57 protein-coding genes and 4 tRNA genes (1 of these 61 cut by a window edge) are annotated in these 55,081 nt (G+C 67.4%); 28 read left to right on the top strand and 33 right to left on the bottom strand.

The genetic code is table 11. The features are described from left to right. Nucleotides 1–408: the 3' end of a PAC2 family protein gene (locus tag BEP68_RS07325; protein ID WP_053096058.1), read on the top strand. It extends 441 nt beyond the left edge of the window; 408 of the gene's 849 nt are visible here — the last part of the coding sequence; its start codon lies beyond the left edge, outside the window; the stop codon is at nt 406–408. A gap of 18 nt (nt 409–426) precedes the next feature. Here BEP68_RS07325 and BEP68_RS07320 read toward each other — a convergent pair whose 3' ends face one another. Both BEP68_RS07320 and BEP68_RS07315 read right to left on the bottom strand, forming a co-directional pair. Beyond that, nucleotides 427–1,251 carry an undecaprenyl-diphosphate phosphatase gene (locus BEP68_RS07320; RefSeq protein ID WP_053096057.1) on the bottom strand — a complete coding sequence of 275 codons (825 nt, stop codon included), beginning with the start codon at nt 1,249–1,251 and terminating at the stop codon, nt 427–429. 45 nt (nt 1,252–1,296) lie between these two features. After that, nucleotides 1,297–2,592, bottom strand: a complete 1,296-nt coding sequence (locus BEP68_RS07315; RefSeq protein ID WP_187249635.1) for a M20/M25/M40 family metallo-hydrolase — start codon at nt 2,590–2,592, stop codon at nt 1,297–1,299. 113 nt (nt 2,593–2,705) lie between these two features. Here BEP68_RS07315 and BEP68_RS07310 point away from each other — a divergent pair. Continuing rightward, nucleotides 2,706–2,788: transfer RNA gene (locus BEP68_RS07310), tRNA-Leu, on the top strand. Nucleotides 2,789–2,910: 122 nt separating this feature from the next. Here the strand turns inward: BEP68_RS07310 and BEP68_RS07305 are convergent. Both BEP68_RS07305 and BEP68_RS07300 read right to left on the bottom strand, forming a co-directional pair. Beyond that, nucleotides 2,911–4,008 carry a VIT1/CCC1 transporter family protein gene (locus BEP68_RS07305; protein WP_187249634.1) on the bottom strand — a complete coding sequence of 366 codons (1,098 nt, stop codon included), beginning with the start codon at nt 4,006–4,008 and terminating at the stop codon, nt 2,911–2,913. A gap of 124 nt (nt 4,009–4,132) precedes the next feature. Next, entirely contained in the window at nt 4,133–5,875 is a 1,743-nt protein-coding gene (locus BEP68_RS07300) for a DEAD/DEAH box helicase (protein ID WP_072591269.1), read from the bottom strand. A 147-nt stretch (nt 5,876–6,022) separates the two neighbouring features. On the opposite strand from BEP68_RS07300, the gene BEP68_RS07295 reads away from it, so the two are divergent. Continuing rightward, a complete protein-coding gene (locus BEP68_RS07295; protein WP_187249633.1) occupies nt 6,023–6,850 on the top strand; it encodes an SGNH/GDSL hydrolase family protein in 828 nt (275 codons plus the stop codon). 18 nt (nt 6,851–6,868) lie between these two features. On the opposite strand, the gene BEP68_RS07290 is transcribed toward BEP68_RS07295, so the two are convergent. Continuing rightward, nucleotides 6,869–7,672 (bottom strand): TrmH family RNA methyltransferase, encoded by an 804-nt coding sequence (locus BEP68_RS07290; RefSeq protein ID WP_072592278.1) that lies wholly within the window; start codon nt 7,670–7,672, stop codon nt 6,869–6,871. 98 nt (nt 7,673–7,770) lie between these two features. On the opposite strand from BEP68_RS07290, the gene BEP68_RS07285 reads away from it, so the two are divergent. Both BEP68_RS07285 and BEP68_RS07280 read left to right on the top strand, forming a co-directional pair. After that, nucleotides 7,771–8,610 (top strand): Sir2 family NAD-dependent protein deacetylase, encoded by an 840-nt coding sequence (locus BEP68_RS07285; RefSeq protein ID WP_053096052.1) that lies wholly within the window; start codon nt 7,771–7,773, stop codon nt 8,608–8,610. Beyond that, nucleotides 8,607–9,194: a histidine phosphatase family protein gene (locus BEP68_RS07280; RefSeq protein ID WP_053096051.1), complete on the top strand. Its 588-nt coding sequence runs from the start codon at nt 8,607–8,609 to the stop codon at nt 9,192–9,194. The genes BEP68_RS07285 and BEP68_RS07280 overlap by 4 nt, the downstream gene beginning before the upstream one ends. Before the next feature lie 26 nt (nt 9,195–9,220). Here BEP68_RS07280 and BEP68_RS07275 read toward each other — a convergent pair whose 3' ends face one another. From BEP68_RS07275 to BEP68_RS07255, 5 genes are read right to left on the bottom strand one after another with little or no spacing between them, the layout of a single operon-like run. Then, complete coding sequence (locus BEP68_RS07275) at nt 9,221–10,027, bottom strand: HpcH/HpaI aldolase/citrate lyase family protein (protein WP_056278712.1); 807 nt, start codon at nt 10,025–10,027, stop codon at nt 9,221–9,223. Further along, entirely contained in the window at nt 10,024–10,503 is a 480-nt protein-coding gene (locus BEP68_RS07270; RefSeq protein ID WP_056279055.1) for a MaoC family dehydratase, read from the bottom strand. The genes BEP68_RS07275 and BEP68_RS07270 overlap by 4 nt, the downstream gene beginning before the upstream one ends. Before the next feature lie 47 nt (nt 10,504–10,550). After that, a complete protein-coding gene (locus tag BEP68_RS07265) occupies nt 10,551–11,699 on the bottom strand; it encodes an acyl-CoA dehydrogenase family protein (protein ID WP_187249632.1) in 1,149 nt (382 codons plus the stop codon). Between the two features lie 2 nt (nt 11,700–11,701). Continuing rightward, nucleotides 11,702–13,624 carry an acetyl/propionyl/methylcrotonyl-CoA carboxylase subunit alpha gene (locus BEP68_RS07260; protein WP_187249631.1) on the bottom strand — a complete coding sequence of 641 codons (1,923 nt, stop codon included), beginning with the start codon at nt 13,622–13,624 and terminating at the stop codon, nt 11,702–11,704. Between the two features lie 5 nt (nt 13,625–13,629). Beyond that, nucleotides 13,630–15,183, bottom strand: a complete 1,554-nt coding sequence (locus tag BEP68_RS07255) for a carboxyl transferase domain-containing protein (protein WP_187249630.1) — start codon at nt 15,181–15,183, stop codon at nt 13,630–13,632. Nucleotides 15,184–15,295: 112 nt separating this feature from the next. Between BEP68_RS07255 and BEP68_RS07250 the strand changes: the two genes are divergently transcribed. After that, the gene (locus BEP68_RS07250; RefSeq protein ID WP_053096047.1) at nt 15,296–15,889 is read left to right on the top strand and encodes a TetR/AcrR family transcriptional regulator; all 594 of its coding nucleotides are present in this window, start codon (nt 15,296–15,298) and stop codon (nt 15,887–15,889) included. On the opposite strand, the gene BEP68_RS07245 is transcribed toward BEP68_RS07250, so the two are convergent. From BEP68_RS07245 to pdhA, 3 genes are read right to left on the bottom strand one after another with little or no spacing between them, the layout of a single operon-like run. Then, nucleotides 15,882–17,246 (bottom strand): dihydrolipoamide acetyltransferase family protein, encoded by a 1,365-nt coding sequence (locus BEP68_RS07245; RefSeq protein WP_187249629.1) that lies wholly within the window; start codon nt 17,244–17,246, stop codon nt 15,882–15,884. The genes BEP68_RS07250 and BEP68_RS07245 overlap by 8 nt on opposite strands. Further along, nucleotides 17,243–18,253, bottom strand: a complete 1,011-nt coding sequence (locus BEP68_RS07240; protein WP_187249628.1) for an alpha-ketoacid dehydrogenase subunit beta — start codon at nt 18,251–18,253, stop codon at nt 17,243–17,245. The genes BEP68_RS07245 and BEP68_RS07240 overlap by 4 nt, the downstream gene beginning before the upstream one ends. A gap of 2 nt (nt 18,254–18,255) precedes the next feature. Further along, a complete protein-coding gene (gene pdhA, locus BEP68_RS07235; RefSeq protein ID WP_187249627.1) occupies nt 18,256–19,371 on the bottom strand; it encodes a pyruvate dehydrogenase (acetyl-transferring) E1 component subunit alpha in 1,116 nt (371 codons plus the stop codon). 168 nt (nt 19,372–19,539) lie between these two features. Here pdhA and BEP68_RS07230 point away from each other — a divergent pair, with 168 nt between their 5' ends. Next, nucleotides 19,540–20,013: an Lrp/AsnC family transcriptional regulator gene (locus BEP68_RS07230; RefSeq protein WP_053096043.1), complete on the top strand. Its 474-nt coding sequence runs from the start codon at nt 19,540–19,542 to the stop codon at nt 20,011–20,013. Here BEP68_RS07230 and BEP68_RS07225 read toward each other — a convergent pair. Next, nucleotides 19,985–20,884 (bottom strand): alpha/beta fold hydrolase, encoded by a 900-nt coding sequence (locus tag BEP68_RS07225; protein WP_187249626.1) that lies wholly within the window; start codon nt 20,882–20,884, stop codon nt 19,985–19,987. The genes BEP68_RS07230 and BEP68_RS07225 overlap by 29 nt on opposite strands. 80 nt (nt 20,885–20,964) lie before the next feature. Here BEP68_RS07225 and BEP68_RS07220 point away from each other — a divergent pair, with 80 nt between their 5' ends. The 6 genes from BEP68_RS07220 to BEP68_RS07195 all read left to right on the top strand — a co-directional run bounded on the left by BEP68_RS07220 (nt 20,965) and on the right by BEP68_RS07195 (nt 25,416). Further along, on the top strand, nt 20,965–21,717 hold the full coding sequence (locus tag BEP68_RS07220; protein ID WP_187249625.1) for an exonuclease domain-containing protein: 753 nt from the start codon (nt 20,965–20,967) through the stop codon (nt 21,715–21,717). Beyond that, nucleotides 21,698–22,636, top strand: coding sequence for a helix-turn-helix transcriptional regulator (locus BEP68_RS07215; RefSeq protein ID WP_187249624.1), 939 nt, complete (start codon nt 21,698–21,700; stop codon nt 22,634–22,636). The genes BEP68_RS07220 and BEP68_RS07215 overlap by 20 nt, the downstream gene beginning before the upstream one ends. Before the next feature lie 86 nt (nt 22,637–22,722). After that, a complete protein-coding gene (locus BEP68_RS07210) occupies nt 22,723–23,055 on the top strand; it encodes a hypothetical protein (RefSeq protein WP_053096040.1) in 333 nt (110 codons plus the stop codon). A gap of 77 nt (nt 23,056–23,132) precedes the next feature. Next, entirely contained in the window at nt 23,133–23,963 is an 831-nt protein-coding gene (locus BEP68_RS07205; protein ID WP_261987772.1) for a glycosyltransferase family 2 protein, read from the top strand. After that, nucleotides 23,960–24,793 carry an endonuclease/exonuclease/phosphatase family protein gene (locus BEP68_RS07200; RefSeq protein ID WP_315985287.1) on the top strand — a complete coding sequence of 278 codons (834 nt, stop codon included), beginning with the start codon at nt 23,960–23,962 and terminating at the stop codon, nt 24,791–24,793. The genes BEP68_RS07205 and BEP68_RS07200 overlap by 4 nt, the downstream gene beginning before the upstream one ends. Beyond that, the gene (locus BEP68_RS07195; RefSeq protein WP_187249623.1) at nt 24,790–25,416 is read left to right on the top strand and encodes a hypothetical protein; all 627 of its coding nucleotides are present in this window, start codon (nt 24,790–24,792) and stop codon (nt 25,414–25,416) included. The genes BEP68_RS07200 and BEP68_RS07195 overlap by 4 nt, the downstream gene beginning before the upstream one ends. On the opposite strand, the gene BEP68_RS07190 is transcribed toward BEP68_RS07195, so the two are convergent. Next, nucleotides 25,398–25,471, bottom strand: a tRNA-Ile gene (locus tag BEP68_RS07190). The genes BEP68_RS07195 and BEP68_RS07190 overlap by 19 nt on opposite strands. 29 nt (nt 25,472–25,500) lie before the next feature. Next, on the bottom strand, nt 25,501–26,037 hold the full coding sequence (locus BEP68_RS07185; protein WP_056278703.1) for a gamma carbonic anhydrase family protein: 537 nt from the start codon (nt 26,035–26,037) through the stop codon (nt 25,501–25,503). Between the two features lie 140 nt (nt 26,038–26,177). Here BEP68_RS07185 and BEP68_RS07180 point away from each other — a divergent pair, with 140 nt between their 5' ends. After that, entirely contained in the window at nt 26,178–26,663 is a 486-nt protein-coding gene (locus BEP68_RS07180; RefSeq protein WP_053096038.1) for a Dps family protein, read from the top strand. Between the two features lie 57 nt (nt 26,664–26,720). Here BEP68_RS07180 and BEP68_RS07175 read toward each other — a convergent pair whose 3' ends face one another. Genes BEP68_RS07175 through BEP68_RS07155 form a run of 5 tightly spaced genes read right to left on the bottom strand, consistent with a single transcriptional unit; the run spans nt 26,721 to nt 31,586 of the window. After that, nucleotides 26,721–28,217, bottom strand: coding sequence for an amidohydrolase (locus tag BEP68_RS07175; protein WP_187249622.1), 1,497 nt, complete (start codon nt 28,215–28,217; stop codon nt 26,721–26,723). Further along, on the bottom strand, nt 28,214–28,855 hold the full coding sequence (locus tag BEP68_RS07170; RefSeq protein WP_053096036.1) for an FMN-binding negative transcriptional regulator: 642 nt from the start codon (nt 28,853–28,855) through the stop codon (nt 28,214–28,216). Before BEP68_RS07170 ends, BEP68_RS07175 begins: the two co-directional genes overlap by 4 nt. Before the next feature lie 23 nt (nt 28,856–28,878). Next, nucleotides 28,879–29,877, bottom strand: a complete 999-nt coding sequence (locus BEP68_RS07165) for an Fpg/Nei family DNA glycosylase (RefSeq protein WP_056278701.1) — start codon at nt 29,875–29,877, stop codon at nt 28,879–28,881. A gap of 1 nt (nt 29,878) precedes the next feature. Next, a complete protein-coding gene (locus BEP68_RS07160; RefSeq protein WP_053096034.1) occupies nt 29,879–30,364 on the bottom strand; it encodes a ribose-5-phosphate isomerase in 486 nt (161 codons plus the stop codon). A 37-nt stretch (nt 30,365–30,401) separates the two neighbouring features. Next, the gene (locus tag BEP68_RS07155) at nt 30,402–31,586 is read right to left on the bottom strand and encodes a ferrochelatase (RefSeq protein ID WP_187249621.1); all 1,185 of its coding nucleotides are present in this window, start codon (nt 31,584–31,586) and stop codon (nt 30,402–30,404) included. Between the two features lie 124 nt (nt 31,587–31,710). Here BEP68_RS07155 and pepN point away from each other — a divergent pair, with 124 nt between their 5' ends. From pepN to BEP68_RS07135, 4 genes are all read left to right on the top strand, one after another. Then, the gene (pepN, locus tag BEP68_RS07150; RefSeq protein ID WP_072591256.1) at nt 31,711–34,263 is read left to right on the top strand and encodes an aminopeptidase N; all 2,553 of its coding nucleotides are present in this window, start codon (nt 31,711–31,713) and stop codon (nt 34,261–34,263) included. Between the two features lie 73 nt (nt 34,264–34,336). Then, nucleotides 34,337–35,410 (top strand): mechanosensitive ion channel family protein, encoded by a 1,074-nt coding sequence (locus tag BEP68_RS07145; protein WP_187249620.1) that lies wholly within the window; start codon nt 34,337–34,339, stop codon nt 35,408–35,410. Next, nucleotides 35,365–35,856, top strand: a complete 492-nt coding sequence (locus BEP68_RS07140) for a globin (protein ID WP_222839269.1) — start codon at nt 35,365–35,367, stop codon at nt 35,854–35,856. The genes BEP68_RS07145 and BEP68_RS07140 overlap by 46 nt, the downstream gene beginning before the upstream one ends. Beyond that, nucleotides 35,853–37,511 carry an FAD-binding dehydrogenase gene (locus tag BEP68_RS07135; protein WP_187249619.1) on the top strand — a complete coding sequence of 553 codons (1,659 nt, stop codon included), beginning with the start codon at nt 35,853–35,855 and terminating at the stop codon, nt 37,509–37,511. Before BEP68_RS07140 ends, BEP68_RS07135 begins: the two co-directional genes overlap by 4 nt. A 12-nt stretch (nt 37,512–37,523) precedes the next feature. On the opposite strand, the gene BEP68_RS07130 is transcribed toward BEP68_RS07135, so the two are convergent. Further along, nucleotides 37,524–38,189, bottom strand: a complete 666-nt coding sequence (locus BEP68_RS07130; protein ID WP_187249618.1) for a hypothetical protein — start codon at nt 38,187–38,189, stop codon at nt 37,524–37,526. Between the two features lie 51 nt (nt 38,190–38,240). On the opposite strand from BEP68_RS07130, the gene BEP68_RS07125 reads away from it, so the two are divergent. Next, entirely contained in the window at nt 38,241–39,128 is an 888-nt protein-coding gene (locus BEP68_RS07125; RefSeq protein ID WP_053096027.1) for an acyl-CoA thioesterase, read from the top strand. A gap of 29 nt (nt 39,129–39,157) precedes the next feature. Here the strand turns inward: BEP68_RS07125 and BEP68_RS07120 are convergent, their stop codons facing one another. From BEP68_RS07120 to BEP68_RS07105, 4 genes are all read right to left on the bottom strand, one after another. Then, nucleotides 39,158–39,646 (bottom strand): acyl-CoA thioesterase, encoded by a 489-nt coding sequence (locus BEP68_RS07120; protein WP_187249617.1) that lies wholly within the window; start codon nt 39,644–39,646, stop codon nt 39,158–39,160. A gap of 7 nt (nt 39,647–39,653) precedes the next feature. Then, nucleotides 39,654–41,333, bottom strand: a complete 1,680-nt coding sequence (gene ettA, locus BEP68_RS07115; protein ID WP_053096025.1) for an energy-dependent translational throttle protein EttA — start codon at nt 41,331–41,333, stop codon at nt 39,654–39,656. 83 nt (nt 41,334–41,416) lie between these two features. Beyond that, nucleotides 41,417–41,926 (bottom strand): DUF6993 domain-containing protein, encoded by a 510-nt coding sequence (locus BEP68_RS07110; RefSeq protein WP_315985286.1) that lies wholly within the window; start codon nt 41,924–41,926, stop codon nt 41,417–41,419. Nucleotides 41,927–42,007: 81 nt separating this feature from the next. After that, the gene (locus BEP68_RS07105) at nt 42,008–42,553 is read right to left on the bottom strand and encodes a single-stranded DNA-binding protein (protein WP_053096024.1); all 546 of its coding nucleotides are present in this window, start codon (nt 42,551–42,553) and stop codon (nt 42,008–42,010) included. A gap of 202 nt (nt 42,554–42,755) precedes the next feature. Here BEP68_RS07105 and BEP68_RS07100 point away from each other — a divergent pair, with 202 nt between their 5' ends. Further along, nucleotides 42,756–43,025 carry a hypothetical protein gene (locus tag BEP68_RS07100; RefSeq protein WP_053096023.1) on the top strand — a complete coding sequence of 90 codons (270 nt, stop codon included), beginning with the start codon at nt 42,756–42,758 and terminating at the stop codon, nt 43,023–43,025. 24 nt (nt 43,026–43,049) lie between these two features. Here the strand turns inward: BEP68_RS07100 and BEP68_RS07095 are convergent. Further along, nucleotides 43,050–43,125, bottom strand: a tRNA-Arg gene (locus BEP68_RS07095). Between the two features lie 59 nt (nt 43,126–43,184). Here BEP68_RS07095 and orn point away from each other — a divergent pair. The 6 genes from orn to BEP68_RS07065 all read left to right on the top strand — a co-directional run bounded on the left by orn (nt 43,185) and on the right by BEP68_RS07065 (nt 45,840). After that, on the top strand, nt 43,185–43,811 hold the full coding sequence (gene orn, locus BEP68_RS07090; RefSeq protein ID WP_187249616.1) for an oligoribonuclease: 627 nt from the start codon (nt 43,185–43,187) through the stop codon (nt 43,809–43,811). A 36-nt stretch (nt 43,812–43,847) separates the two neighbouring features. Further along, a tRNA-His gene (locus tag BEP68_RS07085) sits at nt 43,848–43,923 on the top strand. Nucleotides 43,924–44,048: 125 nt separating this feature from the next. After that, nucleotides 44,049–44,678 (top strand): LysE family transporter, encoded by a 630-nt coding sequence (locus BEP68_RS07080; protein WP_187249615.1) that lies wholly within the window; start codon nt 44,049–44,051, stop codon nt 44,676–44,678. Between the two features lie 36 nt (nt 44,679–44,714). Continuing rightward, nucleotides 44,715–45,062 carry a metallopeptidase family protein gene (locus tag BEP68_RS07075; RefSeq protein WP_053096020.1) on the top strand — a complete coding sequence of 116 codons (348 nt, stop codon included), beginning with the start codon at nt 44,715–44,717 and terminating at the stop codon, nt 45,060–45,062. Next, on the top strand, nt 45,059–45,352 hold the full coding sequence (clpS, locus tag BEP68_RS07070) for an ATP-dependent Clp protease adapter ClpS (RefSeq protein WP_053096019.1): 294 nt from the start codon (nt 45,059–45,061) through the stop codon (nt 45,350–45,352). Before BEP68_RS07075 ends, clpS begins: the two co-directional genes overlap by 4 nt. Continuing rightward, the gene (locus BEP68_RS07065) at nt 45,349–45,840 is read left to right on the top strand and encodes a DUF2017 family protein (protein WP_056278691.1); all 492 of its coding nucleotides are present in this window, start codon (nt 45,349–45,351) and stop codon (nt 45,838–45,840) included. The genes clpS and BEP68_RS07065 overlap by 4 nt, the downstream gene beginning before the upstream one ends. A gap of 1 nt (nt 45,841) precedes the next feature. Here BEP68_RS07065 and BEP68_RS07060 read toward each other — a convergent pair whose 3' ends face one another. From BEP68_RS07060 to gatC, 6 genes are read right to left on the bottom strand one after another with little or no spacing between them, the layout of a single operon-like run. Further along, on the bottom strand, nt 45,842–46,423 hold the full coding sequence (locus BEP68_RS07060) for a hypothetical protein (protein ID WP_285364780.1): 582 nt from the start codon (nt 46,421–46,423) through the stop codon (nt 45,842–45,844). Continuing rightward, nucleotides 46,407–46,724 (bottom strand): hypothetical protein, encoded by a 318-nt coding sequence (locus BEP68_RS07055; protein WP_053096016.1) that lies wholly within the window; start codon nt 46,722–46,724, stop codon nt 46,407–46,409. Before BEP68_RS07055 ends, BEP68_RS07060 begins: the two co-directional genes overlap by 17 nt. Nucleotides 46,725–46,761: 37 nt before the next feature. Further along, on the bottom strand, nt 46,762–48,018 hold the full coding sequence (gene dinB / locus BEP68_RS07050; RefSeq protein WP_053096015.1) for a DNA polymerase IV: 1,257 nt from the start codon (nt 48,016–48,018) through the stop codon (nt 46,762–46,764). 47 nt (nt 48,019–48,065) lie between these two features. Next, nucleotides 48,066–49,580 (bottom strand): Asp-tRNA(Asn)/Glu-tRNA(Gln) amidotransferase subunit GatB, encoded by a 1,515-nt coding sequence (gene gatB / locus BEP68_RS07045; RefSeq protein WP_053096014.1) that lies wholly within the window; start codon nt 49,578–49,580, stop codon nt 48,066–48,068. Then, nucleotides 49,580–51,097, bottom strand: a complete 1,518-nt coding sequence (gene gatA / locus BEP68_RS07040) for an Asp-tRNA(Asn)/Glu-tRNA(Gln) amidotransferase subunit GatA (RefSeq protein ID WP_187249614.1) — start codon at nt 51,095–51,097, stop codon at nt 49,580–49,582. Before gatA ends, gatB begins: the two co-directional genes overlap by 1 nt. After that, a complete protein-coding gene (gatC, locus tag BEP68_RS07035; protein WP_053096012.1) occupies nt 51,094–51,393 on the bottom strand; it encodes an Asp-tRNA(Asn)/Glu-tRNA(Gln) amidotransferase subunit GatC in 300 nt (99 codons plus the stop codon). The genes gatA and gatC overlap by 4 nt, the downstream gene beginning before the upstream one ends. A 67-nt stretch (nt 51,394–51,460) precedes the next feature. Between gatC and BEP68_RS07030 the strand changes: the two genes are divergently transcribed. After that, nucleotides 51,461–53,161 carry a long-chain-fatty-acid--CoA ligase gene (locus tag BEP68_RS07030; protein ID WP_187249613.1) on the top strand — a complete coding sequence of 567 codons (1,701 nt, stop codon included), beginning with the start codon at nt 51,461–51,463 and terminating at the stop codon, nt 53,159–53,161. 47 nt (nt 53,162–53,208) lie between these two features. Continuing rightward, nucleotides 53,209–55,053 (top strand): DEAD/DEAH box helicase, encoded by a 1,845-nt coding sequence (locus BEP68_RS07025; RefSeq protein ID WP_315985285.1) that lies wholly within the window; start codon nt 53,209–53,211, stop codon nt 55,051–55,053. The last annotated feature ends 28 nt before the right edge of the window (nt 55,054–55,081 follow it).

The following is a 55,081-nucleotide window of genomic DNA, read 5'->3' as shown; positions in this document are numbered from 1 at the left end:
CACGGCCTCGAGCGCTCGCTCTACGAAGGCCCCGTCGGAATTCTCAGCGTCATCGAGCACTTCGCCGAGAGCGCCGGCATTCCGACCGCCAGTCTGTGGGCGAGCGTGCCGCACTACGTCGCCTCCGCCACACCGTCGCCCAAGGTGACCCTCGCTCTTCTCGATCGGCTCGAGGAGCTGACCGGCGTGGACGTGCCTCGCGACCATCTGCGCACCGAGGCCGCCGCCTGGGAGGCATCGATCGATGCCGCCGCCGCGGACGACGAGGACATGACCGAGTACATCCATCAGCTCGAGCGCACGCGCGACACGTGGGACTCCCCCGATGCGTCGGGCGATGCCATCGCTCAGGCCTTCGAGCGCTATCTCAAGCGCCGTGGCGACGGCCCCGGCGACCACAAGCGGTAGTCGCCGGGGCCCTCGTCATCACGCCGCGATGACGCCGGTCCCCAGCAGCACCAGGAGGACGGTGCCCAGGAGGATGCGGTAGATCACGAACGGCAGGAAGCTCCGCTTCGAGATGTAGTTCATGAAGAAGGCGATCACGCCGAGCGCCACGACGAATGCGATGCCCGTCGCCGCGAGCGTGTCTCCGAAGGAGAAGAACGACGGCTCGTCCCAGCTCTTGAACACCTGGTAGAAGCCACTGCCGAACACGGCGGGGATCGCGAGCAGGAACGCGTAGCGAGCGGCTGCGGCACGCTCGTAGCCGAGGAAGAGTCCCATCGTGATCGTTCCACCGGAGCGCGAGACTCCGGGGATCAGCGCCAGAGCCTGCGCGAAGCCGTACGCGATGCCGTGCGGGTAGGTGAGCTGATCGAGCTTGCGCCGCTTCGCGCCGACGTGGTCGGCGATCCCGAGCAGGATGCCGAAGACGATCAGCATGATCGCGACGATCCAGAGGGAGCGGAAGACGGTCTCGATCTGGTCCTGGAAGAGCAGCCCCAGGACCACGATCGGGATGCTGCCGATGATGATCATCCATCCCATGCGCGCATCCGGATCGCTGCGCGGGACCCTGCCGGTCAGCGACCGGAACCACTGCGCGATGATCCGCACGATGTCGCGCCAGAAGAACACCACGACCGCCGCCTCCGTGCCGATCTGGGTGATCGCGGTGAACGCGGCGCCGGGATCCTCGCCCGACGGCAGGAAGGTGCCGAGGATGCGCAGATGGGCGCTGGAGGAGATCGGGAGGAACTCTGTGAGTCCCTGGACGATGCCGAGGATGAGCGCTTCGAACAAGTGCATGGAGGAGCTTTCTGAGTCGTGGTGCGCGGACGTGGAGCCGAGAGCTCAATACGTGCGCAGCAGATCGGCCAGCACCCGCTGACCGAAGACAAGCGATTCTACGGGCACCCGCTCATCGACCCCGTGGAACATCCCGGTGAAGTCGAGGTCTGCGGGAAGCCGCAGCGGCGCGAACCCGTACCCGGTGATTCCGAGATACGCGAGCGCCTTGTTGTCGGTTCCTGCACCCAGCAGGTACGGGATGACCGGCACACCGGGGTCATGCCGGCCGAGACTCGCGACCATCGCCTCGACGAGCTCGCCGTCGAAAGGCGTCTCCATGCCGATGTCCCGCACCACCGTCTGGATCTCGATCTCGTCGCCGACGATCTGCTGCAGCTCGGCGAGCACGTCGTCTTCGGTTCCGGGGATCACCCGCACGTCGATCAGCGCCTCGGCACGCTCGGGGATCACGTTGTGCTTGTATCCGGCGGACAGGGCGGTCGGGTTCGTCGTCGTGCGGAACGACGAACGGAGGAAGGCCTCGGCGGGCCCGGCAGCCGCCGCGAGGGCATCCGGGTCGTCGACGGAGCGCCCGGTGAGATCGCTCAAGCCCTGCAGCAGTGCCTCGGTGGTGGGAGTGAGTCGCAGGGGCCACCGCGTGCGACCCAGGGCCGCCACGGCCTCCGCGAGCTTCGTGACCGCATTGTCGTCGTGGAGACGGCTTCCGTGGCCGGCGCGGCCCTTCGCCACGAGGCGTATCCAGATGAGCGCCTTCTCCCCCACCTGCAGCAGGTAGGCGCGGCGATCGTCGACCGTGATCGAATAGCCGCCCACCTCGCTGATCGCCTCGGTCGCGTCCTCGAACCACTCGGGGCGGTTCTGCACCACGAGAGCCGATCCCTCCACTCCGCCGTTCTCCTCATCGGCGAAGAAGGCGAGCACCAGGTCGCGTTCGGGCTGCTCGCCCGCTCGCAGCAGGTCGCCGACCGCCGTCAGGATCATCGCGTTCATGTTCTTCATGTCGACGGCGCCCCGCCCCCAGAGCATGCCGTCCTTGACGACGCCCGCGAAAGGATCGACGGTCCAGTCCTCGGCCATGGCCGGGACGACGTCGAGGTGGCCATGCACCACGAGCGCCGGCTTGCTCCGGTCGCGTCCGGGCACCCGCGCCATGACGTTCGTGCGCCGCGGGATGGGCTCGTAGTACTCGACTTCCAGGCCGAGATCCTGCAGATAGGCGCCGACGTACTCGGCCGCTTCCCGCTCGCCCTTCGCGTTGCCCCCGCCGAAGTTCGAGGTGTCGAATCGGATCAGGTCGCGCGCGATGCGAACCACCTCGGGCAGAGACACGTCAGTCATGGAGTCCAGGCTATCGAAAGGCCGTGGCGCGCCCGGGCGTCGCCGTCGGTTTCTGAGTGCCCCGAAGCTCGTGCTAATGTAAATCTTCGTTCGGCAACGAACATCCAACACCTGCGCGGGTGGCGGAATGGTAGACGCGCTACGTTGAGGTCGTAGTGCCCGTAAGGGCGTGGGGGTTCAAGTCCCCCTCCGCGCACACACTGGCCCCGGATATCCACATGATATCCGGGGCCTTCTTCGTTTCCGATGTCGCCGTGTCATCGGACAGGACTCGCGTGGATCGTCGAGTCCTGTCCGACGCGGTCCGGCCGGCGCCTGTCAGACCGCGCCGACGCCGAACACCAGACCGAGCACGTATGTGACCGCTGCGGCTCCGAAACCGATCGCCAGCTGACGCAGTGCACGACGCAGGGGCGGCCCTCCGGACAGGATGCCGACCATCGCTCCCGTCGACAGGAGCGCGATGCCCACGAGCACGAGAGCGACGACCACCGCTGTGGTCCCCTCGAGCCCGAAGAGCCACGGGAGCACGGGGATGATCGCGCCGGATGCGAAGAGCAGGAAGCTCGAGATCGCGGCGGTCCAGTCGCTGCCGACGATCTCGTGGTCGTCTCCGGCGTGGACGTGGACCGGCCCTGTGGCTGTGCGTTCCACGCCGGCGCGCGCGGCATCGACGATGCGCCGTGCGCGCCCCAGAGCCTCCTGCTGGCCGATCCCGCGCGCCCGGTATACCAGAGCGAGCTCGTTCTCATCGATGTCGAGGTCGGCGGCGGATGCGGCAGCATCCTCGTTGGCCTCCGTCGACGCGAGCAACTCTCGTTGAGACCGCACGGACACGAACTCCCCCGCTCCCATCGACAGCGCGCCGGCGAGCAGGCCTGCGATGCCGCTGAACAGGACGAAACCCGAACTGACGCCCGTGGCGCCGATGCCGAGCACGAGCGCGAGGTTGCTCACGAGGCCGTCGTTGGCCCCGAAGACCGCTGCGCGGAACGAGCCCGACAGGCGACGCCGACCCCGCGCAGCGAGACCGCGAACCACCTCGTAGTGCACTTTCTCGTCAGCGCGCATCGCCGGCGTCGCGTACTGCTCCGAGTCGTACGGTGAACGTGCCTCGGCGCTCTGCGCGAGGGCGAGCACGAAGATGGATCCGAAGCGGCCCGCCATCCAGCCGAGGAGGCGGGAGCGGACGCCGGCGCGTGGCAATCGGCCCGGTTCCGCGCCGAGCAGATCGAGCCAGTGCTGCTCATGGCGCCGCTCGGCGTCGGCGAGGCTGAGAAGGATCTCACGCTCCTCCCCCGTGCGTCCGCTCGCGAGCTTCTGGTACACGTGTCCTTCGGCGCGTTCCTCGACGAGGTACCGCGCCCAGCGGCGGCGGTCTGCGGCGGTGGGCTCGGCGGCAGCGGGGGCTGTCATGAAGTCTCCTGATCGACGGTCCCGTTCTCGGGGCAACCGTTCAACGCTAGCTTCGGGAGCCCGTCTCAGTCGCACCCGGCGACGGTATTGCCAGCTTTTCGGGTATCCGAACCGACGCCAGGGTTCAGGAGCGGACGCGCTTGCGGAGTACGTCGATACGGGACTGCAGCTGCGTCACGGTCGCCTGGGCGACTGCTGGTCCACCGCAGATCCGGCGCAGCTCGGCATGGACCGCACCATGCGGTTCGCCCTTCTGACGGGCGTACAGCCCAACGAGGCTGTTCAGCAGTTGCCGCTGCTCGCGCAGCGTGCGGTGCAGGGGCGCAGGGAGCGTCGTCGTCTCGGTGGGACCCGCCTCGGCTTCTCTCGTCTCTCGCAGTCGCGTCTGCCGTGCCTGTCGCTGCATCAGGAGCTCGTGCACGTGCTCGGGCTCGAGAAGACCGGGAAAGCCGATGAACTCCTCTTCTTCGGGGGTGCCCGGTTCGGCCAGCTGACCGAACTCCTGGCCCTCGAACACGACCCGGTCGAAGTGGGCCACCGACGAGAGCGCCTGATAGCTGAATTCCTGGGTCAGCGCGTCGGACGCGTCGTCCTCGCGGTTCGCGGAGTCGAGCAGCGAGTCCTCGAGCCCGTCGTCGTCCTTCGACTGACGGTCGAGCGCGTGATCGCGCTGCTTGTCCATCTCGTTCGCGAGACCCATCAGGACCGGCACCTGAGGGAGGAATACGCTCGCGGCCTCGCCACGGCGGCGTGCTCGCACGAATCGGCCGATGGCCTGAGCGAAGAACAGCGGCGTCGACGACGACGTGGCGTAGACGCCGACCGCGAGGCGCGGCACGTCCACCCCCTCGGACACCATGCGCACCGCGACCATCCAGCGGTCCTCGCTGTTGCTGAACTTCTCGATGCGTTCGGAGGCCGTCGCGTCATCGGACAGGACGATCGTCGGCTGCTGACCGGTGATGCTGTGCAGGATCTTGGCGTAGGCACGCGCGACGGTCTGATCGGTCGCGAGCACCAGGCCGCCGGCATCCGGAACGTGATGCCTGATCTCGGTCAGACGACGATCGGCTGCGGACAGCACAGCCGGCATCCACTCGCCCTCGGGGTCGAGCGCCGTGCGCCAGGCCTGCGAGGTCACGTCCTTTGTGTTGTCCTGCCCGAGATGCGTCTCGAGTTCGTCTCCGGTGCTCGTGCGCCATCGCATCTTGCCGGCGTACATGTGGAACAGCACGGGGCGGACGACGCCGTCGGCCAGGGCGCGACCGTAGCCGTAGTTGTAGTCGGTGCGGGAGATCCGTGCACCGGACTCGTCAGGGTGGTACTCCACGAACGGGATCGGTGCGGTGTCGCTGCGGAAGGGCGTCCCGGACAGCAGCAGTCGGCGCTTCGCCGGCCCGTACGCGTCTCGGATCGCATCACCCCAGCTGAGGGCGTCTCCGCCGTGATGCACCTCGTCGAGGACGACGAGGGTCTTCGCATCCTCGGTCAGATGACGGTGGACCGACGACTTCGCCGCGACCTGCGCGTAGGTCACGACGGCGCCGTGGTAATGCCGCGCCGGCGCCCAATGACTGTTGCGGAACCGGGGATCCAGACGGATGTGCACCCGCGCTGCTGCATCGGCCCACTGCGTCTTGAGATGCTCGGTCGGCGCGACCACGATGATCCGGTTGACCTCCCCCATGCGCATGAGCTCGACCGCGAGGGTGAGCGCGAAGGTCGTCTTGCCTGCACCGGGTGTCGCCGCGACGAGGAAGTCACGCTGATCCGCCTGGAAGTACTGTTCGAGCGCCTCCTGCTGCCAGGCGCGCAGCTTGTTCGCAGTACCCCAGGGGGCGCGCTGGGGGAAGGACGGAGAAAGCATCGAGTCAACGATAATCGCTGCCGCCGACACTCGGCACGCTCACGCGATCCGCCGCGCGCGTCCTCCCCACAGCCCACGCACCCGAGTAGGCTCGGTCACTGCGTGGCCGCCCCAGATGGGCCGCGTTCGTTCGCGAAGGAGAGCTGGATGACAGACCCGGATTCGATCCGAACCCCGGAACTCGACAACGAGAATCCGCACCCCTGGCGGAGGTTCGTCGCGATCGGCGACTCGTTCACCGAGGGGATCGGCGACCCCGATCCCTCGCAGCCGGGCAGCCACCGCGGCTGGGCCGACCGCGTCGCCGAGGTGCTCTCGCGTCAGGTCGACGACTTCGCGTACGCCAACCTCGCCGTGCGCGGCAAGCTGATCGCCCAGATCGTGCGCGACCAGATCGAACCCGCCGTGGCGCTGCATCCCGACCTGATCTCGATCTGCGCGGGCGGCAACGACGTGATCCGTCCGGGCACCGACCCCGACGCCATCGCCGTCCAGCTGGAGGACGCCGTCGCACGCCTGTCATCGACGGGTGCCGCCGTGCTGCTGTTCACCGGGATCGACACCGCCTTCACTCCTGTCTTCCGAGCGTTCCGCGGCAAGGTCGCGATCTACAACGAGAACGTCCGCGCGATCGCCGAGCGCCACGACTGCATCGTCGCCGACCAGTGGGCGCTCAAGGTCGTGCAGGACATGCGGTTCTTCGATGACGACCGTCTGCACTACAACTCGCTGGGCCATCATGAGGTCGCCCGCATGGCCCTGCGCGCGCTCAACGTGCCCAACGACCTCGAGTCCATGCAGCCCGAGCCGCTTCCGCTGCGCACCTGGCGGGAGGCGCGCTCCGAAGACCTCGGCTGGGCGCGGGAGCATCTGGTTCCGTGGGTGCTGCGGCGTCTTCGCCATGAGTCATCCGGTGATCACATCGTCGCGAAACGTCCCGAGCCCTCGCCGATCATCTTCCCGTCGTCCGACTGACCATCTCATCTCATCCCGTCAGCGGCGTCCGAGCGCCCACAGCGCCACGGCCGCGGCAGACGCCACGTTCAGCGAGTCGACGCCTCCCGACATGGGAATCGTCACCACGGTGTCTGCCTCGTCGAGGGCGGTGCGTGAGAGTCCGTCGCCTTCGGATCCCATGACGAGAGCGACGCGCTCGGGACGCGACGCGACATAGGCGTCGAGAGTCACCGCGTCGTCGCTCAGCGCGAGGGCCGCGACGTCGAACCCCGCGGCATGAAGGTCGGTGACGGCGGACGCCCAGTCCGTGATACGGGTCCACGGCACCTGGAACACCGTTCCCATGCTGACGCGCACGCTGCGCCGGTACAGGGGGTCGGCTCCCCCGGGAGACACCAGCACGGCATCCGCTCCGAGCGCGGCGGCCGCACGGAATGCGGCGCCGACATTCGTGTGATCGCCGACGTTCTCGAGAATCAGCACGAGCGTGGCGGAGTCGATGACCTCACGCACCGTCGGCAGGTCAGGACGATGCATCGAGGCGATCGTGCCCCGGTGCACGGCGAAACCGGTCAGCGCCTCCGCCACCTCGTCCGGGACGACGTACACAGGTACATCGAGTTCGCCGACGATCGCTCGGATGTCCTCCACCCGCCGCTCCTGAACGAGGACCGATCGCGGACGATGCCCCGCAGCGACGGCTCGCGCGATGACTTTCGTCGATTCGGCGATGTACAGCCCGCCGGCCGGGTCGCTCACACTTCGGAGCGCGGTGTCGGTCAGTGCGCGATAGTCGTCGAGTCGTCGATCATCGGGATTCGTCACGCGCAGCAGTTCCACGAGCCCCAGTCTGCCATCGCTCTCCGAGTCGCCGTCGCGGTCGGCCGCGACGCGTCGAGCGGGCCTGCGCACGCCGTAGACTCGCAGAGGGAGGTCCTGTGAGCGCATCGAGTCCGGTCGAACTGTCGACCACCATCGCTCGCACCGCCGAACTCCTGCGCGGTCGGAAGATCGCCTTGCTCACGGGCGCCGGGATCTCCACGGACTCGGGAATCCCCGCTTACCGCGGCGAAGGGTCGCGCAACCGGACTGATCCCATGACGATCCAGCGGTACCTGGCCGATGAGACGGCGCGGCGTCGTTATTGGGTCGGCGGGCATCTCGGCTGGCGGGCGTTCGCCCGCGCCGAGCCGAACCCCGGCCATCTCTCTCTCGCCGCCATGGAGTCCTCCGGACACGTCACCGGCGTCATCACCCAGAACGTCGACGGACTGCATCTGCGCGCGGGCAGCTCGCACGTCATCGAAGTGCACGGCACCATGCGCAGGGTTCTCTGCCTGAAGTGCGGCCAGGTCTTCGATCGCCGCGACATCGCAGTGCAGATCGAAGAGCGCAATCCCTGGATCTCCGTCCCCGAGAACGTGGCGCTCGCTCCCGACGGCGACGTGCTCCCCGAGAGCACCGACGGCTTCATCGTGCCGGTGTGCACGGTGTGCGAAGGGATGCTGAAGCCCGACGTCGTGTTCTTCGGCGAATACGTGCCGCAGGGGCGCTTCAAGGCCGCGGAGTCGCTGCTCCGGGCGAGCGATGCGCTGATCGTCGCCGGCTCATCCCTCGTCGTCAACTCCGGCGTGCGCCTCGTCGAGCGCGCACGACGCCGCAGCATCCCCCTCATCATCATCAACCGCGAGCCGACGCGCGCGGATGTCTGGGCCGATGCCACCATCGCCGCAGGCACCAGCGACGTGCTCCCCGCGATCCAGGAGCTCCTCGAATGACTCTGCTCACGCTCATCCGCCACGGCCAGACGGATTGGAACCTCGCCCGACGGATCCAGGGCTCCACCGACATCCCCCTGAACGAGAAGGGCCGTGCGGACGCACGCACCGCCGCGGATCGTCTCGAGGGCGTGACACATCACTCGATCTACGCCAGCCCGCTGAAGCGGGCGCGGGAGACGGCAGAGATCATCTCCGAAAGCCTGGGCCTCGGGGCTCCCGTGCTGGTGCCGGACATGCGCGAGCGCGAGTTCGGTGAGGGCGAGGGCATGCTCGTCTCCGACTACATCGAGAAGTACGGCGATTGGCTCTCGCCGGTTCCCGGCGCGGAGACCCTGGAAGGTGTCGCCGAACGGGCGCTGGTCGCCCTCGACGCGATCGCCCGCGATGCTCGCCGTCGCTCCGCACCGGTGGCGGAGTCCGTCATCGTCGTGACGCACGGCGGCGTGATCCGGTCACTGATCAACCACGTCTCCGGCGGCACGCTGCCGCGCGTCGGCGAGGTGCTCGCGAACGGTTCCGCCCACCGTTTCGAGGCGTCCCCCGGATCTCTGCGTCTCATCGACCAGGCGATCCTGGTCTGAACGACCGACCGCGGGAGATCGTTCGATCAGCGGGTGCGACCGAGCAGCGACCGAGCATGCCTCAGCACGGGCTCGTCGATCATGCGTCCGTCGAAGCGGAACACTCCTCGCTCGCTCGCTGAGGCGGCGAGAACCCGGCGGGCCCACTCGAGCGTCGCGTCGTCTGGAGCGTACGCCGCGCGGATGACCGCCACTTGACTCGGGTGGATGCACGCGGTCGCGACGAACCCGGACGCGGCAGCGTCGACAGCCTCGGCCTCCTGACCTGCGACATCGCCGATCTCGATGTGCACGGCGTCGATGGCGCCCTTGCCCTGTGCCCCCGCTTCGAGGAGAACGCGGGAGCGGGCATAGCGCGCGATGTCTCGATAGCCACCCTCCGGTGTGCGGCTCGATGTGCCGCCGAGGGAGGCGACGAGATCCTCCGCGCCCCACATCATCGCGACGACCTGCGGATGTGCTGCGATGCGATCTGCCGCGTGGATCCCCTTCGCCGTCTCGCACAGGGCGATCAACGAGAACCTCTCGTCGAAAGCGGTGAGGCTCTCAGCGCTCTCGGTCTTCGCGACCATCACGGTGCGGAAGTCGGTCTGAGAGAGCATGGCGAGGTCTGAGACGAAGGCGTCGGAACCCGGTGCGTTCACGCGGACGATCACTCGATCGGGGTCCAGGTCGGCATCGACGAGATTGTCGCGAGCTGCGGCCTTCGCCTCGGCCAGGACCGCGTCTTCGAGGTCGAGGATGACAGCGTCCGCCTTCTCGAGGGCGCCGCGGAACCGTTCGGGTCGATCGGCAGGGCAGAAGAGCAGTGCCGGTCCGAGATCGAAGCTCATCGTTCCCCCTCGGGAAGGCAGTGCACGAGCACTGTTCGGGTCGCGGTGGCGACGACTGTGCCGTCCTGGTTGCGTCCGGTATGCGCGATGGTCACTATCCCCTGCCCCGCTCGCGACGTCGAGAGCCGCTTGTCGACGACCACGCTCTCGGTGTACAGCGTGTCACCGGCGAACAGCGGATGCGGGAAGGCGATCTCGCCCAACCCGAGCTGAGCCACCAGGGTGCCTTGCGTGAGCTGCGCGACGGATGCCCCGACCATGGTCGAGAGCGTCCACATCGAGTTGATCAGACGCGCACCGAACGGCTGCTGCCCGTCGGCGAAGGCGGCGTCGAGGTGCAGCGCCTGGGTGTTCATCGTGAGCGTCGTGAAGAGGACGTTGTCGGCCTCGGTCGCGGTGCGCCCAGGGCGATGAAGATATCGGGCATCGGTGACGAACTCCTCGAAGAAGAGACCGCGCTGGACGATGTCGTGCATGATCACCTCACCTCCTCGGTTCGCTGAGCGGATGGCATCCTGCCACGCTACCCGGCGAGCCCCAGCGCTCGCGCGATCACGAGGAGCTGCACCTCGGTGGTGCCCTCGCCGATCTCGAGGATCTTCGAGTCGCGATAGTGACGGGCCACCGGGAACTCGTTCATGAAGCCGTTGCCGCCGAAGATCTGCGTCGCGTCCCTGGCGTTGTCCATCGCGGCCTCGCCCGCCACGAGCTTCGCGATCGCCGCCTGCTCCGCGAACGGCCGCCCGGCGTCACGGAGCCGTGCCGCATGGTGCCAGGCGAGCCGTGCCGTGTGCACTCGGGCACGCATGCGCGCGAGGGTGAACTGCGCGTTCTGTCGCGTGCTGAGGGCGCTGCCGAAGATGGTGCGACTCTTCGCATACTCGACGGCTGCCTCGAGGCAGCCCTCCGCGGCGCCGGTCGACAGCGCGGCGATCGCGATGCGGCCCTCGTCGAGGATGCTCAGGAAGTTGCGGAAGCCGCTCCCCTGCTCACCCAGGAGGTTGCCGGCGGGGACCCGTGCCCCGGTGAAGCTGAGCGGATGCGTGTCGGACGCGTTCCACCCGACCTTGTCGTACGGCGCCTCGACGGTGAAACCGGGTGTGCCGTTGGGCACGATGATGGTCGAGATCTGCTTGCGGCCCCCCTCGTTCCCGGTGACCGCGGTGACCGTGACGAAACGCGTGATGGGCGTTCCTGAATTGGTGATGAACTGCTTCGACCCGTCGATGACCCATTCGTCGCCGTCGAGCCGGGCGGTGGTCCGGGTCGCTCCCGCGTCGCTCCCGGCCTCCGGCTCGGTGAGACCGAAGCCCGCGAGCGCTCGGCCGGCGAGCAGGTCCGGCAGGTACTCCTGCTTCTGCTCCTTGGTGCCGAAGCGGAAGACGGGCATCGCACCGAGGCTGACTCCGGCTTCGAGCGTGATGGCGATGGACTGGTCGACGCGTCCGAGCGCCTCGATCGCGATGCCCAGCGCCATGTAATCGCCGCCCTGACCCCCGTACTCCTCGGGGAACGGCAGGCCGAACAGCCCGAGGTCACCCATCTGGGCGACCACGTCCATCGACAGCGTGTGCGTGCGGTCCGCCTCGTAGGACTGCGGCGCGACGACCGTCTCGGCGAACTCGCGCACCATCGCCGCGAGTTCGCGCTCTTCATCGGTCAGCTCATGCATCGTCACTTCTCCTCCGTCGTCATGTGCGCGACCGGCTGGTCGCGTCGAACCTGATCGCCGACGGCGACCATGAGGCGCACCGTCCCGTCCTGGGGCGCCAGCACCGAATGCTCCATCTTCATCGCCTCGATCGAGACGAGCGGCGTGCCGGCGGTCACGACGTCGCCATCGCGGACATGCACGGCCACCACGCTTCCCGCCATCGGGGCTCTCGCATCCGGACCGTTCGCGGACTCGCTCTGCTCCCTCTGCTGCAGACGGTGCAGCAACAGGGCTCGGCGATCGAGAGGCTCCAGGCGCACGGTGCGTCCGTCCTCGCTGACCCAGACCGCACCGTCGTCGTCCACCGCAGCCATGGCGCGCGACCGCGAGCCGCTGGATGCAGGCGCGGGGATGACCTCGCCGCGTTCGGTCCGGAAGGAGATCTCGCGCCGATCGTCCTGCGTGAGGTCCTGCCACACCGCGCCCGCTCGCTGACTCGCCCTGGTCGCGCCGACCGCGTCATCCGTGCCTGAGACGGTTCGCCGTGCGGCGGCCAGCATCGTCGGCGATGGCGGCTCCTCGACGAACGGCAGAAGCGTCTCGATGAGTCCCGTGTCGAGGTCCCCGGCCGTGACCCGCTCATCGCGGCAGAGTGTGCGCAAGAACCCGATGTTCGTGTCCACACCCAGCACGACGGTCCTGCTCAGAGCCTCATCGAGCAGGCGGAGCGCGGTGGTCCGGTCGTCAGCGAACGCGATGATCTTCGCGATCATCGGGTCGTAGAATCCGGTCACGTCGTTGCCCGTCTCCACGGCCGCATCGACCCTCACGCCGCGCGGCGGATCGAACAGCAGCACGCGTCCGGTCGAGGGCAGGAATCCGCGCTCCGGCGATTCCGCGTACACGCGCGCCTCGACGGCGTGACCGTGCAGACCCGGCGCAGGGTCGAGACGTCCGCCTGCCGCGACGTGGATCTGCAGGGCGACGAGGTCGAGGCCGGTGACCTCCTCGGTGACGGGGTGCTCGACCTGCAGACGGGTGTTCATCTCGATGAAGAAGACCTGGTCCGGAAGATCGGCGTCGATGAGGAACTCCACGGTTCCGGCGCCGACGTACGAGACGCTCTGTGCGGCCTGCGTGGCGGCTTCGAGGAGTCGGTCCCTCGTCGACTCGGGGATCCCCGCAGAGGGAGCCTCCTCGATCACCTTCTGGTGACGTCGCTGCAGCGTGCACTCGCGCTCGCCGAGGGTGATCACCGTTCCGTGAGCGTCGCCGAACACCTGCACCTCGATGTGCCGGGGGCGTCGGATGAGCCGCTCCAGGATCAGGGAGTCGTCACCGAACGCCGAACGCGCCACCCGTCGAGCGGACGCCAGTGCGGCGCTGAGCCCGGATGCCGCCTCGACGACCTCCATACCCTTGCCGCCGCCGCCCGCACTCGGCTTGACGAGCAGCGGGTAGCCGACAGCGTCGGCCTCGTCAGCGATCTCCGCGTCCGACAGTCCTCTCGCATCGAAACCCGGCACCACCGGGACCCCGGATCGCACGACATGGTCGCGGGCCTTCGCCTTGTCTCCCATGATCTGGAGCGCGTCGACCGACGGACCGATGAAGACGATGCCGCTCTCCGCGCATGCCTCGGCCAGCCCGACGCTCTCCGAGAGGAATCCGTAGCCCGGATGGATGGCCTGCGCTCCGGTCGCGCGGGCTGCGGCGATGACGGCATCGATGTCGAGGTACGACTCGGCGACCGGCGCCGGGCCGATCCGCACGGCTTGATCGGCCTCGCGCACATGGGGGGCGTCGGCATCCGCATCGCTGTAGACGGCGACGCTGCGGATGCCCATCGCACTGAGAGTGCGGATGACCCGGCGTGCGATCTCGCCTCGATTGGCGACGAGGACGCTGTCGAAACGATGGGAGGTGGGGACACTGTTCGTCATTGCGGTCACATCCGGAAGAGGCCGAAACGCGGCTCGGGCAGAGGGCTTCGCGCGACCACATCGAGGGCGAGCCCCAGCAGGTCACGGGTCTGGGCGGGGTCGATGATGCCGTCGTCCCACAGGCGCGCGGTGGCGTAGTACGGCTCACCCTGGGTCTCGTACTGCTCCCGGATGGGCTGTTCGAACGCGAGCCTCTCGTCGGTACTCCACGCCTGTCCGCGAGCCGTCAGCTGGTCGTCCTTCACCGTCCCGAGAACGGAGGCCGCCTGGGCGCCGCCCATCACCGAGATACGGCTGGCCGGCCACGTCCACAGGAAGCGAGGCGAGTATGCACGTCCGCACATGGAGTAGTTGCCGGCCCCGAAGGATCCGCCGATGATGACGGTGAGCTTCGGCACGCGGGTGCTGGCGACGGCGGTGACCATCTTCGCTCCGTCCTTCGCGATGCCGCCCGCCTCGGCATCCGATCCGACCATGAAGCCGGAGATGTTCTGCAGGAACACCAGAGGGATGCCGCGTTGGTCGCAGAGCTCGATGAAGTGCGCGCCCTTGAGGGCGGATTCGCTGAAGAGCACTCCGTTGTTCGCGACGATCCCGACCGGGTGCCCGTGCAGGCGCCCGAAGCCGGTGACGAGGGTCGTGCCGTACTCCTTCTTGAACTCGCGGAACGTCTCGCCGTCGATCAGCCGATCGATCACCTCGTGCACGTCGTACGGGGTGTTGACGTCGACCGGGACGACGTCATAGAGCGAGCCGGGTTCGGACGGCCGACGCGACTCGACCACGTCCCAGACCGGAGCGAGGGGCGACGGCAGGGTGGCGACGATGTCGCGCAGGATCTCGAGTGCGTGCTCGTCATCCTCGGCGAGATGGTCGACCACCCCGCTGCGCCGGGCGTGCAGTTCGCCGCCGCCGAGCTCCTCCGCCGACACGATCTCACCGATCGCCGCTTTCACGAGCGGAGGGCCGCCGAGGAAGATCGTCCCCTGGCCACGCACGATGACGGTCTCGTCACTCATCGCGGGGACATAGGCTCCGCCCGCCGTGCACGAACCGAGCACGGCGGCCAGCTGCGGGATCCCCTCCGCGGACATCCTGGCCTGGTTGAAGAAGATGCGTCCGAAGTGCTCGCGGTCCGGGAACACCTCGTCCTGCTTGGGGAGGAAGGCGCCGCCGGAGTCGACGAGGTAGAGACACGGAAGTCGATTCTCGAGCGCTATCTCCTGTGCGCGCAGGTGCTTCTTGACCGTGAGCGGATAGTAGGTTCCGCCCTTGACTGTCGCGTCGTTGCACACGACCATCACGTGCCTGCCGTGGACGAGGCCGATCCCCGCGATGACTCCCGCGGCTGGCGCCTCTCCCCCGTACAGTCCGTCGGCCGCCAACGGGGCGATCTCGACGAAGGGGCTGCCCTCGTCGAGGAGTCTGGTCACGCGATCACGCGGGAGGAGCTTGCCGCGCGCGATGTGCCGTTCCCGGGATGCCTGCGGCCCCCCTTGAGCGGCGACGGCCAGTCGTTCGTGCAGCTCGGCAGCGAGAGACTGCTGGGTTGCGGGCATCGTGACGTCCTCCTCGACCACATCGCGCCGGCGTCATCGCCCTGGCGCATTCGATGCTTTCTCGGTTAGTGTTCACTAACCGATCGCATCAGGTTAGCGAGGATTAACTGAGATGACAAGCCCTCCCACTGCGCGAGACCGCGCCAAGGCGGAGCGGTCTGACGCCATCCTCCGAGAAGCCGCACGACTCTTCGCCGAGAGCGGATACAACGGTGTGAGCCTCGAAGACATCGGCGCCGCCGTAGGCGTCTCCGGACCGGCGGTCTACCGCCACTTCGCCGGCAAGCAGGCGCTGCTCGGCGCCGTGCTCGTCCAGGTGAGCGATGACCTGGTCTCGGGCGGCACGAGTGTCGCAGCGGGCGGGTCCACACCCGAGGAGCGCATCCGCGCGCTCGTCGCCTTCCACGTGGAGTTCGCGCTGGGTCACGCGGATGTGATCCGAGTGCATGACCGGGACGTCGCGCATCTCGCCGCTCAGGATCATGCCGAGGTCCGCCGGCTGCAGCGCGCATACATCGAGCTCTGGATCGAGACACTGAGCCCTCTGGTCGATGCCGACGCCGACGAGCTTCGTCTGCGGGTGCAAGCGTGCTTCGGGCTCATCAACTCGACACCGCACAGCACGCGCGCGGCGTCCCGGCAGCGCTCCGCCACCGCGACAGTGCTCGCCGCGATGGCGGAATCAGCGCTCCGAGCGACTACCTGAGCAGCATCGCCCTCCCCGGTTCCTCCAACACGTCCGCGACGTCCTTGAGGAACCTCGCTCCCTCCGCCCCGTCGACGATGCGGTGGTCGAACGACAGGCTGAGAGTCATCACTTGGCGAAGGGCGATCTCACCGCGGTACTCCCACGGAAGGCGCCGGACGGCGCCGACGGCGAGGATTCCCGACTGCCCCGGAGGCAGGATGGGGGTGCCCGCGTCGATGCCGAACACACCGATGTTCGAGATGGAGAAGGTGCCGCCCGCCAGCTCGACAGGAGATGTGCGTCCTTCCCGCGCGGTGACGGCGAGAGATGCCACCGCATCGGCGAGCTCCGTCAGTGTCAGAGACTCGGCGTCGCGGATGTGAGGCACGATGAGTCCCCTCTCGGTCGCTGCGGCGATCCCGAGGTCCACGTATCCGAACTGCACGATCTCGCCCGCGGACTCGTCCCATCGGGCATTGAGCCCGGGCGTGCGACTCAAGGCGAGACAGGCCGCTTTCGCCACCACCGCAAGCGGACCGATCCGATGCTCCGAGAGTGAGCGGTCGCCCCGCAGCGAGGCGATGAGGTCCATCGTCGCCGTGACATCCACCGTGTGGAAGACCGTGACGTGCGGTGCGGTGAACGCGCTCTCGACCATCGCCGCAGCCGTGTGCTTGCGAACTCCGCGGATGGGGATCCGCGTCTCCCGAGAGCCATCACGGAGGCTCGCGGCATCGTCCGGAACCCGCGGTCGGGGAGGCGCGGGATCGACCTGTTCTGCGGTCGTCGCCGTGCGAGACGCGTAGTCGTCGACATCCCCGCGGGTGATCACGCGGTCCCCCACCGTCGCCGCCACCAGCACGAGATCGATCCCGAGACGCTTGGCATACGCACGCACGGGCGGAGTGGAGCGCGGCCGCTCGGCGACGACCTCGACGCTCACGGTCGGCGACGCGTCGTGCGGCGCCGCTTCGAGCACGGCCGTGTCGGTCGCCGCCCCTCCGCCGACCGCACGTCTGGCACGTCGGGCCGGTCGCCCGGATGCTGATGGCGCAGCTCCGTAGCCCACGAGGTTGGGTTGCGCCTTCTCCTCAGCACCGCCGCCATTCGAGGCGGCAGACGAAGCGTCGTCGGCTCCCTCGACATCGAACTCGATCAGCGGCGCGCCCACTGCGACGGTCTCCCCCGCCGCAGCATGCAGGGCTGTGACGACGCCTGCGTGCGGAGAAGGCAACTCGACGATCGCCTTGGCGGTCTCGACCTCGGCGAGAGTCTGATTGAGCGCGACGACATCGCCGGGAGCGACGAGCCACTGGACGACCTCCGCCTCTGTGAGTCCTTCTCCGAGGTCGGGCAGTCTGAACTCCGCGTTCACGCGTCTGCTCCCGTCAGGCTGTTCGGACGGTCGAGCACCCGGTCGACGGCGTCCAGCAGTCGGTCGAGATCCGGCAGATGGTATTTCTCGAGCTTCGCCGGCGGATACGGGACGTCGTGTCCGGTCACGCGCAGCGGCGCCGACTCGAGGTACTCGAAGCAGCGCTCCGTGACGCTCGCGATCACCTCAGCCGCCATACCGGCCTCTCGCGACGCCTCGTGCGCGACGACGACACGGCCGGTCTTGCGGACCGACGTCGCCACGGTGTCGTAGTCGACCGGCGACAGCGAGCGCAGATCGATGACCTCGAGCGAGATGCCATCGTCTTCGGCGGCCTCGGCGGCCTGCAGCGCGGTCGTCACCATGGCCCCGTAGGTGATGAGCGTCGCATCTTCGCCTGTGCGGACGACTCGCGCGAGTCCCATGGGTGCGGCATCCGCGAGCGGGGCGTCGAGATCGACATCGCCCTTGTGGTGGTAGAGCCGCTTCGGTTCGAAGAAGATCACCGGGTCGTCCGACGCGATCGCCTGGCGAAGACTCCGGTAGGCGTCTTCCGGATTGGAGACCGCGATCACACGGAGCCCTGCGGTGTGCACGAAGTATGCCTCAGGCGATTCCGAGTGATGCTCGGCAGCACCGATGCCTCCCGCCCAGGGGATGCGGATCGTGATCGGCATCTTCACTCGGCCCTGCGTCCGGTAGTGCAGCTTCGCCACCTGCGCGACGATCTGGTCGAAAGCCGGATAGACGAAACCGTCGAACTGGATCTCGACCACAGGCCGATAGCCGCGGAACGCCAACCCGACCGCCATGCCGACGATGCCGGATTCAGCGAGGGGCGTGTCGATGACACGCTGGGGCCCGAACTCGTCGAGGAGTCCATCCGTGATGCGGAAGACGCCTCCGAGCTTGCCGATGTCCTCGCCCAGCAGCACGACCTTGTCGTCGTCGCGCATCGCCCGTCGTAGACCTGCTCCGAGCGCCTTTCCGAGAGTGATCTGAGTCATGCTCACGCCTCGCCGTCGAACGACGCGAGGTACGCGGCGTACTCGTCGCGCTGCCGCTCGAGGCCGGAGTGCGGCTCTGCGTAGACGCCGTCGAACACCGCGAGCGGAGGACGCGTCACCATGCCCAGGCACTCGGCGCGCATGTCTCGAGCCGCGGCGTCCGCCGCTCTCTGCGTGTCCGCGAGCTGGTCGTCGTCGAGCTCGCCGATCGAGCGCAGGTGTGCCTCCAGCCGGGCGATCGGGTCACGCTCACGCCATGCGTGGAGTTCGTCGTCGCTGCGGTAGCGGGTCGGGTCGTCGGCTGTCGTGTGCGGCCCCATGCGATATGTGACGGCCTCGATGTAGGCGGGGCCCTGTCCGGACCGCGCGTGCGCGAGAGCCCAGCGCATCGCGGCCATGCAGGCCAGCACGTCGTTGCCGTCCACGCGCAGGCTCGGGATGCCGAAGCCGGGCGCGCGTCCGGCGATCGGATACTGCGATTGCACCGACACCGGCTCCGAGATGGCCCAGTGGTTGTTCTGGCAGACGAACACCACCGGAGCCTGATACGAGGACGCGAAGATCATCGCCTCGTTCACATCTCCCTGGCTCGTGGCACCGTCGCCGAAGTAGGTGACGGCGACCTCGTCCGCATCTTCGTGACGGATGCCGAGCGCATACCCGACCGCGTGGAGCGTCTGCGCTCCGATGATGATCTGCAACGGAGCGACGCGGAGTGCTGCGGGGTCGTGACCCGCGCCCTCTTCACCACGCCACATACGGACGAAGTCGCCCGGCTGCGCGCCCCGTGCATAGATGACACCCGTTTCGCGGTAGCTCGGGAAGACGTAATCCTGCGGTGCGAGCGCCCTCGCGGTTCCGATCTGGGTCGCCTCCTGCCCCTGGCATGGCGCCCAGAGACCCAGCTGGCCCTGACGCTGGAGCGCCACCCCCTCCGCGTCGATGCGCCGGAGGACGACCATGTCGCGGTGGAGCGCGCGCAGTCCGGCACCGTCGACGTCGGCGACGAACCCGTCGAGACGAGTGTTCGCGACGCGCTCGCCGTCCGGCGCGAGGATGCGCTCCGCGAGTTCGAGATCCTGCGCCATGTCGGCGATCGGAGTGATCTGGGGTGACATCGTCGTCCTCCTCGTTCGTGGCCGTCGTCACGGGTTCTACGCGCGGCCCCGGCCTCAGCGCCGGTTCACTTGAGAGTACGTCCGCTCATCACCTCGCTCAAGCAATCGAGAGCGGCTTGAGCATGTTGCCAAATCTGGGGTACATCGTGCCTGCTATCGTTTGGCACTATGGCCGGACTTGACCGCATTGATCTGGAACTTCTCGCCGCACTCGCCGATGACCCTCGCGTGACGATCGTGGCGCTGGCGGAGAATCTCGGACTCTCCCGCAACACCATCCAGGCGCGCATGGCGCGACTCGAGCAGACAGGGATCTTCCAGTCGTACGAGCGGTCGTTCTCGACCGACGTGCTGGGGTTCCCCCTTCAGGCGTTCGTGAGCATCGGCGTGCGTCAGACCGAATTGCCGCGGATCATCAACGAACTGGCGCGCATTCCCGAGGTCGTGCAGGCGCACGGACTCAGCGGATCGATCGATCTGCTGGCACGCGTCGCGTGCAGGGACGCCCGCCACCTGTTCGACACCGATGCGCGCATCCTGTCGATCGACGGAGTCGAGCGGACTGAGACCTCCCTGGCCATGGGCGAGGTCATCCCCTTCCGCGTTGCCGGCCTCATCGGGCTCGCGAGACGGGAATCCTGAGGAATCGTCGTACGGCGCCTGCAGCCTCGGCAGGCGTCTCGTAATGGATCAGGTGTCCGACCTCGGCGATCTCCACGAGGGTCGCGTCATCGAATCTGGTGGCGAGCTCCCGCTCGACCTCGATCGGTGTGATGTCGTCGCGCTGAGCGGCGATGAGCAGAGTCGGCGTCGGGATCGAGCGGGCGAATTCGCTCACATCATGCGACACGCTCGTCACGAACGCGTCCCGCAGGACATCGCGGTCGGCGAAGCGCGAGAAGTAGGTGTCGTGCTGATCGTGGATGAAACGTCGCAGCTGCGGGTCCGACGTCTTCGCCATCGTGATGCTCATGACTCTGACGATCAGTCGATTCCGCAGCAGAGCAGTGCCCAGCCGCTCGGGCAGCCGCGCCCCGAGCGAGTAGTACAGCACGGCCAGCCGCGTCATGATGCCCTTGGGGCCCTCGAGGGCGGGTGCGCCGATCGGATTGATGAGGATCAGCCGCGGAGTCTCGAGCCCTGCCGCCACGGCCGCGGAGGCGACGATCGATCCGAAGGAGTGCCCGAGGATCACCGCCCCGGGGGCCACCGCAGCGGCGAACTCGGTCAGCCACGCGACATACTCATCGAGATCGTACGAGCGCCCGGCGACGGGCGCCGTCTCTCCGAAGCCGGGAAGGTCGGGAGAGATCACCCGGACCTCGGGAAGGAACGCGAGAACCGGCTCGAGACCGTGGTGCTCGCCTCGGAATCCATGCACGGCGACGACTGTCACATCTGCGTCGGAGGGACCGTACTCCCAGTACACGGTCGTCCCGTCTCTGACCTCGACCTCATGACGCACGACCGGCAGTCGGCTCAGACGGTCGGCATACGGAGAGGGCGCTGGCATGGATCAAGTCTAGGGTCGTCGCATGCGGGATCCCCGTGTGCCTCCGCCCCGATGTCGGAGCCCGGTTCTACGGTGAGATCATGCCCCCGGCACCCTCGCTCCCGCACTGGATCACTCGCGTAGGCGTGTTCGACCTCGAGACGACCGGTGTGGACGTGGAGCACGACCGCATCGTCAGCGCACACGTCGGGCTCCTCGACGCCGGCGGCCGCGAGATCGCCGCACGGGACTGGCTCGCGGATCCCGGCGTGCCGATTCCGGACGGCGCCACCGCCGTGCACGGGATCACGACCGAGCACGCGCGCCGCCACGGACGGCAGGGCGCCGAGGTGGTCCGAGAGGTCACGGCGGCCCTGCGATCCCTGCTTTCTCAGGGTGTGCCGATCGTGGCCTACAACGCCGCCTACGATTTCTCCCTCCTGGCACACGAGGCGCACCGCCACGGCATCCCGCCACTGGAAGACCCTTCACCGATCATCGACCCGCTCGTGATCGACAAGGCCTATGACCGCTATCGTCCGGGCAAACGCACGCTCGAGGTGGTCGCAGCCCTCTATGCGGTGCGCCTCGAGGACGCCCACGAAGCGGCGGCGGATGCCGTGGCCGCAGGCCGGGTCGCGCAGGCTCTGGCCCGCCAGTTCGTGCTTCCGGATACCCTGGAAGAGCTGCACACACGCCAGATCGGGTGGGCCCGCTCTCAGGCGGCGAGCCTCACGGAGTACTTCATCCGGATGGGCCGCATCGAACCTGATGAGCGCCTCGACGGAACCTGGCCGGTCCGTGCACGTCGAACCGTTCAGGAGGTGCCCCGCGATGCGATTCCGTACCAGTGACGTCTCGCGTGTCGAGAGCACCTGGAAGCAGTTCGTCCCGTCCGCCGTACTGCACGACGTCGACCCGCAACGCTTTCGCTTCGACTGGCACTCTGCCGATCTCGGTGCCGTGAGTCTCGTGCGCTACGACCTCGCCGCCGAGGTGCGCTCGACAGCCGAACCACAGGACCAGGTGCTGGTCTGCCGTGTCGATGGGCCCGATGCCCGGGTGTACTCCGATCGAGGAGATCTCGATGCGAGTCTCCCCTGGATCTCCGATGGTCCGAGAGTGCGCGCCCGCTGGGATGCGGGAGCGAGGGTCACGGCACTCGTCTTCGAGCGGGACACCCTGACCCACCTCGCGAAGAGGATCAGTGGCGACGACGGCGTATCCGTCCGCGTGGGCGATCTCGCTCCGCGCTCCGCGCACGCCGGGGCTGCCTGGGATCGCATGTTCGCGTATCTCGAGATGAGCGCCGCGGATCTCGTCGACGATGCGGACGATGACGATCTCGTGCGCAGCGAACTGGCTCGCCATGCCGCGGCGACGACGCTCGCGGCCTTCGCGACGACGAGTCGCCTGCAACGGCATCGGCCGGCGCAGAGCACGCCGGCGCCGGCGACGGTGCGTCGCGCCCTCGCCTTCATCGCCGAGAACTCGCACCGGCCGATCACGGTCGACGACGTCGCCGCTGCCGTCCACATCACGACGCGAGGCCTTCAATACGCCTTTCGGCGCGCGCTCGACACGACGCCGGCGGAGTCGCTGAGGCAGGCGCGCCTCGATGGAGCGCACCGCGATCTGCGTTCGGGCTCACCGACGCCGGTCGCCGCGGTGGCCCGACGGTGGGGTTTCTCGCATCCGTCTCGCTTCGCCGCGGCGTATCGCGAGAGCTTCGGCGTGCTTCCTTCTGTGACGGCGGCGAAGCACCGTCGATGACACTATGCGAACAGATTGTTCGCACATGTCGCGCGCCGCGACCAGCACGCCGGGAGCGGCGCCGACTGAGACATATATTCCGAGATATGGGTTCTCTCTATTACGGCGGCTCGGAGCCGATCCATATCGAAGATCGGGCGCTCGCGCACCTCAAGGTCGTCGTCGCGACGAAGTTGCGTCGCAACGAGAGCTTCACACTCACGTGGAAGCATCCCGACGGTGACACCGAAGGCCGTTCGACGGTCTGGCTGCATCCGTCGATCCCGCTGCGGTTCGTCTTCGACGAGAGCGAGACGCCCGAGCTCAGCCGCCGATGGATCGAGGATCTCGCTCATTCGGCCAACTCGAGCGGGGGCATCACGCTCGTCGACGAGGTCATCGACCCCTCGCCCGACCTCGACGCCGCGGGCACTCACTGACGTCCACAGGCATCGGCACGCACCCGCCGGTGTCAAGTCCCTCGCGCCCGACGTCGGGTGATGCCACGATCGAACCGATGACGGCACACACCGAGGGGCACACGATGGAGACGGTCGATGGCCTTCCGTCGACGGCGAATCAGGGCACACGGCTCACCACGTCAGTGGTCATCCCGGTCAAGGACGATGCCGAGCTGCTGGCGCGCTGCCTGAGCGCTCTGCACGCCCAGGACCAGCCGGCCGACGAGATCATCGTCGTCGACAACGGCTCATCCGACTCGTCGGCCTCCGTCGCCCTCGCCTGGGGTGCGCGCGTGCTGACGTGTCTCGATCCCGGCATTCCCGCTGCAGCGTCGACCGGGTATGACGCGGCTCTCGGCGAACTGATCCTGCGCCTCGACGCGGACTGCGAACCGGATGCTCAGTGGATCACGGCCATCGTCTCGGCCTTCGACGACGACGAGCACCTCGGGGCGATCACTGGGCCCGCGCGCTTCACGGACGGGCCGGCAGCCCTGCGCACGCCGCTCTCGCGGCTCTATCTCGGCGCCTATATGACCCTCTTGAGCGTCACTCTCGGACATCTGCCCCTCTTCGGATCCAATCTCGCGTTCCGCAGGGAGGCCTGGCAGGCCGTGCGGTCCGACGTGCACCGAGGAGACCCCGACATCCACGACGACCTCGACCTCGCCTTCCACCTCGGCGAGAACCACCGCATCGCCCGGCTCCCGCACACCACGATGGGGATGTCGATGAGGCCGCTCACCGCAGGACAGTTCGGTCGACGCGTGCACCGAGGCGTCCGTAGCGTGCTCGTGCACTGGCCCCGCGACTTCCCACCCCTGCGTTGGGGACGGCTCATCGTCCGCCGCCGCCTGTTCAGCACCGCGGGACGGAGCGCCAGGTGACGGTCGTGCCGCTGATCGGTCCCGTTGCTGCACCGGACCTGCACGTGATGTCGTTCAACATCCGTCGCGCGATGGAAGGCGCCCTGCGTCGGAAGCGTGACCGCTGGAGCCATCGCGAGCCTGCGGTCGCCGAGATGATCCGCTCGGAGCGGCCGACCGTCCTCGGACTGCAGGAAGTGCTCCCCCGATCGCTGAACGCCGTCACCGACGCCCTCGGGCGGGACCATCGGTTCATCGGCAGAGGGAGGAACCGCGATGGCACTGGTGAGGGAACACCCATCCTCTACGACGCGTCGCGGCTGGAGCTGCGCGGGTGGGACCAGCACGCTCTCTCGACACGGATCGACGAGCCGGGCAGCCTGTCATGGGGAGCGCTCTTTCCTCGCATCGTCGTCTCCGCGGAGTTCAGGGACAGGTCGACAGGGGTCGGGTTCCTGGTCGTCAACACCCATCTCGATCATCTCTCGCGTCGGTCTCGGCGACGTTCTGCCGAGGTCATCGCCGCACTGGTTCGCGCGCGCGCCCTTCCGACGGTCGTGATGGGAGACCTGAATGCGGGCCCCGGCTCCCAGGCCCTGCGCACACTCGTCTCGCGCGCCGATCTGAGCGACTCCTGGGGCGCGGCAGACGATCGGCTGACGCCCCTGTGGAGCACCCTCAGCGGATATCGGCGTCCGAAGGTCGGCGGTCGACGCATCGATTGGCTGCTCGTCAGTCCGGATGTCCGAGTCCGTGCCGCTGCAGTGAACGCACACGTCTTCGACGGGATCGCACCCTCGGATCATCGCCCGGTGCAGGCGCTCCTGCGCCTGACGGGGAGGACACCGTGAAAGAGGACTTCCTGCGACCACCGCGCACCGTCACGGAGTGGTCGGCCGACTTCGTGCGGGCGGTGGGCATCATCGGGGTCGCCGTCGCGCTGGTATGGCTCGCCCCGACCGACGCCGGCATCGCGGCGCTTGCGCTTCCCGCTCTGATGCTGCCGCGAGTTCTGGGCATGCGCGGGTGGTTCGACCTCACTGTATGCGCCACCGTGCTCGTGGCGGCGTGGAGCAATGTGCTCGACCTGTACCGGTCGATCCCCGGATGGGACCTGCTCCTGCACCTGATCTGCACGGGGGTTCTCACGGTCGTCGCCGCGCTGATCCTCACCCGGGCAGATGTCGTTCCCCTGACTCGCGACTCGGGCGCCAGCCGACGCACGTCGCTCATCCTCGCGCCCGTCGTGGCGCTCGCGCTGAGCGCGGTGTGGGAGATGATCGAGTGGCTCGGCTGGGCCTACCTCAGTGACGAGATCTTCGTCACCTACCAGGACACGATCGGCGACATGGTCTTCGGCGCCTTGGGCGGGATCGCCGCCGGAACAGTCCTTGCGACGTCGTCCCTCGATCGACAGCGGTCGACCGATGACGTCGCTGCGAAGCGGAGCAGGAGTAGGGCGGGCGGGACTTGAACCCGCGATCGTTGGGTTATGAGCCCACTGCCTTAACCAGCTTGGCCACCGCCCCGTGAGGACCAGCCTATCGGTCGAATCCGATCAGATCGGTGTCGCCGCGGCGTGGGTCCGGACGTGCGCGAGGTAGACGTCGGCGTTCGCGATCAGGTCAGCACGCTCCTGGTCGCTGAGCGCTCGGCGTACCTTCGCGGGCACCCCGGCCACCAGTGATCCGTCTGGCACCTCTGTGCCTCCGAGCACGACGGCTCCACCTGCGATGAGACAGCCGGCGCCGATGACGGCCCCGCTGAGCACGACGGCTCCCATGCCGATGAGCGAACCGTCTCCGATCGTGCACCCATGGACGACCGCGTTGTGACCGATCGACACCTTCGCGCCGATGACGACCGGATGCGCCGCGTCGACATGGACCGAGACATTGTCCTGGACGTTGCTGTCGCGTCCGACCGCGATGGAGGCAGAGTCGCCTCGAAGGACCGCGTTGTACCAGACACTCGCACCCTCGGCCAGCGACACGTCTCCCACGATGCGTGCGCCCTCGGCGATGAACGCGTCGGCGGCGATCCACGGGGACTTCCCCGGCAGGGCGAGGACGGAGGCTCCGGCAGCGATGCTCATAAGGTGAGACTATCCTCCCAAGCCCGGATTTCCGCGTGATTCCGGGCCACTAAGCCGAGCCTTCGCTTGCTTGCGGAATGATTTCAGACGAGTAGCGTTGTCCTCATCAGGCACGAAGAGACAACTCCGGAGGAGTCACAATGAGCAAGGTACAGACCGTTTCCACCACCGCCAGCGACCCGACCGTGGCCGCTGCAGCGTCTCAGTTCCTCTCCCCCGTCGTGCTCGGTCTCCAGGCGCTGACGATCGACGGCAAGCAGGCGCACTGGCATGTCCGCGGCGCCAACTTCGTCGGAGTTCATGAGCTTCTCGACACCATCGTCGCGCACGCCGGCGACTTCGCCGACACGGCCGCCGAGCGGATCGTCGCCCTCGGTCTCCCGATCGACGCGCGCATCAGCGCCGTCGCCGCCAAGGGCGGTGCGACGTCGGTTCCGGCTGGCTTCACCCAGTCCGATGAGCTCGTGCGCGCCGTCATCTCCGACATCGACGCGATCCTCGTCGACGTGAAGGCAGCGATCGACGGGCTCGACGAGGTCGACCTCACGAGCCAGGACGTCGCGATCGAGATCATGCGCGGGCTCGAGAAGGACCGCTGGTTCCTCGTGTCGCACATCGCAGCCTGAGCACCCACGCGACGAAGAAGGGCACCGGGCTTCCGGTGCCCTTCTTCGTTCTCGCGCTCATCCGCCGTAGGTCAGCCGCCCGGCGACCATCGTCGCCATGACCGGCATCCCTCGCAGATCCGCACCTGATGCGGAGAGCGGGTCGTAGCCGCACAGAGCGATGTCTGCGGCCTCCCCCGGACGCAGAGCCGTGCGGACGCTCGCCTGGATCGCCTGTTCCCTCGTCAGTCGCTCTTCGGGGTGCCAGGGGTCGCGATCATCGTCCGTGCGGGTGACCGCCGCGGCGATCGCCTGCCAGGGATCGAGGGGAGCCACGGGAGCGTCGGATCCGAAGCGGATCTCCACACCGGCGTCTCGGAGGGCACTGAGCGGATAGCCGATCGACGTCTGCCCGGCCCAGTGCCGGCCGACCAGATCCCTGTCATCGAGCGCGTGCTGCGGTTGCACACTCGCGATGACGCCGAGCCTGCCGAACCGCGCGAGGTCGGAGTGCCGCACCAGCTGAGCGTGCTCGATGGTTCCGACGGCACCCGCCACCGTGAAGGCGTCCAGCGCCCCGGTGACGGCGCGATCACCGATCGCATGCACCGCGACCGAGAGCCCTGCGCCGGTGGCGGTCGTGAGCAGCTCGGCGAGCTCGGCGGTCGGCACATTGAGCACCCCGAAGTTCTCGGGATCGCCAGGATACGAATGCGAGCAGGCCGCGGTGCGCGTGCCCAGCGAGCCGTCGCTGATGATCTTCAGCGGCCCGATCCGGATCAGGCCGCGCCCGGCTTCCGGCGCGTCCGCCGCCTCGTGCAGCTCGCCCGACCGGAGCCCGGCGCGGATCGCACGTCCGAGGTCGAAAGGGTAGATGGCGAACTCGACACGATGGGCAGCGAACCCGGCACGGATACGCCGCGGCCAGGCATCGGCGTTCCAGGCCATGTCGAAGTCCACCAGGCCGGCGATGCCTCGAGAGGCGGCCCTCTCCCCCGCGTCGCGGACCGCTCTGTCGCCGCGTTCCGGGTCGACGGCGTTCAAGCGACGGGAGATCTCGAAGGCATGCTCCTCTCTGAGCATCCCGTCCGGACTGTCGAAGCCCTCGAGCCGCAACGCCGCCGAGTTGAGCCACGTGCTGTGCACATCCGCGTTGATGAGATAGGTGGGCACGTCCCCCGTGGCGCTGTCGAGAAGTGCGAGCGAGGGCTGATCGGGCCACATCGCATCACGGAACCCGCTGCCGACCTTCCGCCCGTCCGGGAGGGGCGCCGCGGAGGACATGATCGCAGCCGCCTCCGACGCGGAGCCCGCGCCACCGAGAGCGACGCGTTCGGCGGCCAGAGCCCACTGCACCGTGTGCACGTGGTTGTCCCAGAGGCCCGGCACGGCCCACGCTCCGTTGCCGTCGAGGATGCGCCCCTGTGGCGGCAGCGCTCCGGCGGGGGCGATGTCGCTGATCCGGCCGTCTTCGATGAAGATGTCGACGGGCTCGTCGTCGATCAGGAACTCCTTGCCCGGTCCTGAGACCCGGACGCCCGACAGGGTGGCCACGCTGTCTGCGGCTCCGGTCACGAGCGGGCTCCGACGCGCGCCTGCTGGGCGCGACGCATCTCGGCGGCGAGGGCGGGCTGTGCGTACGGCCCATCGGCCTCGAGTTCGGCGATGATGGTCTCCACTGTCTCGGCCGGCTTGTTCTGACTCAGTTTGCGTTTGGCGACGACGCGTGTCGGGGTGAGCCTGAATCCCACCGTCCCTGCGGCCAGCCGTGTGATGAACGCGGGGTCGTTCGGCCGTTCCCACATCTGCCGTGGCTCCGGCATCCGCCCCTCGAAACGGTCGACGAGTCGATCGAGAACGGCGAGATTCTCTTCGTCGCTGAGTATCTCGGGAACTCCGGCAAGATGAACGGCCGTGTAGTTCCACGTCGGAACGGAGGGGACATCGCCATACCAGCCCGGTGAGATGTAGCCGTGCGGCCCCTGGAACACGATGAGCAGTTCCCTCTCGCCCAAGCCGTGGATCAGGTCGTCGGGCCGGCCGACGTGACCGACGACCGTGAGATCATCGCGATCCTGGTCGAGCAGCACAACGTAGTGAGAAGAGACGAGGCCCTCCGGTCCGTCGCTCACTATGGTCGCCCACGGATCGGCATCGATGACCCGACGGATCTCGGCCACATCAGCGAGCGTGAAACTGGGGTTCTGACGCATCCTCTCAGCCTACGGCTGACCGGTCAGGCCTGGCAGCGCGGGCACCAGTACAGCTTGCGGGCGCCGATCTCCTCGAGGGCGATCTCGGTGCCGCAGATACGACACGGCAGACCGGCACGATGGTAGACCCAGTGGCGATCGTCGCGGCTCGCCATCGCCGCCCGATAGGCGTCGGGCGACAGATCATCCATAGTCATCATCTGGCCGGTCTCCACACCGACGGCCAGCAGCCGCACCCAGTCGCGCCACAGTGCTCGCACGACCTCCTCGGGCACCTCGCGGCCGGGCGTGTGGGGGTTCAGCCGCTGTCGGAACAGCATCTCCGCGCGATACACGTTTCCGATGCCGCTGACCACGGCCTGATCCATCAGCAGAAGTGCGATCACCGTCTGCTTCTTACGCACCGCCTGCACGAAGCGCTCCTCGTTCTGCGCGGGATCCCCCACGAGGGGATCCGGGCCGAGCTTGGCGACGCTTGCGAGCATCTCCTCCGGACTCTGGAGCACGCAGGCCGTGGGGCCGCGCAGATCGGCAGCCGTGATGTCGGTCATCAGACGCAGTCGAACCTGTCCGACGACCGGTGGGGGCCATTCGAGTCCCTCGTCGGCGAGCCCCTTCGTCTGCTCCGACATGCGCACGTGCACCCGAGTCCGGCGAGGTGCGCCGATCGAGGCGAGCGAGTTCTCTCCGGCATCGTCGAGGATCTCCTCGTCGACCACAGTTCCGCGCTGGTTCGTCTGGCCCATGCGGCCGTTCGCAGAGGCGATCGTCGGGTCGACCAGGATGTCGCCGGCGAAGTCCCACGCGCCGTACAGGCCGAGGTGCACCCGAAGCCACACATCGCCTTCGGCCTCGAGGAACATCTGCTTCCCCACCGCCTGCACGCTGATCGCCTCACGACCGTTCAGGACGGCCGCCCCCTCGGCGAATCGTCCCTGGGGGCTCGAGGCGAGCATCTGCTTGCCGACGAAGTTACGGTCGAACTGGCGCGCGATGCGGTGGACCGAATGTCCCTCGGGCATCTCAGGCTCTCGGATCCGGGAGCAGCGAGCCGTTGCGCTCGAAGTCCGCGATCTGACCGATTCGGCGGATGTGGCGCTCGTCCTCCGAGAACGGCGTCGCGATGAAGGTGTCGATGAACGAGGTGACCTCGTCGAAGGAATGCTGCCGCGCCCCGATCGAGATCACGTTCGCGTCATTGTGCTGGCGGGCCAGCTCGGCGGTCGACGTGTTCCACACCAGCGCGGCACGGACGCCCTCGACCTTGTTCGCGGCGATCTGCTCGCCGTTGCCGGAGCCGCCGAACACCACACCGAGCGTCTCGACACCGGCCGCCTGATCCGCGACGACGGCCTGCGCCGCACGGATGCAGAATGCGGGGTAATCGTCGAGCGCGTCGTACTCGATCGGCCCGTGGTCCACGACCTCGTGTCCCGCGCCGCGGAGGTGATCCTGTAGCTGCGTGGAGAAGTCGAGACCGGCGTGATCGGTGGCGATATGGATGCGCATGGCATCCATCCTAGAAGCGCCGCGGGTCAGCGGGTGCTCACGGGGCCACGCCGGCGGCGGCCGGCTTGAACCCGGCGCGGACGTTCTCGCAGCAGCCCGGACGGCACACGTCGAACGCACCCGGCAGCGACGTCACATGGGGGCGCTCCTCGTTGGGGCGGCCTTCCAGCCGCTCGGCGATCAGGTCGACGATGCCGGTGACGAATGACGGCGCCACCCCGGGCGTGGGAGTGCGTGTGAAAGCCAGTCCGGCCTCTTCCGCAGCTTCGGCCGCCTCGGTGTCGAGGTCCCAGAGGACCTCCATGTGGTCGCTCATGAAACCGACCGGCACGACCGCCACGGCTTTCCGACCGCGCTCGGGGAGTTCGCCGATCACGTCGCACACATCCGGCTCCAGCCACGGCTGCGAGGCGGGACCCGAACGGGACTGGTAGACGAGCTCCCACGACACGTCGGCCGCCTCGGGGATGGTCTCGCGGACTCGATCCATGACCCACGCGGCGACCGCGAGGTGCTGCGCCGCGTAGGCGCCGCCCTCGCCCCAGTCGATGTCCCGCGCACCGGAGCGCTCCGCGTCGGCCGTCGGGATGCTGTGGGTCGAGAACAGGATCTGGATGTCCGCGGGGGCGATGCCCTGTCCGAGGAACGCCTCCACGGCCTCGCGGACGCCCGTCTCGAACGACTCGACGAATCCGGGGTGGTCGTAGAAGGGACGGATCTTGTCGATCGTCACCGTCTCGCCGAGCTTCGTCTCCTCGAGCACGCGTGCGAAGTCCTCGCGATACTGCCGGCAGCTCGAGAACGAGCTGTAGGCACTGGTGGCGAACGCGAGCAGCGTCGTCTTCCCGTCGGCGGCCGCCTCGGTCACGACCTCCTCGAGGTACGGACTCCAGTTGCGGTTGCCCCAGTACACCGGAAGATCGATGCCGCGGCGTGCGAGCTCGCCCTCCAGAGCCTCCTTGAGGATGCGGTTCTGACCGTTGATCGGGCTCACGCCACCGAAGTGACGGTAGTGATGCGCCACCTCTTCCAGTCGTTCATCGGGGATACCGCGACCGCGCGTGACGTTGCGGAGGAACGGGATGACGTCGTCCTGTCCCTCGGGCCCTCCGAATCCGGCGAGCAGGATGCCGTCGTACGCCGTCGGCGTCGATACGTAGGGCGCACCTTCGGCAGCGGCAGCAGAGGCAAAGAGGACGTGGTTCGGCTCGATCGCGGTCACCCCTCCATCCTTTCACCTTCCAGACGTGAGACAGGCCGCCGTGCTGGCGTAGGCTGTCATGGTTGCCGTGGGCGCCAACTGCGCTGGGTTGCGGCAGCATCCCCTCACCCCTGGGAGTACAGCTGTGCCTGGAGAGAACCTCACCCGCATCGAAGCGCAGGAGCGCCGCGACGTCATCGACACTCAGTCGTACGAAGTCTCGCTCGACCTGACGAAGGGTGCGGAGGTCTTCGGCTCCCGCAGCGTCGTCCGGTTCACCGCGACGCCGGAGAGCACCACCTTCATCGATCTGATCGCCCGCGACGTGCGCGAGATCTCGCTGAACGGCGAGCAGCTGGACCCCGACGAGGTCTTCGCCGACTCGCGCATCGCACTCGCCGGTCTGCAGGCCGAGAACGTTCTCGTGGTCGACGCGGACTGCCTCTACACGAACACCGGAGAGGGACTCCACCGGTTCGTCGATCCCGTGGACGGCGAGGTCTACCTCTACTCGCAGTTCGAGGTCCCCGACTCCCGACGCGTGTTCGCGGTGTTCGAGCAGCCCGACCTCAAGGCGACGTTCCAGTTCACGGTCACCGCACCGGCGTCGTGGAAGGTCGTCTCCAACTCCCCCACGCCCGAGCCCATCGTGCACGACGACCACTCGGTCGCCACCTGGGGCTTCGAGCCCACCCCGCGCATCTCCTCATACATCACCGCGCTCGTCGCCGGGCCCTACGAAGCGACGTTCTCCGAGCTCACCAGCGCCTCGGGCCGGGTGATCCCGCTCGGCGTCTACGGACGCAAGAGCCTCTGGCAGCACCTCGACGCCGACTACATCTTCGACAAGACCCGCGAGGGATTCGCATACTTCGAGTCGAAGTTCGGCGTCCCCTACCCGTTCGCGAAGTACGACCAGCTCTTCGTCCCGGAGTTCAACGCCGGCGCCATGGAGAACGCGGGCGCGGTGACCTTCACCGAGACCTACGTCTTCCGCAGCAAGGTGACCGACGCCGTCAAGGAGCGTCGCGTCGTCACGATCCTGCATGAGCTCGCACACATGTGGTTCGGCGACCTCGTCACGATGAAGTGGTGGAACGACCTCTGGCTGAACGAATCGTTCGCCGAGTGGGCGTCGACGATCGCGACCGCCGAGGCCACCGAGTGGACCGAGGCATGGACCACGTTCAACGCGATGGAGAAGACCTGGGCCTACCGTCAGGATCAGCTTCCGTCCACCCACCCGATCGTGGCCGAGATCAACGATCTCGAAGACGTGCAGGTGAACTTCGACGGCATCACCTACGCGAAGGGCGGCTCGGTTCTCAAGCAGCTCGCCGCCTGGGTCGGCATCGAGGAGTTCTTCGCGGGTGTCTCGCAGTACTTCCAGAAGCACTCGTGGGGCAACACCGAGCTGAGCGATCTGCTCACCGAGCTCGAGGCCACCAGCGGTCGCGATCTGAGCACCTGGTCGAAGAAGTGGCTCGAGACCGCGGGCGTGAACACGCTCGAACCGGTGATCGCCGACGACGTCGACGGCACCATCACGCGGTTCGCCGTGACGCAGACTGCTCCCGCGGACTACCCCACCATCCGCCCTCACCGCCTCGGCATCGGCTTCTACAACCTCCAGGACGGCGCACTCGTGCGGTCGCACTATGCCGAGGTCGACGTCGACGGAGACCGCACCGAAGTCCCCGAGCTGCACGGCCTCAAGCGCCCCGACCTGGTGCTGCTCAACGATGACGATCTCGCCTACGCGAAGATCCGCCTCGATGACCGTTCCCTCGCCACGGCGATCGAGCACCTCGCAGACATCCGTGATCCCCTCGCACGCTCGCTCGTGTGGGGAGCGGCGTGGGATCAGACCCGCGACGCCGAGACCGCCGCATCCGATTACATCGATCTGGTGCTGGGGAACATCGGCCGCGAGACGGAGTCGACCACGGTCCGTACGACCCTTGCGCAACTGCGCACGGCTGCGACTCTCTACGTCACGCCGGAGGACCGCCTGGCGGCCCGCCAGAAGGTCGCCGACGGTCTCTGGACACTCGCAGAATCCGCCGAATCGGGCAGCGACAGCCAGCTCCAGTTCGTGACGGCCTTCGCGAACGCGCTCGTCACTCCCGAGCACGCCGGCATCGTGGGTCGACTGCGCTCCGGCGAGGAGACGCTTCCCGGTCTCGAGATCGACGCGGACCTCAGCTGGCAGCTCCTTGTGGGCCTCGCCACTATCGGAGCGACGGACGCAGCATCCATCGATGCCGCGCTGTCCTCGGACAACACCTCGAAGGGCGGCGAGTTCGCCGCGCAGGCCCGTGCCGCGCTGCCGGACTCCGCCTCGAAGAAGGCCGCGTGGGCCTCGCTGATCGATCGTGACGACGCTCCGAACACGATCGTGCGTTCGGCCGCACTCGGCTTCGTCCACCCGGCGGGCGCCGAATCGCTCCGCGAGTTCGTTCCGGCGTACTTCGACATGCTCGTGCCGATCTGGGAGTCCCGCAGCTACCAGATCGCGCAGTACCTCATCGTCGGCCTTTTCCCCACCGCCATCGCGGATGTCGAACTGCGCGATGCGACGCGGGCCTGGCTGTCCGCGAATCAGGACGCCGCACCGGCACTCCGTCGTCTCGTGCTCGAGAACCTCGCAGACGTCGAGCGGTCGCTCGCCGCGCAGTCTCGCGACGCAGAGGACTGACCCGTCTCTCCCGATCACGCCTCTGTGCGGTGCATCCAGCCCGCGCAGAGGCCTGATCGCTACTCTGGAGGGGATGATGCAGCCATTCGATACGAACCCTGACCCTGCAGAGACCCCACTCCCCGACTGGTGGATGGATGCTGTCACCGTGCTCCGGGACGTGGGCCTCCAAGCTCTCGGGGTCGTCGCGATCATCGGCGGCTGCATCCTGATCGGTCTGGTCCTCCGGGTGGTCATCCGACGCGTCGTGCACCGGATCGTCGACAGTGCGAAGAGCAAGGCAGACGTCGACGACACTCAGGCCCTCGAGCGATCTCCGCTCGCCGACATGCGCCTCGTGCAGCGGACGCGCACTCTCGGGACGATCCTGCAGAACATCGTCAACGTGATGCTCGTGGTGATCGCGATCGTGCTGGTGGTCAATCATCTGTCCCCCACCCTGCTCGGTTCCCTCACCCTGCTCACTGCGGCGGTCGGCGCGGGCCTCGGCTTCGGCGCTCAGAACATCGTCAAGGACGTGCTGAACGGCATGTTCATCGTCGCGGAGGATCAGATCGGCATCGGCGACGTCGTCGATCTCGGTCTCGCGTCAGGCGTCGTCGAGTACGTGAGTGTGCGCATCACCCAGGTCCGTGATGTGAACGGCACCCTCTGGTACGTCCGCAACGGCGAGGTGCTCCGCATCGGCAACATGTCCCAGGGTTGGGCGCGCGCGATCATCGATGTCGGTGTGCCCGTCGACTCGGACTTCGACAAGGCCGAGCAGACCATGTTGGACACCGCGCTGGCGCTGGCCAAGGATCCGAAGTGGCGAACTCGCATCGTCGAGAAGCCGGAGCTGTGGGGTCTCGAGTCGATCGACGGCGACGCCCTGGTCATCCGTCTCGTGATCAAGGCTCGCGCGAACGCCAAGGACGACGTGGCGCAGGAACTGCGCAAGCGTCTGCGGTCCGCCCTGCTCGAGAACGAGATCGCGCTCCCGAGCATGACGACGGTCGTGCCCACCGGTCTCGACGGTGCACGCCGGGTTCGAGGTGCGAATCCGCCCAAGACCCGTCCGAACGCGGTCACCGGCGTGCCTGTGATCCCGGACAGGGGAATCTGGCGACGCAAGAAGACGAACGACGACGGGAGCCCCCAGAAGTGACTTTCTACGACGAGGTCGGCGGTCGCGACACCTTCGCGAAGATCGTGTCGGTCTTCTACCGCGAGGTCGCACTCGATCCTGTCCTGAAGCCGATGTATCCCGAAGAGGATCTCGGCCCCGCCGAGGAACGCCTGCTCCTGTTCCTCGAGCAGTACTGGGGCGGCCCCACGACGTACGGCGAGACTCGTGGCCACCCCCGCCTCAGGATGCGCCACATGCCGTTCCACGTCGACCCCGACGCGCGTGACCGGTGGCTCCGGCACATGCGAACGGCCGTGGACGAGGCGGAGTTGTCGCCACTCCACGAATCGACGCTCTGGGACTACCTGGAACGAGCCGCGTATGCCATGGTGAACACATTCGAGCCGTCCGGCATCGGCGCACCCTCCGCCGGGCGTCCCACGCTCGAGACGCGATCACGTCAGGAATCAACGGAGAGCACATGACGACCACGCCCCTGTCTGCAGACGTACTGGTCATCGGATGGGGGCTTGCCGGGCTCGTCGCGGCGAGTGAGGCGTTGGATGCCGGGCGTCGCGTGATCGTCGTCGACCAGGAGCCGCGCACGAATCTCGGCGGGCAGGCGTGGTGGTCGTTCGGCGGACTCTTCTTCATCGATTCGCCCGAGCAGCGACGGATGGGGATCCGGGATTCGCTCGCGCTGGCGACCCAGGACTGGTTCGGAACGGCCTCCTTCGACCGCCCGGAGGATCACTGGCCGCGCCGGTGGGCCGAGGCCTACCTCCAGTTCGCGGCCGGTGAGAAGCGCGCGTGGCTGCGCGAACGCGGCGTCACGTTCTTTCCCGTGGTCGGATGGGCCGAGCGAGGCGGATACGGTGCACTCGGTCCGGGCAACTCGGTTCCGCGATTCCACATCACCTGGGGCACCGGGCCCGGTGTCGTGGCTCCGTTCGCCGCAGCAGTCGAACAGGGTGAGCGCGAGGGCCGGATCACGATCCTGCCCCGCCACCGGGTGACCGAACTCGTCACCACCGACGGAGCCGTCACCGGCGTACGGGGAACGATCCTGGAGTCGAGCCCCGTGCTTCGCGGCGTCGAGTCGTCACGGTCCGCGATCGGCGACTTCGAGATCAGCGCCGGAGCGACGATCGTCTCCTCGGGCGGCATCGGCGGCAACCACGATCTCGTGCGTGCGGCATGGCCTGCGAGCCTCGGCGTGCCGCCCGAGCACATGCTGACGGGGGTGCCCGCGTACGTGGACGGATCGATGCACGCCGTCTCGGACGCGGCGGGGGCTCGCCTCGTGAACGGTGACCGGATGTGGCACTACGTCGAAGGCATCACGAACTGGGATCCGGTCTGGCCGTCCCACGGCATCCGCATCCTCCCCGGACCCTCGTCGCTGTGGCTCGATGCCACGGGGACGCGATTGCCTGTCCCCCTGTTTCCTGGCTTCGACACGCTGGGCACGCTCGCCCACCTCCGCCGCACCGGCTACGACCACTCGTGGTTCATCACCTCTCGTCAGATCGTCGAGAAGGAGTTCGCCCTCTCGGGAAGTGAGCAGAACCCCGACCTGACGGGCAAGGACGTCGGTCTGCTGGTGAAGTCCCGACTGGCGAAGGGACCGACCGGCCCGGTGCAGGCATTCCTCGACGAGGGTGAGGACTTCATCGTCGAGAACGATCTCGAGTCCCTGCTCGAACAGATGAAGCGGCATCCCGGCGGCGAATCGCTCGACATCGACCACGTCCGACGGGAGGTCGTGGCGCGCGACCTGGAGATGGACAACGAGTTCTCGAAGGACGCCCAGATCGGCATGCTTCGCTCCATGCGCGGATATCGTGGCGACAGGCTGATCCGCACCGCCGCACCGCACCGGCTCCAGGATCCGGCAGCAGGTCCGCTCGTCGCTGTGAAACTGCACGTCCTCACGCGGAAATCACTCGGCGGAATCAATACCGATCTCGACGGCCGTGCTCTCGGAGCCGACGGCGAACCGATCCCCGGCCTGTATGCCGCGGGCGAGGCGAGCGGCTTCGGCGGCGGCGGGATGCACGGCTACCGCGCACTCGAGGGCACGTTCCTCGGCGGATGTCTCTTCTCGGGTCGTCAGGCCGGGCGCGCTGCCGCGCGGTGAGCTCGTACGCGTCTACTGTGCGGAGCCCGTACCCCTGACGGCGGTCAGCCCTGAGGCGACGGGACCTCGAGAGAGGACGTGTCCGCGACGGAAGGCGAGCCGAGTCCATCGCCCCGATTGCATGACCGGAACGTCCTCCTCGCCGGAGATGAAGCCGAACGCGTCCGCCGCGAATGCCACTCCGCGCGGCAGACCGCCGAGATCGTCATCGGGCTCGCCCCAGATGGCCGCACGGAGGGCTCTGACCGCCTCCTCGCCCGCGCCCGGCGTCGCTCCACGAGCAACGGCGCTGATCCCCCACTGGGCGCGTCGGGCGATCACGGATGCCGGCAGGGTCGACGTCGCCTGCCAGGGACCGCGCGGCGGGGCGACGCCGGCCCACGCGGGTGAGAGCCCGGTCTCTGGCAGCGTCAGGGCGCGCTCGTCGTCCGTCGCTGTGAGCGCGGCGACGACGACGTCGCACTCGAGTTCGGGGTCCGCCTGGACGACTCGCATCGCCAGCACGGTCGGAGTCTGATCGAACAGGCCGTGGGGAGAGAGCGCGGCGCCCGTCAGCGCGAGAACTCCCCTCGCTGCCTGCAGCCGAACCCCTTCATCGGAGATGCGGGTCGCTCGTCCGAGGAAGGTCAGAACGTCCTTGGCGGTCTCGGCGTCTGCGAGAAGAAGCTGGTGGGGCACACCCTCTAAACTAGCAACGCCAGATGCATCCGCAGTCGCGGGAAGGAAGTCATGACCGCCGACGCCCACGCGATCCGCACCGTCGAACAACTCCTCGACGTGCTCGATCTCGACTCGACGCAGGCTCGCACCACCGAGGACATCTTCACCGGTTCGTCGCATCCGATGCCGTCCGGACGGATCTACGGTGGCCAGGTGCTCGCGCAGACCCTGCTCGCCGCGGAGCGTACGCTGCCGGAGGATCGGGCCGTCCACTCCATGCACGGCTACTTCCTGCGGCCGGGCGACGCGAGTCAGGGAATCACGATCGCCGTGGATCGCATCCACGACGGGCGATCCTTCTCGACTCGCCGATCACAGGCCTATCAGAACGGCGTACCGATCTTCTCAATGATCGCGTCCTTCCAGGACGAGGATCCGGGACTCGAGCATGCCGTCCCCATGCCCGCCGATGTCCCCGGTCCCGACTCCTTGCTCCCCGATGAGCAGCGCGTCGACGGTCTGCCGTCCGGCGTCGTGCGGATGCTCAGTGATCGCGCGGCCGACGTGCGCCATATCGACTCGCCTCTGTTTCTGCCGAGCGCAGACGACCGCGTCCCTCAACAGGGTGTGTGGATGCGCATGAAGGCGCCGCTTCCCGATGACCAGCGCATTCACAGGGCGGCTCTCGCATACCTGAGCGACATGACGATCCAGGAATCGATCCTCCGGGCCCATGGCGTCTATTGGGGCCTGCCCGGGCTCAAGGTGGCGAGCCTGGACCACGCGATGTGGTGGCACCGTCCCGCACGTGTCGACGAGTGGTTGCTCTATCTTCAGGAGTCCCCGAACGCGCGCGGCGGCCGTGGACTCGCCCAGGGACGCATCTACACGCAGTCGGGCGACCTCGTCGCCTCGGTCGCGCAGGAGATCATGGTCAGGGTGCCCGCACCGGCGTGATCCGGCCGGCGCCGACGAGTCAGCTCACCTCACCGGTGGGCGTACTCGATGGACGGCCCGACGTACGGTTCCCACGCCTCGCGCATCTCCTGCGTGAGCCGCGTGGGTCGTCCGGTCTTCGCATCGACGAGCACGATGATGGCGGTGGAGCGCGCATAGATCATGCGAGGTTCCGCCGTGGGGTCGTTGTGCACCTCGTAGCAGACCTCGACGCTGGAGCCGCCGAGCTTGCCGAACCACATCTGCACCTCGAGCGGGCGCCGTTGATACGGCACCGGTGCGAGATACTCGATCTCCTGACGAGCGATGAGCGTCAGCGTTCCCTCGTCGATGCCTGAGTCGAGCACAGCGGTGGATGGCGCCTGCTCACCGGGACCCGCACGCCAGAACGCGCGTACGCGCGCCTCCTCGAGGAGCTTCAGCATCGAGGTGTTGTTGACGTGATTGAATGCGTCCAGATCCCCCCAGCGGAGGTGGATCGGGATGTGCAGCCGGGATCCCGGTGTCAGGTCGGACATCGGGCGGTCAGTCGCGCGTGAGCTTGCGGTGCGTCGAGCGGTGCGGCTTCGCCGCGTCTGCACCGAGGCGCTGGATCTTGTTCTCCTCGTACGCCTCGAAGTTGCCCTCGAACCAGTACCACTGGTCGGGCTTCTCGTCGGTACCCTCGTACGCGAGGATGTGCGTCGCGATGCGGTCGAGGAACCACCGGTCGTGGGTGATCACGACTGCGCAGCCGGGGAATTCGAGCAGCGCGTTCTCGAGGGAGCTCAGCGTCTCGACGTCGAGGTCGTTGGTGGGCTCGTCGAGCAGCAGCAGGTTGCCGCCCTCCTTCAGAGTGAGGGCCAGGTTCAGTCGGTTGCGCTCACCACCGGAGAGCACACCGGCCTTCTTCTGCTGGTCCGGCCCCTTGAAGCCGAACTTCGAGACGTACGCGCGCGAGGGGATCTCCGTCTTGCCCACGGTGATGAAGTCGAGCCCGTCGGAGACGACCTCCCACAGCGTCTTGTCCGGGTCGATGTTCGACCGGGACTGGTCGACGTAGCTGATCTTGACCGTCTCACCGATCTTGAGATCGCCCGCGTCGAGCGGCTCGAGGCCGACGATCGTCTTGAACAGCGTCGTCTTACCCACACCGTTCGGGCCGATCACGCCGACGATGCCGTTCGGCGGAAGGCTGAAGCTGAGGCCGTCGATGAGCGAACGCCCGTCGAACCCCTTCTTCAGGTTCTTCGCGTCGATGACGACACTCCCGAGTCGGGGACCCGCCGGGATCGTGATCTCCTCGAAGTCCAGCTTCCTGGTCCGCTCTGCCTCGGTCGCCATCTCCTCGTACCGCGCGAGACGTGCCTTGGACTTGGTCTGACGGCCCTTCGCGCTCGAACGCACCCACTCGAGCTCCTCCTTGAGGCGCTTGGCGAGCTTGGCGTCCTTCTTGCCCTGGATCTCGAGGCGTTCGCCCTTCTTCTCCAGATAGGTCGAGTAGTTGCCCTCGTACCCGATGAGCCGACCACGGTCGACCTCGGCGATCCACTCGGCGACGTGGTCGAGGAAGTACCGGTCGTGGGTGATCGCGATCACCGCGCCCTTGTACGCCTGCAGGTGCTGTTCGAGCCAGAGCACGCTCTCGGCGTCCAGGTGGTTGGTGGGCTCGTCGAGCAGCAGAAGATCGGGCTTCTGGAGCAGGAGCTTCGCCAGCGCGACTCGGCGCTTCTCTCCACCGGAGAGAGGCGCGATGGCGGCATCGGCCGGCGGCGTGCGGAGGGCGTCCATCGCCTGCTCGAGCTGCGAGTCGAGGTCCCAGCCATCGGCTGCATCGATCTCTTCCTGCAGTGTGCCCATCTCAGCCAAAAGCGAGTCGAAGTCCGCATCCGGGTCGGCCATCAGCATCGAGATCTCGTTGAAGCGGTCGACCTTCGCCTTGATGGCGATGCCGTCCTGGATGTTCTCGATGACGGTCTTGCTCTCGTCGAGCTCGGGCTCCTGCATCAGGATCCCGACGGAGAAGCCGGGAGACAGCTTCGCCTCGCCGTTTGACGGCGTGTCCATGCCGGCCATGATCTTGAGGATCGTCGACTTGCCGGCGCCGTTCGGACCCACCATGCCGATCTTGGCACCGGGGAGGAATGCCATGGTGACGTCATCGAGGATGAGCTTGTCGCCCACCGCCTTGCGCGCACGAACCATCGAGTAGATGTACTCAGCCACCGAAAACCGCTCCTTCTGTTGGCGTCGAAGATCGACACTCCAGCCTACCGGCGATCGCAGGGCTCGCTACCGGAGCCGCCGTATCACCAGTCGATTGCCCGCGTCGCACCGACGAGACAGCGCCCCTCTGCGAGCTGGGGCATCACGACGGCGACGGGCTCGCCGGTCGACGGTCCCACCTGGCCGACGAGGCACTCCGCGTCGCCCCAACGCACCGCGAACTGCAGGCTCTCGACCGGGTTTCCGACCGTCGTGACGTCTGCGGTCACCTGCATGGCGGCCTTGTCGAAGCCGGCCGCCGTCAGGGCATCGATATACGCGCGGCCGGAAACCCTCTGCTCGGATGCCCATACGCCGTCGGTCACGGCTGCGAAGAGCGGCAGGTTGTCCTCCGCACTGCCGTCCGCCACGAACACGGGACCTGCCGGAGATGCCGACGGCCCCGGCGACGCAGCGGCGTCGGTCGGACCCGGTGCCGGTGCCGGTGCGGGCGAGGCTGTCGGACCGCACGCCGTCAGCAGCAGCACCAGAGTCGTGCCGATGCCGACTGCGATCGCCGAACGCGGTGCGGAGGAGTCCGGTCGTCGAAGCACGAACCGAGTCTACGGGCGTCCTCCTCCGCACGCGTCCGGCTCACCACGATCGAGTGGGTCGGACGCAGTCCTCACCCGCCCTCAGGACGCACCGGAACCTGAGGGGAACGAACCCACGAGGTCGCTGCCTGATCCCGCAGGCTCGGCGTCGTTCGCGGCCCACGACGTGTCGATGTCCTTCATCTCATCGCTCGAGCCCAGGCTCCCCGCGTCGTCGCTGACCGCATCCGACGGCGCCGCGCCACCTCGCGGAGGCGCGTCGACGGTCGATCTGGAACTACGGCGATACGCGGTCGTGCCCCAGCGGAGGTCGTGGCCGATCGCATCCGCGTCGATGTCGACGCTGGTCCCCTGCTTGCCGTTGTTCTCCCACGCGCGGATCTTCATCCTCCCGGTGACGATCACGCTGTCGCCCGCCCGCAGCGAGGCCTTGGCATGCTCTCCCAACTGGCGAAAAGCCGCGACCGAATACCAGTTCGTGACCACGTCGATCCAGGTCCGCGTCGATTCGTCGAACCGCCTGTGAGTGCTGGCGAGTCGGAAGTTCGTGACAGGGATCCCGCTGGTCGTGCGCCCCTGGGTGGGATCGGTCGCAACGTTTCCCACGATCGTCACTGTGTCGTACATGTTCGCTCCTCTGTGCCCGGAACGTGCGTCCGGCTCGCTACAGAGTGCGCTCCGGCGGTGCTTCCTGCGCACGCGGAACACCAGATCCTGAACAACCAGAATCGACGTCCGCATGTGCAGAAGAACTGCGCTTGCCGCCGCATCATGCCACCCGCGCAATGTCGGTGGTCGGTCATACGTTCGAATCAGGAAAGGAGATTCGATGTCCGCCACCCTGATCACGTCCGTCCCCGAGGTTCCCCACGCGACGCCGCGGCTGTCGGCGAAGAAGGAGCACCTTGTGCGCGCCTCAGCCCATCTCTGGCGGGTGCAGGACGCGAAGGACCGGGTCCTCGGGCATCTGCGCCTCGTCCCGGATCCCCTCGGGGTCAGGTATCGGGCGGAACGCCTCCACCTCGCCACGTCGTCTTTCCGACTCGTCGGAGACTTCTGGAGCGCAGACGATGCGGTGGCCGCGCTGCGGAACGGATGAGCCTCCGCACACGGGCCCAGGCGATGGTGCCCCCGGCAGGATTCGAACCTGCGACCAAGAGATTAGAAGGCTCCTGCTCTATCCCCTGAGCTACGGAGGCGCACAGAACTACCGTACCGCGCCCGACTCGGATGTCGGAGCCGTCGATAGGATGGCGACATGGTATCTGCCTCAGAGAACGACCGCCTCGTCTGGATCGACTGTGAGATGACCGGTCTCGATCTCTCCGTCGACGAGCTCGTCGAGATCGCCGTCGTCATCACTGATTTCGAACTGCGTCCGGTCGATCCCGGCTTCCAGATCGTGATCCGACCGAGCGACGCAGCACTCGAGAACATGAACGACTTCGTGACGAAGATGCACGAGTCCTCCGGGCTGATCACAGAGATCCCGCATGGCGTCTCGCTGGCCGAGGCCGAGGAGCAGACCCTCGCCTACATCAAGCGGTTCGTCCCCCTCGAACGCAAGGCTCCGCTCGCAGGCAACACCATCGGCACCGACCGCATGTTCCTGGCGAAGTACATGAGCCAGGTGGACCAGTGGTTGCACTACCGCAACGTCGACGTCTCCAGCATCAAGGAGTTGTCGCGGCGGTGGTACCCGCGGGTGTTCTTCCAGGCGCCGGCGAAGGACGGCGGACACCGCGCCCTCGCGGACATCCTCGAGTCGATCCGCGAGCTGCGGTACTACCGTGAGGCGGTCTTCGTCGACGAGCCCGGACCGTCGAGTGACGACGCTCGCGACATCGCCATTCGCACCGTGTCAGAGTTCACCCCGAACATGTAATAGACTCGTCTGGTTGCCAATCGCGATTGGCACATGGTGGGTATAGCTCAGCTGGTAGAGCGCTGGCTTGTGGTGCCGGATGTCGCGGGTTCGAGTCCCGTTACTCACCCCACTCAGAAGAAGGTCCGAGTCGAGAGACTCGGACCTTCTTCTGTTCTCCTCGTCGGATGACGCCTCGGTCCTGAAGCCCAGGCGGCCGTGATCGAGAGCACGCTGAGCTGCCCCTAGGATTGCGGGGTGTCGCTCGCCGTGTGGTTCTCGCTTCTGACCGCCTGCGTGGTGATCAGCTTCACACCGGGCGCCGGTGCGATCAACACGATGTCGAACGCTCTGAGTCAGGGCTGGCGCCGATCGATCTGGGGCATCCTCGGGCAGCAGCTGGCTCTCATCCTCCATGTCGTGATCGTCGCCGCCGGCCTGGGGCTTCTCGTCTCGCAGTCCGAAGTCCTCTTCAACGTGATCAGGTATGCCGGCGCGGCGTACCTGGTCTTCCTCGGAATCCGACTGATCCTCACGAGGCCTCGACGTGCCGCCGATGAAGACGGGACGGTCGTCGACCTGCACGAGGGCCACTGGTCGATGATCAGACGCGGATTCTGGGTCAACCTGCTCAATCCCAAGGCGATCGTCTTCTTCCTCGCCTTCATCCCGCAGTTCATCCGACTGGACGAGCCCCAACTCCCCCAGTACCTCACTCTCATCGGCACCGTCATCATCGTCGACATCGTGGTGATGTGGGGATTCTTTGCCACAGCGGCCGGACCGTTCCGCAGGCTCACGAGATCCTCGCGGGGGCAGCGGACGCTCAACAGTGTCTTCGGCGTCCTCTTCATCGCCGTCGCGGGCCTCCTCGTCTTCCTCCACTGACACGCAGCTCCCCCAGCCGGCAATAGGCTGGAGCTGATGGAGATGGATGCAGCGGACTTCGAAGAGCTCGTGATCGACGAGCTCGATCGCCTGCCCGACGAGATGGTCGACGGGCTGGAGAACGTGGTGTTCGTCGTCGAGGATCGTCCGGAGGATGGAAGCCTCGACCTGCTCGGACTCTATGACGGCTTGGCCCTGACGGAGCGCACGCAATACGGCTCCGGGGAGCTCCCGGATCGGATCGTCGTCTATCGCGAGTCTCATCTGGCCGCCTGCGACAGCGATGACGAGCTTCGCGACGAGATCCATACGACCCTCGTGCACGAGATCGCGCACTTCTACGGCATCGACGACGAGCAGCTCCACACGCTGGGGTGGGCATGAGTCCCCTCGCTACACCTGACATCGACGAACAGCTCGATCTCTCGGCCGCCCCGCTCGAGCCCTGGGAGGTCGTCGTGTGGAACGACCCGGTGAATCTGATGAGCTACGTCGTGCGGGTCTTCCGCACCTATTTCGGATATTCGCTCGAGCGAGCCACGATGCTGATGCGACAGGTGCACCACGACGGTCAGGCCATCGTCGCTACGGGCCCGCGCGAGACGATGGAGGTGCACGCGCAGGCGATGCACGACTACGGCCTCTGGGCGACCGTCCGAAAGGCTTCGAGGTGACCGACCTGACCGTACGGGTGCGGATGGCCCGCGTCGAGGGTGCGCAGCTGGTGCACCTGGTCGACGACTTCCGTGAACTCGTGGGAGCGAACCGCGACGTCGAGGATCCCGCGATCGGTCGCCTGATTCCAGACCCCTATCCCGAAGACGAAGACTCGTCGCGCGCGTTCCGTGACGCGACCCGAGACGATCTCTTGGATCGACGCGCTCTGGACGCGGACATCGTCCGTACCGCACTCGCCGGGATGCGCGGGGACCTCGGCGACATGCCCCGGGACGAAGCCTTCGCAGAGCACGATCTCGACATCCCCCTGTCTGATGTCGACGCGTGGATGCGCACGCTCACCGCCCTCCGACTCGTCATCGCCGAGCGTCTCGGGATCCAGAACGATGACGATCATGATCCCGACGACCCGAGGTACGGCGTCTACGACTGGCTCGGATATCGTCTCGAGCTGACTGTCGAAGCGGCGGACCGCCTCCTCTGAGCTACGGCACTTCGACGGCCCTGGTCGCCAGGGAGCGGGGATCATCGCGCGCGATGTGATCGCTTTCCTGCCGCGCCCACTGCTCCCAATGAGGCCGGTACGTCTCCCCATCCCGCGCCAGAGCCCGCGCCTTGCGGCCGGTTTCGGCGGACTCGATCCAGACGCGCACGTCCGCGATCGCCGCGGTGGCCGGCGTCAGTATCCCGCTCCCCTCGATGAGCACGCCCAGCGAGGGGTCTACCGCGTGAGTCTCAGCCTCGGCGCCCTTCGCCCAGTCCCAGCGTCGCCACTCCCCGAGGTACCCGCGACCATGCGGACGCAGAATACCGTTCAGTGCTCGCTCCACTCCGTCGCTGAGGCCGTCCCAACCGGGGTAGATGGAGTCGAGAGCGACGAGCTGCACCCGTCCGGCGATCGGCCAGCGCTGGACGAGCATCCGGGCGAGAGTCGTCTTACCGGCACCGCTGCGACCGTCGATGAGGACGACCGGATTGGCCGCAGACAGCATCCGGATGTCCTCGACGATCTGGGTCGCTGCGCGCTCGAGCGCGACAGCGACCGGGTCGTCACTTCTTGAGTGCACGGATGATGCGAGAGAGCGCGCGCCCGGTGACCCAGATGAACGGCACGGCGACGACGAGCAGCGTCACGATGTTGGGCTCGAATCGGAGTCCCTCCTCGCGGCGGACGTAGACGCCGACCGGCACGGAGACACCGCCGCCACCACCGCCTTCGGCGCCGTCACCGCTGCCTCCGCCGAAGCCGGAGTAGGTGAAAGCGACAGGAGTGATGCTCACTCCATCGACATCCTGCTGTTCGCCGTACGCGCTCTTCACGCCGAACGCGGCGGCCTGCTTTCCGAGTTCCAGTGCAATGTTGGGCATGGCTCCACGCTAGTCCAGGAATCGTCCGCGACAAGCGTCAATCCAGTCCATGGGCCTTGGGATGCTGGGCAGCGCCGCGGCCGTCACCGCGCCCTATGTGGCGCGCTCGACTGATCGTGGCGCTCCCGAACCGTGCCACGGCGTCGTCGACCGCGCCCTCGACGCGTCGCCAGTCCTCATCGTCGTCCCACAGGCCGAACCCGCCACCGCCGGCGGGGCGCAGCTTCTCTGCGCGCACCCCGACGAGCCGCACAGGATCGCGTCGCTCGATCTGATCGAAGAGCGTCTGAGCCGCTTCGCCGATGCGCTGCCCCACCGCGGTGGGTTCCGGGAGCGTCTGTGAACGGCTGATGGTGCGGAAGTCGTCGAACCTGATCTTGATGGCGACGGTCGAGGTCTCCCACTCTGCTTTCCGCAGACGCGCCGCGACGCGGTCCGCGAGGCGCAGCAGCTCAGCCCTGAGGAACGATCGGTCCATGATGTCCGTGTCGAACGTCTCCTCGTGCCCGATGCTCTTCTCCACCCGCTCGGTCTCGACTGCACGGGGGTCCTCCCCGCGGGCGAGTTCCGAGAGCCGAGCGCTCAGAGCCGGTCCGACGGCACGGTCGAGAATCGCCTGCGACGAGGTGCGGATGTCCCGCACTGTGCGAATTCCTCGTCCCTCCAGCGCTTCGGCGGCTTTCGGGCCCACACCCCACATCGCACGCACTGGGCGCGGATCGAGGAAGTCCTGGGTTTCCGATGCGGCGATGACCAGCATCCCGTCAGGTTTCGAGATCGTCGAGGCCATCTTCGCCACATGCTTGGTCGCAGCGACGCCGACGCTGCAGGTGATCCCGACCTCTTCTCTAACTCGCTCGCGAACGAGGTGCGCGATTCTCGCAGGGCTCCCCCACAGACGTCGGACGCCCCGCACATCCAGAAACGCCTCGTCGACAGAGAGCGGCTCGACGAGAGGCGTGAACGACTCGAAGATCGCCATGACCTGTCGCGAGACGGCGTGGTATCGATGGAAATGCGGAGGGACGATGCGCGCAGAAGGACACAGGCGCAGAGCCTGAGAGACCGGCATAGCTGCGCGAACGCCGTAGCGACGAGCCTCGTACGAGGCGCTCGACACCACCGAGCGACCGTCAGGCGCTCCGATGATCAACGGCAGTCCTCGCAGGCTCGGATCATCGAGCACCTCGACGGCCGCGTAGAACGCATCCATATCGACGTGCAGGATGCTCGTGCCGGTGTCGTCGGCATCCGCGGACGACACGATGCGCCCTCTGCCGTCACCGTGACCCATGACACCATTCTCCCCCGGGCCTCGGACATGAGGCCCGGGGGAACCGGTTACTGCGCAGCGCGCTCGAGGACGAGTTCGCGGACACGGGCGGCGTCCGCCTGGCCCTTCATCGCCTTCATCACAGCGCCGATAACGGCCCCGGCGGCCTGGACCTTTCCGTCCTTGATCTTGGCCAGCACATCGGGCTGCGCTGCGAGTGCGTCGTCGATCGCTGCGATCAGCGCACCGTCATCCGAGACGACCGCGAGTCCGCGGCCGTCGACGACCTCCTGAGGCGTGCCCTCGCCCGCAATGACGCCCTCGAGCACCTGACGCGCGAGCTTGTCTGTGAGCGTTCCGGCGTCGACGAGTTTCTGCAGGGCCGCGACGTTCTCGGGCGAGACCAGCTCGGTGACGTCCTTCTCCTGTGAGTTGGCGAGGCGCGTGATCTCGCCCGTCCACCACTTCCGGGCCGTCGCCGGAGTCGCGCCGGCGGCGATCGTCGCTTCGACGACCTCCAGCAGCCCTCCATTGCGCACGTCCTGGAACTCCAGGTCCGTGAAGCCCCACTCGGCCATCAGACGGCGTCGACGGGCGACGGGCTGTTCCGGGAGCTCGGCACGCAGGGCTTCGATCAGCTCTGCTGCAGGCTCCACCGGCAGGAGGTCGGGCTCAGGGAAGTAGCGATAGTCGTCCGCATCCGACTTCGGACGACCGGGCGAGGTCGTCCCGGTGTCCTCGTGCCAGTGTCGCGTCTCCTGAGTGATGGTCCCGCCATCGGCGAGGATCTGCGCCTGACGCTGGATCTCGTACCGGACGGCACGCTCGACCGAGCGCATCGAGTTGACGTTCTTCGTCTCGGTGCGGGTGCCCAGCTTCTCCTGTCCGCGGGGACGCAGCGACACGTTCGCGTCGCAGCGCAGGTTGCCTCGTTCCAGACGCGCCTCGGAGATCCCGAGGCTGCGCACGATGTCACGGATCGTCGCGACGTATGCCTTGGCGACCTCGGGGGCGCGGTGCTCGGTGCCGAAGATCGTCTTCGTCACGATCTCGACGAGCGGCACACCGGCGCGGTTGTAGTCGACGAGCGAGTATTCGGCTCCCTGGATGCGTCCGGTCGCGCCACCCATGTGGGTGAGCTTGCCGGCGTCCTCCTCCATGTGGGCGCGCTCGATGGGGATCTGCACGATCGTGCCGTCCTCGAGCTCCACCTCGACGGAACCCTCGAACGCGATCGGCTCGTCGTACTGGGAGATCTGGTAGTTCTTGCCGAGATCCGGGTAGAAGTAGTTCTTCCGGGCGAAGCGGCTCGACGGTGCGATCGAGCATCCGAGAGCGAGACCGAGACTGATCGACGAACGGATCGCCGTCTCGTTCACGACCGGGAGCGATCCGGGCAGGCCCAGATCCACCGGCGCGATCAGCGTGTTGGGCTCGGCGGCGTGGTAGAGCTCGTTCGCCGGGTTCGGCGCGTCCGAGAACATCTTGGTGTGCGTGTTGAGCTCGACGTGGACCTCGAACCCGAGCACGGGCTCGTACAGTTCGAGCGCTTTGTCGAAGTCCATGAGCTTGGCGGTGGCCATCAGCGGGTCCCTCCCACGAGCTGGGGTGCACGCGTGAGAAGCGGCGCTCCCCACGAATCGACGAGCAGCGTCTCGACGGCGGCGCCCACCTTGTAGAGTCGCGCATCCTCCCGCGCCGGTGCGATGAACTGGATGCCGACGGGCAATCCGTCTTCCGACGCGAGTCCGCTGGGGACCGAGATGCCGGGAACGCCCGCGAGGTTGACGGGAATGGTCGTGATGTCGTTCAGATACATCTGCAGCGGATCGTCGATCTTCTCGCCGAGCTTGAACGCAGTGGTCGGAGCCGAGGGCGTCGCGATGACGTCGACCTCCGCGAAGGCGTTCGCGAAGTCCTGCTGAATGAGCGTGCGCACCTTCTGAGCACTGCCGTAGTACGCGTCGTAGTAGCCGGCCGACAGCGCGTAGGTGCCGAGGATGATGCGTCGCTTCACCTCGTCGCCGAACCCGGCGTCACGCGTGGCGGACATGACGTCCTCGACGGTGGGGGTGCCGTGGGGCGTGACGCGCAGGCCGAAGCGCACCGAGTCGAACTTCGCGAGGTTGCTCGACGCCTCCGCAGGCAGGATCAGGTAGTAGGCCGCGACGCCGTACTCGAAGTGCGGAGCGCCGATCTCGACGATCTCCGCGCCCTGCGCCTCCATCATCGCGAGCGCGCTGCGGAACGATTCCGCGACACCGGGCTGGAACCCGCTGTCCGGCAGCTCTCGGATGACACCGACCTTGAGCCCCTTGAGCACGTCACCGCGCGCGCCCTCACGGGCCGCGTCAGCGAATGAGGGCCACACGTCACGCAAAGACGTGGAGTCCTTCGGGTCGTGCCCGCCGATCGCATCGTGCAGGAGACCCGCGTCGAGCACTGTACGCGTGACGGGTCCGACCTGGTCGAGGCTGGAGGCGAGTGCGATGGCCCCGTACCGGCTGACGCCGCCGTAGGTCGGCTTGACGCCCACCGTGCCGGTGACATGAGCAGGCTGACGGATCGAGCCGCCGGTGTCGGAGCCGAGTGCCAGCGGAGCCTCGAAAGCGGCGACTGCTGCCGCCGATCCGCCGCCGGAACCGCCCGGGATCCGGTCGAGGTCCCACGGGTTGCGGGTGGGACCGTAGGCGGAGTGCTCTGTCGAGGACCCCATGGCGAACTCGTCCATGTTGGTCTTGCCGAGCGGGATCAGCCCCGCCGCGCGCGAGCGGGCGACGACCGTGGCGTCGTACGGCGAGCGGTAGCCCTCGAGGATCCGCGAGCCGCTCGTCGTCGGCTGGTCGGTCGTCACGAGGACGTCCTTGATCGCGAGCGGCACGCCGGCGATCGGGCCGAGCTGCTCACCCGCCGCACGCTGGGCGTCGACAGCGGCGGCCGCCTCGAGCGCACCCTCGTTGATGTGCAGGAAGGCATGAACGTCGCCGTCGACGGCTGCGATGCGGTCGAGGTGAGCGCGAGTGGCCTCGACGCTCGAGATCTCGCGGCTGGCGAGCTTGTCGGCAAGCTCCGCCGCAGTCATGCGGATGATGTCGCTCACTGCTCTTCTCCCAGGATCGCGGTGACGCGGAATCGGCCGTCGGCCTGATCCGGCGCGTTCTGGAGCACCTGCTCGTGTGTGAGGGTCTCGCCCACCACATCGGGACGGTAGACGTTGCTCAGCGGAATCGGATGACTCGTCGCTGCGATGTCGGGGCCTGCGACCTCCGACACCTTCGCGATGTTGTCGACGATGGCATCGAGCTGGCCCGTGAGTCGGGACACCTCGTCGTCGTTGAGCTGGATGCGCGCGAGCACGCCGAGATGACGCACGAGATCAGGGGTGATTTCAGACACGGCCCCAGTCTAGTTGCCGTGCTCACCGGGTCCCTGCAGTCCGGCGAAGCCGCCCTATGCTGGGCGGGTGAGCTCGTACCAGCCTCCTCGCCCATGGATCGCCAGCTATGCCGCAGGCGTCCCGGAAGACCTCTCCCCCGTGTCCGGATCGCTGGTCGACATCGTCGCCGCGTCCGCCCGCGACTACCCGGATGCCCCCGCCCTGCAGTTCTTCGGTCGTGAGACGTCGTACTCAGAACTGCAGAATGCGATCGACCGAGCAGCCGCAGGACTGCGCGACCTCGGCGTGCGGGCGGGCGATCCCGTGGCGATCGTGCTTCCGAACTGTCCGCAGCACATCGTGGCGTTCTACGCGGTGCTCCGTCTCGGCGCCGTCGTCGTCGAGCACAACCCGCTCTACACTCCGCGCGAGCTGCGGAAGCAGTTCGAGGACCATGGCGCGAAGCACGCGATCGTGTGGAACAAGGTCGTCGCCACAGTGCAGGAGTTCCCCGCCGACCTCGCCGTGACGAACCTCATCTCCGTCGATGTGACGCGCGCGATGCCCGTTCTCACTCGTGTGGCGCTGCGGCTGCCGGTGGCGAAGGCCCGTGAGTCTCGCGCCGCTCTGACCGAGAAGGTGCGAGGAACCGTCACCTGGGACTCGCTGGTGCAGTCCGCCCCGATCCCTGCCGCGCACCCGAAGCCCGCCACCGACGACCTCGCGATCATCCAATACACGTCCGGCACGACGGGAACCCCCAAGGGCGCCGCCCTGACCCACGGCAACCTGCTCGCGAACGCCGCGCAGTCGCAGGCATGGGTTCCGTCGATCCAGCGCGGCAAGGGCTGCGTCGTGTACGCGGTGCTGCCGATGTTCCACGCCTACGGTCTGACGCTCTGTCTGACATTCGCGATGTCCATGGGTGCGCGCCTGGTGCTCTTCCCGAAGTTCGATCCGGATCTCGTGCTCGACGTGATGAAGAAGCACCCCGCCACCTTCCTTCCCCTCGTGCCCCCGATCGCCGACCGGCTGCTGTCGGCGGCGAAGGCGAAGGATGTCTCGCTCGACGGCATCGAGGTCGCGATCTCCGGCGCCATGGCTTTGCCGCACGAACTCGTGGTGCCGTTCGAGGCGGCGACGCATGGCTTCCTCGTCGAGGGGTACGGACTCAGCGAGTGCTCCCCCGTGTTGATGGCGAACCCCGTAGCTGACAACCGCGTGCCCGGCACCGTGGGACTTCCCCTTCCGGGAACCGAATGCCGCGTCGTCGATCCCGAGAACCCGACCGTCGACGTTCCTGAAGGCTCCGCGGGTGAGCTCCTGGTGCGCGGACCCCAGGTGTTCTCCGGCTACTACGGCAAGCCGGAGGAGACGGAGGCGGTCTTCGTCGACGGCTGGTTCCGCACCGGTGACATCGTGACGGTCGATGAGGCGGGTTTCATCCGGATCGTCGACCGCATCAAGGAGCTGATCATCACCGGCGGCTTCAATGTGGCCCCCACCGAGGTCGAGAGCGCTCTGCGTCAGCATCCTCAGGTCGTGGACGCCGCCGTGGTCGGTCTGCCGAGCGACCACTCCGGCGAGGAGGTCGTCGCCGCGATCGTCGTCGACGCGGCGGCAGACGTCGACGTCGAAGCGATCCGCGAGTATGCGCGCAGCATCCTCACCCCGTACAAGGTTCCGCGGCGTCTGTTCATCGTCGACGAGCTGCCCAAATCGCTGATCGGCAAGGTCCTGCGTCGCCAGGTCAAGGAGAGACTGCTCACTCTGACTTCCGGCTCCTGAGGGCGCCCTCACAGGCGCGGAATCCCGCGAAGCGCTACCCTTGGTCAGTGACTCCTGAAGACGCTGTGCCCACCGACGCCCCCGAGGCCCCTGGATTCGAGGAGCTCGGCATCACCGGCCCCGTCCTCAAGGCCATCAAGGACCTCGGCTACGAGACCCCCTCCCCCATCCAAGCCGCCACGATCCCGACCCTGCTCTCCGGTCGCGATGTCGTCGGTATGGCGCAGACCGGAACGGGAAAGACCGCGGCATTCGCGCTCCCCGTGCTCGAGCGCCTCGACGTGTCCCAGAAGACCCCGCAAGCTCTCGTGCTCGCTCCGACCCGCGAGCTCGCTCTGCAGGTGTGCGAGGCGTTCGAGTCGTACGCGTCGAAGATGAAGGGCGTCCACGTCCTCCCCGTCTACGGCGGACAGGGCTACGGCGTGCAGCTGTCGGCGCTGCGCCGCGGCGTGCACGTGATCGTCGGCACCCCCGGTCGCATCATGGACCACCTCGCCAAGGGCACCCTCGACCTGTCCCAGCTGCAGTACCTGGTGCTCGATGAAGCCGACGAGATGCTCAAGATGGGCTTCGCCGAAGACGTCGAGCAGATCCTCGCGCAGACGCCCGAGGAGAAGCAGGTAGCCCTCTTCTCAGCGACCATGCCCCCGCAGATCCGCCGACTCGCGCAGAAGTACCTGCGTGAGCCCGAAGAGATCAGCATCAAGTCGAAGACCGCCACCGGCACCAACATCACGCAGCGGTACCTCGTGGTGTCGTACGCGCAGAAGGTAGATGCGCTCACTCGCATCCTCGAGGTCGAGAACTTCGACGGCATGATCGTGTTCGTCCGCACGAAGAACGAGACCGAGACGCTGGCCGAGAAGCTGCGTGCCCGCGGATACTCCGCCGCCGCCATCAACGGCGACGTGCCCCAGGTCCAGCGTGAGCGCAGCGTCAACCAGCTCAAGGCGAGCAAGCTCGACATCCTCGTCGCGACCGACGTGGCCGCTCGCGGTCTCGACGTCGAGCGCATCAGCCACGTCATCAACTTCGACATCCCCACCGACACCGAGTCGTACGTGCACCGCATCGGCCGCACCGGCCGCGCGGGACGCACCGGAGACGCGATCAGCTTCATCACCCCGCGTGAGCGCTACCTGCTCAAGTCGATCGAGAAGGCCACGCGTCAGCAGCCCACTCAGATGCAGCTGCCCAGCCTCGACGACGTGAACACCACGCGCCTCGCCCGCTTCGATGACGCGATCACGACCGCGCTCAGCGATAGCACCCGCATCGAGAAGTTCCGCGACATCATCGACCACTACGTGCGCAACCACGATGTGCCCGAGGCCGATGTCGCAGCTGCGCTCGCTGTCGTCGCCCAGGGCGATACTCCTCTGCTGCTCGACCCGGCCGACGACGCCCTGTCGAAAGCGGTCGAGTACGACAACCGTCCGCCGCGCGAGAGCAACACTCGCGAGCGTCGCGAGACCCGCGAACCGCGCGAGCGCCGTGGGCGCGGCGACTACAAGCCGTACCGCATCGAGGTCGGACGCCGTCACCGCGTCGAGCCCCGTCAGATCGTCGGCGCACTCGCGAATGAGGGCGGCCTGGGTCGTGATGACTTCGGCGCGATCAACATCCGGCCGGACTTCACTGTCGTCGAGTTGCCGGCGAACCTCGACTCGTCCGTCCTGGAGAAGCTGAAGGACACCCGCATCTCGGGTCGGCTCATCGAGATCAAGCCCGACCGTGGGCCTGGAGCCCGTCGTAACGACGGCCCTCGTGACGGCGCCCGCGGTGGGTTCGAGCGTCGCGATGACCGTCCGCGCTACGACCGTGACGACCGTCCTGCTCGCACCGATGAGCGAGGCGAGAAGCCGTTCCGCAAGCCCCGACACAAGGGCTGATCAGCCGTAGAACGCATCGAGCGCGCCG

The organism is Microbacterium sp. 4-7, from assembly GCF_014332665.1.
In the GTDB taxonomy this organism is placed as follows: domain Bacteria; phylum Actinomycetota; class Actinomycetes; order Actinomycetales; family Microbacteriaceae; genus Microbacterium.
Note: the sequence above shows the minus strand (reverse complement) of the source record. Positions and strands in the feature narration are given on the sequence as shown.

What these genes read in the sequence shown, in the direction of transcription:
- BEP68_RS07320 (WP_053096057.1), bottom strand. Translation starts at nt 1,251, where the DNA reads ATGCACTTGTTCGAAGCGCTCATCCTCGGCATCGTCCAGGGACTCACA.
- BEP68_RS07315 (WP_187249635.1), bottom strand. Translation starts at nt 2,592, where the DNA reads ATGACTGACGTGTCTCTGCCCGAGGTGGTTCGCATCGCGCGCGACCTG.
- BEP68_RS07305 (WP_187249634.1), bottom strand. Translation starts at nt 4,008, where the DNA reads ATGACAGCCCCCGCTGCCGCCGAGCCCACCGCCGCAGACCGCCGCCGC.
- BEP68_RS07300 (WP_072591269.1), bottom strand. Translation starts at nt 5,875, where the DNA reads ATGCTTTCTCCGTCCTTCCCCCAGCGCGCCCCCTGGGGTACTGCGAAC.
- BEP68_RS07295 (WP_187249633.1), top strand. Translation starts at nt 6,023, where the DNA reads ATGACAGACCCGGATTCGATCCGAACCCCGGAACTCGACAACGAGAAT.
- BEP68_RS07280 (WP_053096051.1), top strand. Translation starts at nt 8,607, where the DNA reads ATGACTCTGCTCACGCTCATCCGCCACGGCCAGACGGATTGGAACCTC.
- BEP68_RS07275 (WP_056278712.1), bottom strand. Translation starts at nt 10,027, where the DNA reads ATGAGCTTCGATCTCGGACCGGCACTGCTCTTCTGCCCTGCCGATCGA.
- BEP68_RS07270 (WP_056279055.1), bottom strand. Translation starts at nt 10,503, where the DNA reads ATGCACGACATCGTCCAGCGCGGTCTCTTCTTCGAGGAGTTCGTCACC.
- BEP68_RS07265 (WP_187249632.1), bottom strand. Translation starts at nt 11,699, where the DNA reads ATGCATGAGCTGACCGATGAAGAGCGCGAACTCGCGGCGATGGTGCGC.
- BEP68_RS07260 (WP_187249631.1), bottom strand. Translation starts at nt 13,624, where the DNA reads ATGACGAACAGTGTCCCCACCTCCCATCGTTTCGACAGCGTCCTCGTC.
- BEP68_RS07255 (WP_187249630.1), bottom strand. Translation starts at nt 15,183, where the DNA reads ATGCCCGCAACCCAGCAGTCTCTCGCTGCCGAGCTGCACGAACGACTG.
- BEP68_RS07250 (WP_053096047.1), top strand. Translation starts at nt 15,296, where the DNA reads ATGACAAGCCCTCCCACTGCGCGAGACCGCGCCAAGGCGGAGCGGTCT.
- BEP68_RS07240 (WP_187249628.1), bottom strand. Translation starts at nt 18,253, where the DNA reads ATGACTCAGATCACTCTCGGAAAGGCGCTCGGAGCAGGTCTACGACGG.
- pdhA (WP_187249627.1), bottom strand. Translation starts at nt 19,371, where the DNA reads ATGTCACCCCAGATCACTCCGATCGCCGACATGGCGCAGGATCTCGAA.
- BEP68_RS07230 (WP_053096043.1), top strand. Translation starts at nt 19,540, where the DNA reads ATGGCCGGACTTGACCGCATTGATCTGGAACTTCTCGCCGCACTCGCC.
- BEP68_RS07225 (WP_187249626.1), bottom strand. Translation starts at nt 20,884, where the DNA reads ATGCCAGCGCCCTCTCCGTATGCCGACCGTCTGAGCCGACTGCCGGTC.
- BEP68_RS07220 (WP_187249625.1), top strand. Translation starts at nt 20,965, where the DNA reads ATGCCCCCGGCACCCTCGCTCCCGCACTGGATCACTCGCGTAGGCGTG.
- BEP68_RS07215 (WP_187249624.1), top strand. Translation starts at nt 21,698, where the DNA reads ATGCGATTCCGTACCAGTGACGTCTCGCGTGTCGAGAGCACCTGGAAG.
- BEP68_RS07210 (WP_053096040.1), top strand. Translation starts at nt 22,723, where the DNA reads ATGGGTTCTCTCTATTACGGCGGCTCGGAGCCGATCCATATCGAAGAT.
- BEP68_RS07205 (WP_261987772.1), top strand. Translation starts at nt 23,133, where the DNA reads ATGACGGCACACACCGAGGGGCACACGATGGAGACGGTCGATGGCCTT.
- BEP68_RS07185 (WP_056278703.1), bottom strand. Translation starts at nt 26,037, where the DNA reads ATGAGCATCGCTGCCGGAGCCTCCGTCCTCGCCCTGCCGGGGAAGTCC.
- BEP68_RS07180 (WP_053096038.1), top strand. Translation starts at nt 26,178, where the DNA reads ATGAGCAAGGTACAGACCGTTTCCACCACCGCCAGCGACCCGACCGTG.
- BEP68_RS07170 (WP_053096036.1), bottom strand. Translation starts at nt 28,855, where the DNA reads ATGCGTCAGAACCCCAGTTTCACGCTCGCTGATGTGGCCGAGATCCGT.
- BEP68_RS07165 (WP_056278701.1), bottom strand. Translation starts at nt 29,877, where the DNA reads ATGCCCGAGGGACATTCGGTCCACCGCATCGCGCGCCAGTTCGACCGT.
- BEP68_RS07160 (WP_053096034.1), bottom strand. Translation starts at nt 30,364, where the DNA reads ATGCGCATCCATATCGCCACCGATCACGCCGGTCTCGACTTCTCCACG.
- BEP68_RS07145 (WP_187249620.1), top strand. Translation starts at nt 34,337, where the DNA reads ATGATGCAGCCATTCGATACGAACCCTGACCCTGCAGAGACCCCACTC.
- BEP68_RS07135 (WP_187249619.1), top strand. Translation starts at nt 35,853, where the DNA reads ATGACGACCACGCCCCTGTCTGCAGACGTACTGGTCATCGGATGGGGG.
- BEP68_RS07125 (WP_053096027.1), top strand. Translation starts at nt 38,241, where the DNA reads ATGACCGCCGACGCCCACGCGATCCGCACCGTCGAACAACTCCTCGAC.
- BEP68_RS07120 (WP_187249617.1), bottom strand. Translation starts at nt 39,646, where the DNA reads ATGTCCGACCTGACACCGGGATCCCGGCTGCACATCCCGATCCACCTC.
- BEP68_RS07105 (WP_053096024.1), bottom strand. Translation starts at nt 42,553, where the DNA reads ATGTACGACACAGTGACGATCGTGGGAAACGTTGCGACCGATCCCACC.
- BEP68_RS07100 (WP_053096023.1), top strand. Translation starts at nt 42,756, where the DNA reads ATGTCCGCCACCCTGATCACGTCCGTCCCCGAGGTTCCCCACGCGACG.
- orn (WP_187249616.1), top strand. Translation starts at nt 43,185, where the DNA reads ATGGTATCTGCCTCAGAGAACGACCGCCTCGTCTGGATCGACTGTGAG.
- BEP68_RS07075 (WP_053096020.1), top strand. Translation starts at nt 44,715, where the DNA reads ATGGAGATGGATGCAGCGGACTTCGAAGAGCTCGTGATCGACGAGCTC.
- clpS (WP_053096019.1), top strand. Translation starts at nt 45,059, where the DNA reads ATGAGTCCCCTCGCTACACCTGACATCGACGAACAGCTCGATCTCTCG.
- BEP68_RS07055 (WP_053096016.1), bottom strand. Translation starts at nt 46,724, where the DNA reads ATGCCCAACATTGCACTGGAACTCGGAAAGCAGGCCGCCGCGTTCGGC.
- dinB (WP_053096015.1), bottom strand. Translation starts at nt 48,018, where the DNA reads ATGGGTCACGGTGACGGCAGAGGGCGCATCGTGTCGTCCGCGGATGCC.
- gatB (WP_053096014.1), bottom strand. Translation starts at nt 49,580, where the DNA reads ATGGCCACCGCCAAGCTCATGGACTTCGACAAAGCGCTCGAACTGTAC.